58 protein-coding genes (2 of these 58 cut by a window edge) are annotated in these 53,358 nt (G+C 67.4%); 29 read left to right on the forward strand and 29 right to left on the reverse strand.

Annotation, left to right across the window (positions count from 1 at the left end):
* A protein-coding gene (locus AC3RCC_RS11565) for a glycosyltransferase family protein (RefSeq protein ID WP_492258485.1) crosses the window boundary here: on the forward strand, window positions 1-86 show its final stretch. It extends 2,353 nt beyond the left edge of the window; the window shows 86 of its 2,439 coding nt (coding positions 2,354-2,439); its start codon lies beyond the left edge, outside the window; its stop codon occupies window positions 84-86.
* Window positions 87-156: 70 nt separating this feature from the next.
* The gene (locus tag AC3RCC_RS11570) at window positions 157-642 is read left to right on the forward strand and encodes a cysteine hydrolase family protein (RefSeq protein ID WP_492258486.1); all 486 of its coding nucleotides are present in this window, start codon (window positions 157-159) and stop codon (window positions 640-642) included.
* Between the two features lie 33 nt (window positions 643-675).
* On the opposite strand, the gene AC3RCC_RS11575 is transcribed toward AC3RCC_RS11570, so the two are convergent.
* The gene (locus tag AC3RCC_RS11575) at window positions 676-1,758 is read right to left on the reverse strand and encodes an NAD(P)/FAD-dependent oxidoreductase (protein WP_492258487.1); all 1,083 of its coding nucleotides are present in this window, start codon (window positions 1,756-1,758) and stop codon (window positions 676-678) included.
* Window positions 1,759-1,911: 153 nt separating this feature from the next.
* Complete coding sequence (locus AC3RCC_RS11580) at window positions 1,912-2,346, reverse strand: GlcG/HbpS family heme-binding protein (RefSeq protein WP_492258488.1); 435 nt, start codon at window positions 2,344-2,346, stop codon at window positions 1,912-1,914.
* Between the two features lie 191 nt (window positions 2,347-2,537).
* On the opposite strand from AC3RCC_RS11580, the gene lysM reads away from it, so the two are divergent.
* The 9 genes from lysM (at window position 2,538) to AC3RCC_RS11625 (ending at window position 11,592) form a co-directional block, all read left to right on the forward strand.
* On the forward strand, window positions 2,538-2,981 hold the full coding sequence (lysM, locus tag AC3RCC_RS11585; protein WP_066472202.1) for a peptidoglycan-binding protein LysM: 444 nt from the start codon (window positions 2,538-2,540) through the stop codon (window positions 2,979-2,981).
* 171 nt (window positions 2,982-3,152) lie between these two features.
* On the forward strand, window positions 3,153-4,205 hold the full coding sequence (locus AC3RCC_RS11590; RefSeq protein ID WP_492258489.1) for a TRAP transporter substrate-binding protein: 1,053 nt from the start codon (window positions 3,153-3,155) through the stop codon (window positions 4,203-4,205).
* 8 nt (window positions 4,206-4,213) lie between these two features.
* Window positions 4,214-4,717: a TRAP transporter small permease gene (locus AC3RCC_RS11595; protein ID WP_492258490.1), complete on the forward strand. Its 504-nt coding sequence runs from the start codon at window positions 4,214-4,216 to the stop codon at window positions 4,715-4,717.
* Window positions 4,714-6,033 (forward strand): TRAP transporter large permease, encoded by a 1,320-nt coding sequence (locus tag AC3RCC_RS11600; RefSeq protein WP_492258491.1) that lies wholly within the window; start codon window positions 4,714-4,716, stop codon window positions 6,031-6,033. Before AC3RCC_RS11595 ends, AC3RCC_RS11600 begins: the two co-directional genes overlap by 4 nt.
* Before the next feature lie 20 nt (window positions 6,034-6,053).
* The gene (locus tag AC3RCC_RS11605; RefSeq protein WP_291646820.1) at window positions 6,054-6,368 is read left to right on the forward strand and encodes a rhodanese-like domain-containing protein; all 315 of its coding nucleotides are present in this window, start codon (window positions 6,054-6,056) and stop codon (window positions 6,366-6,368) included.
* A 71-nt stretch (window positions 6,369-6,439) separates the two neighbouring features.
* Window positions 6,440-7,405, forward strand: coding sequence for a YiiG family protein (locus AC3RCC_RS11610; RefSeq protein ID WP_492258492.1), 966 nt, complete (start codon window positions 6,440-6,442; stop codon window positions 7,403-7,405).
* A 128-nt stretch (window positions 7,406-7,533) separates the two neighbouring features.
* Window positions 7,534-9,843: a xanthine dehydrogenase family protein molybdopterin-binding subunit gene (locus AC3RCC_RS11615; protein WP_492258493.1), complete on the forward strand. Its 2,310-nt coding sequence runs from the start codon at window positions 7,534-7,536 to the stop codon at window positions 9,841-9,843.
* 132 nt (window positions 9,844-9,975) lie between these two features.
* A complete protein-coding gene (locus AC3RCC_RS11620) occupies window positions 9,976-10,410 on the forward strand; it encodes a c-type cytochrome (RefSeq protein WP_492258494.1) in 435 nt (144 codons plus the stop codon).
* A gap of 243 nt (window positions 10,411-10,653) precedes the next feature.
* Complete coding sequence (locus AC3RCC_RS11625; protein ID WP_492258495.1) at window positions 10,654-11,592, forward strand: cytochrome c; 939 nt, start codon at window positions 10,654-10,656, stop codon at window positions 11,590-11,592.
* Between the two features lie 39 nt (window positions 11,593-11,631).
* Here the strand turns inward: AC3RCC_RS11625 and AC3RCC_RS11630 are convergent, their stop codons facing one another.
* The 4 genes from AC3RCC_RS11630 to AC3RCC_RS11645 all read right to left on the reverse strand — a co-directional run bounded on the left by AC3RCC_RS11630 (window position 11,632) and on the right by AC3RCC_RS11645 (window position 14,836).
* Complete coding sequence (locus tag AC3RCC_RS11630; protein WP_291634293.1) at window positions 11,632-12,252, reverse strand: helix-turn-helix domain-containing protein; 621 nt, start codon at window positions 12,250-12,252, stop codon at window positions 11,632-11,634.
* Window positions 12,253-12,359: 107 nt separating this feature from the next.
* Window positions 12,360-13,289, reverse strand: a complete 930-nt coding sequence (locus AC3RCC_RS11635; protein ID WP_291634295.1) for a DMT family transporter — start codon at window positions 13,287-13,289, stop codon at window positions 12,360-12,362.
* A 149-nt stretch (window positions 13,290-13,438) separates the two neighbouring features.
* On the reverse strand, window positions 13,439-13,891 hold the full coding sequence (locus AC3RCC_RS11640; RefSeq protein WP_492258496.1) for a GNAT family N-acetyltransferase: 453 nt from the start codon (window positions 13,889-13,891) through the stop codon (window positions 13,439-13,441).
* 165 nt (window positions 13,892-14,056) lie between these two features.
* Complete coding sequence (locus AC3RCC_RS11645) at window positions 14,057-14,836, reverse strand: SDR family oxidoreductase (RefSeq protein ID WP_492258497.1); 780 nt, start codon at window positions 14,834-14,836, stop codon at window positions 14,057-14,059.
* A 118-nt stretch (window positions 14,837-14,954) separates the two neighbouring features.
* Between AC3RCC_RS11645 and AC3RCC_RS11650 the strand changes: the two genes are divergently transcribed.
* Both AC3RCC_RS11650 and AC3RCC_RS11655 read left to right on the forward strand, forming a co-directional pair.
* Window positions 14,955-15,788, forward strand: coding sequence for a UDP-2,3-diacylglucosamine diphosphatase (locus tag AC3RCC_RS11650; protein WP_291634301.1), 834 nt, complete (start codon window positions 14,955-14,957; stop codon window positions 15,786-15,788).
* Window positions 15,788-16,876 (forward strand): glycosyltransferase family 4 protein, encoded by a 1,089-nt coding sequence (locus AC3RCC_RS11655; protein WP_492258498.1) that lies wholly within the window; start codon window positions 15,788-15,790, stop codon window positions 16,874-16,876. The genes AC3RCC_RS11650 and AC3RCC_RS11655 overlap by 1 nt, the downstream gene beginning before the upstream one ends.
* On the opposite strand, the gene AC3RCC_RS11660 is transcribed toward AC3RCC_RS11655, so the two are convergent.
* Window positions 16,815-18,602, reverse strand: a complete 1,788-nt coding sequence (locus tag AC3RCC_RS11660) for a cation:proton antiporter domain-containing protein (RefSeq protein WP_492258499.1) — start codon at window positions 18,600-18,602, stop codon at window positions 16,815-16,817. The two genes, AC3RCC_RS11655 and AC3RCC_RS11660, sit on opposite strands and share 62 nt — an antisense overlap.
* Before the next feature lie 198 nt (window positions 18,603-18,800).
* On the opposite strand from AC3RCC_RS11660, the gene AC3RCC_RS11665 reads away from it, so the two are divergent.
* Window positions 18,801-19,646, forward strand: coding sequence for an AAA family ATPase (locus AC3RCC_RS11665; RefSeq protein ID WP_291634307.1), 846 nt, complete (start codon window positions 18,801-18,803; stop codon window positions 19,644-19,646).
* Here the strand turns inward: AC3RCC_RS11665 and AC3RCC_RS11670 are convergent.
* Window positions 19,621-20,253: a hypothetical protein gene (locus AC3RCC_RS11670; RefSeq protein ID WP_492258500.1), complete on the reverse strand. Its 633-nt coding sequence runs from the start codon at window positions 20,251-20,253 to the stop codon at window positions 19,621-19,623. The two genes, AC3RCC_RS11665 and AC3RCC_RS11670, sit on opposite strands and share 26 nt — an antisense overlap.
* A 78-nt stretch (window positions 20,254-20,331) precedes the next feature.
* On the opposite strand from AC3RCC_RS11670, the gene AC3RCC_RS11675 reads away from it, so the two are divergent.
* The gene (locus tag AC3RCC_RS11675; protein ID WP_492258501.1) at window positions 20,332-20,898 is read left to right on the forward strand and encodes a DUF2975 domain-containing protein; all 567 of its coding nucleotides are present in this window, start codon (window positions 20,332-20,334) and stop codon (window positions 20,896-20,898) included.
* A 10-nt stretch (window positions 20,899-20,908) separates the two neighbouring features.
* Complete coding sequence (locus AC3RCC_RS11680; protein ID WP_291634313.1) at window positions 20,909-21,154, forward strand: helix-turn-helix domain-containing protein; 246 nt, start codon at window positions 20,909-20,911, stop codon at window positions 21,152-21,154.
* A gap of 9 nt (window positions 21,155-21,163) precedes the next feature.
* On the opposite strand, the gene AC3RCC_RS11685 is transcribed toward AC3RCC_RS11680, so the two are convergent.
* A complete protein-coding gene (locus tag AC3RCC_RS11685) occupies window positions 21,164-22,423 on the reverse strand; it encodes an ABA4-like family protein (protein ID WP_492258502.1) in 1,260 nt (419 codons plus the stop codon).
* 103 nt (window positions 22,424-22,526) lie between these two features.
* On the opposite strand from AC3RCC_RS11685, the gene AC3RCC_RS11690 reads away from it, so the two are divergent.
* The 7 genes from AC3RCC_RS11690 to AC3RCC_RS11720 all read left to right on the forward strand — a co-directional run bounded on the left by AC3RCC_RS11690 (window position 22,527) and on the right by AC3RCC_RS11720 (window position 31,479).
* A complete protein-coding gene (locus AC3RCC_RS11690) occupies window positions 22,527-23,213 on the forward strand; it encodes a TetR/AcrR family transcriptional regulator (protein WP_291634317.1) in 687 nt (228 codons plus the stop codon).
* 38 nt (window positions 23,214-23,251) lie between these two features.
* On the forward strand, window positions 23,252-23,779 hold the full coding sequence (locus tag AC3RCC_RS11695; protein WP_492258503.1) for a SixA phosphatase family protein: 528 nt from the start codon (window positions 23,252-23,254) through the stop codon (window positions 23,777-23,779).
* A gap of 13 nt (window positions 23,780-23,792) precedes the next feature.
* Window positions 23,793-25,241, forward strand: a complete 1,449-nt coding sequence (locus AC3RCC_RS11700; RefSeq protein WP_492258504.1) for a YcjX family GTP-binding protein — start codon at window positions 23,793-23,795, stop codon at window positions 25,239-25,241.
* Window positions 25,242-25,254: 13 nt separating this feature from the next.
* Window positions 25,255-26,262 carry a YcjF family protein gene (locus AC3RCC_RS11705; protein WP_492258505.1) on the forward strand — a complete coding sequence of 336 codons (1,008 nt, stop codon included), beginning with the start codon at window positions 25,255-25,257 and terminating at the stop codon, window positions 26,260-26,262.
* A gap of 347 nt (window positions 26,263-26,609) precedes the next feature.
* A complete protein-coding gene (locus AC3RCC_RS11710) occupies window positions 26,610-28,022 on the forward strand; it encodes a flagellar hook protein FlgE (RefSeq protein WP_291634325.1) in 1,413 nt (470 codons plus the stop codon).
* A gap of 64 nt (window positions 28,023-28,086) precedes the next feature.
* Complete coding sequence (flgK, locus tag AC3RCC_RS11715) at window positions 28,087-29,949, forward strand: flagellar hook-associated protein FlgK (protein ID WP_492258506.1); 1,863 nt, start codon at window positions 28,087-28,089, stop codon at window positions 29,947-29,949.
* Window positions 29,950-29,961: 12 nt separating this feature from the next.
* A complete protein-coding gene (locus AC3RCC_RS11720; RefSeq protein ID WP_492258507.1) occupies window positions 29,962-31,479 on the forward strand; it encodes a flagellar biosynthesis protein FlgL in 1,518 nt (505 codons plus the stop codon).
* Window positions 31,480-31,639: 160 nt separating this feature from the next.
* Here AC3RCC_RS11720 and flaF read toward each other — a convergent pair whose 3' ends face one another.
* From flaF to AC3RCC_RS11760, 8 genes are all read right to left on the reverse strand, one after another.
* A complete protein-coding gene (gene flaF / locus AC3RCC_RS11725) occupies window positions 31,640-32,011 on the reverse strand; it encodes a flagellar biosynthesis regulator FlaF (RefSeq protein WP_291634331.1) in 372 nt (123 codons plus the stop codon).
* Window positions 31,995-32,387: a flagellar biosynthesis repressor FlbT gene (flbT, locus tag AC3RCC_RS11730; RefSeq protein ID WP_291634334.1), complete on the reverse strand. Its 393-nt coding sequence runs from the start codon at window positions 32,385-32,387 to the stop codon at window positions 31,995-31,997. Before flbT ends, flaF begins: the two co-directional genes overlap by 17 nt.
* Before the next feature lie 47 nt (window positions 32,388-32,434).
* Window positions 32,435-33,769, reverse strand: coding sequence for a flagellin N-terminal helical domain-containing protein (locus AC3RCC_RS11735; protein ID WP_291634336.1), 1,335 nt, complete (start codon window positions 33,767-33,769; stop codon window positions 32,435-32,437).
* A 206-nt stretch (window positions 33,770-33,975) separates the two neighbouring features.
* The gene (locus tag AC3RCC_RS11740; protein WP_492258508.1) at window positions 33,976-35,301 is read right to left on the reverse strand and encodes a flagellin N-terminal helical domain-containing protein; all 1,326 of its coding nucleotides are present in this window, start codon (window positions 35,299-35,301) and stop codon (window positions 33,976-33,978) included.
* A gap of 275 nt (window positions 35,302-35,576) precedes the next feature.
* Window positions 35,577-36,050 (reverse strand): FlaG family protein, encoded by a 474-nt coding sequence (locus AC3RCC_RS11745; RefSeq protein WP_291634340.1) that lies wholly within the window; start codon window positions 36,048-36,050, stop codon window positions 35,577-35,579.
* Between the two features lie 189 nt (window positions 36,051-36,239).
* Entirely contained in the window at window positions 36,240-36,728 is a 489-nt protein-coding gene (locus AC3RCC_RS11750) for a hypothetical protein (protein ID WP_291634341.1), read from the reverse strand.
* Window positions 36,718-37,104 (reverse strand): rod-binding protein, encoded by a 387-nt coding sequence (locus tag AC3RCC_RS11755; protein WP_291634342.1) that lies wholly within the window; start codon window positions 37,102-37,104, stop codon window positions 36,718-36,720. The genes AC3RCC_RS11750 and AC3RCC_RS11755 overlap by 11 nt, the downstream gene beginning before the upstream one ends.
* Window positions 37,104-38,336: a flagellar basal body P-ring protein FlgI gene (locus tag AC3RCC_RS11760; protein WP_492258509.1), complete on the reverse strand. Its 1,233-nt coding sequence runs from the start codon at window positions 38,334-38,336 to the stop codon at window positions 37,104-37,106. The genes AC3RCC_RS11755 and AC3RCC_RS11760 overlap by 1 nt, the downstream gene beginning before the upstream one ends.
* Before the next feature lie 262 nt (window positions 38,337-38,598).
* On the opposite strand from AC3RCC_RS11760, the gene AC3RCC_RS11765 reads away from it, so the two are divergent.
* Window positions 38,599-39,006, forward strand: coding sequence for a flagellar assembly protein FliX (locus AC3RCC_RS11765; protein WP_452117898.1), 408 nt, complete (start codon window positions 38,599-38,601; stop codon window positions 39,004-39,006).
* Window positions 39,007-39,190: 184 nt separating this feature from the next.
* Here AC3RCC_RS11765 and AC3RCC_RS11770 read toward each other — a convergent pair whose 3' ends face one another.
* The 3 genes from AC3RCC_RS11770 to AC3RCC_RS11780 all read right to left on the reverse strand — a co-directional run bounded on the left by AC3RCC_RS11770 (window position 39,191) and on the right by AC3RCC_RS11780 (window position 41,515).
* Window positions 39,191-39,736: a 2,4'-dihydroxyacetophenone dioxygenase family protein gene (locus AC3RCC_RS11770; protein ID WP_291634348.1), complete on the reverse strand. Its 546-nt coding sequence runs from the start codon at window positions 39,734-39,736 to the stop codon at window positions 39,191-39,193.
* Between the two features lie 120 nt (window positions 39,737-39,856).
* Window positions 39,857-40,573, reverse strand: a complete 717-nt coding sequence (locus AC3RCC_RS11775; protein WP_492258510.1) for an SDR family NAD(P)-dependent oxidoreductase — start codon at window positions 40,571-40,573, stop codon at window positions 39,857-39,859.
* Window positions 40,574-40,768: 195 nt separating this feature from the next.
* A complete protein-coding gene (locus AC3RCC_RS11780) occupies window positions 40,769-41,515 on the reverse strand; it encodes a hypothetical protein (RefSeq protein WP_492258511.1) in 747 nt (248 codons plus the stop codon).
* Window positions 41,516-41,849: 334 nt separating this feature from the next.
* Here AC3RCC_RS11780 and AC3RCC_RS11785 point away from each other — a divergent pair, with 334 nt between their 5' ends.
* Window positions 41,850-43,064 (forward strand): NADP-dependent isocitrate dehydrogenase, encoded by a 1,215-nt coding sequence (locus AC3RCC_RS11785; protein ID WP_291634354.1) that lies wholly within the window; start codon window positions 41,850-41,852, stop codon window positions 43,062-43,064.
* A gap of 147 nt (window positions 43,065-43,211) precedes the next feature.
* Window positions 43,212-43,673 (forward strand): GFA family protein, encoded by a 462-nt coding sequence (locus tag AC3RCC_RS11790; RefSeq protein WP_492258512.1) that lies wholly within the window; start codon window positions 43,212-43,214, stop codon window positions 43,671-43,673.
* 10 nt (window positions 43,674-43,683) lie between these two features.
* Here AC3RCC_RS11790 and AC3RCC_RS11795 read toward each other — a convergent pair whose 3' ends face one another.
* From AC3RCC_RS11795 to AC3RCC_RS11825, 7 genes are all read right to left on the reverse strand, one after another.
* Window positions 43,684-43,887, reverse strand: coding sequence for a DUF4167 domain-containing protein (locus AC3RCC_RS11795; protein ID WP_492258513.1), 204 nt, complete (start codon window positions 43,885-43,887; stop codon window positions 43,684-43,686).
* A gap of 39 nt (window positions 43,888-43,926) precedes the next feature.
* Window positions 43,927-44,085, reverse strand: coding sequence for a hypothetical protein (locus AC3RCC_RS11800; RefSeq protein WP_492258514.1), 159 nt, complete (start codon window positions 44,083-44,085; stop codon window positions 43,927-43,929).
* A 244-nt stretch (window positions 44,086-44,329) separates the two neighbouring features.
* A complete protein-coding gene (locus AC3RCC_RS11805) occupies window positions 44,330-44,959 on the reverse strand; it encodes a hypothetical protein (RefSeq protein WP_492258515.1) in 630 nt (209 codons plus the stop codon).
* Entirely contained in the window at window positions 44,956-46,107 is a 1,152-nt protein-coding gene (locus AC3RCC_RS11810; protein ID WP_291634368.1) for a cyclic nucleotide-gated ion channel, read from the reverse strand. Before AC3RCC_RS11810 ends, AC3RCC_RS11805 begins: the two co-directional genes overlap by 4 nt.
* Window positions 46,108-46,114: 7 nt before the next feature.
* Window positions 46,115-48,757 carry an alanine--tRNA ligase gene (alaS, locus tag AC3RCC_RS11815; protein WP_492258516.1) on the reverse strand — a complete coding sequence of 881 codons (2,643 nt, stop codon included), beginning with the start codon at window positions 48,755-48,757 and terminating at the stop codon, window positions 46,115-46,117.
* A 199-nt stretch (window positions 48,758-48,956) separates the two neighbouring features.
* Window positions 48,957-50,042, reverse strand: a complete 1,086-nt coding sequence (gene recA / locus AC3RCC_RS11820) for a recombinase RecA (RefSeq protein ID WP_291634372.1) — start codon at window positions 50,040-50,042, stop codon at window positions 48,957-48,959.
* A 225-nt stretch (window positions 50,043-50,267) separates the two neighbouring features.
* Entirely contained in the window at window positions 50,268-50,489 is a 222-nt protein-coding gene (locus tag AC3RCC_RS11825) for a hypothetical protein (RefSeq protein ID WP_291634374.1), read from the reverse strand.
* Between the two features lie 222 nt (window positions 50,490-50,711).
* Between AC3RCC_RS11825 and AC3RCC_RS11830 the strand changes: the two genes are divergently transcribed.
* The gene (locus tag AC3RCC_RS11830; RefSeq protein ID WP_492258517.1) at window positions 50,712-51,245 is read left to right on the forward strand and encodes a hypothetical protein; all 534 of its coding nucleotides are present in this window, start codon (window positions 50,712-50,714) and stop codon (window positions 51,243-51,245) included.
* Window positions 51,246-51,259: 14 nt separating this feature from the next.
* Here AC3RCC_RS11830 and AC3RCC_RS11835 read toward each other — a convergent pair whose 3' ends face one another.
* Window positions 51,260-51,757 carry a hypothetical protein gene (locus AC3RCC_RS11835; RefSeq protein ID WP_492258518.1) on the reverse strand — a complete coding sequence of 166 codons (498 nt, stop codon included), beginning with the start codon at window positions 51,755-51,757 and terminating at the stop codon, window positions 51,260-51,262.
* Window positions 51,758-51,788: 31 nt separating this feature from the next.
* Window positions 51,789-52,376: a TetR/AcrR family transcriptional regulator gene (locus tag AC3RCC_RS11840; RefSeq protein WP_492258519.1), complete on the reverse strand. Its 588-nt coding sequence runs from the start codon at window positions 52,374-52,376 to the stop codon at window positions 51,789-51,791.
* Window positions 52,377-52,459: 83 nt separating this feature from the next.
* On the opposite strand from AC3RCC_RS11840, the gene AC3RCC_RS11845 reads away from it, so the two are divergent.
* Both AC3RCC_RS11845 and AC3RCC_RS11850 read left to right on the forward strand, forming a co-directional pair.
* Window positions 52,460-53,281 carry a crotonase/enoyl-CoA hydratase family protein gene (locus tag AC3RCC_RS11845; protein ID WP_492258520.1) on the forward strand — a complete coding sequence of 274 codons (822 nt, stop codon included), beginning with the start codon at window positions 52,460-52,462 and terminating at the stop codon, window positions 53,279-53,281.
* Window positions 53,282-53,292: 11 nt separating this feature from the next.
* Window positions 53,293-53,358, forward strand: the start of a protein-coding gene (locus AC3RCC_RS11850) for a DUF1330 domain-containing protein (protein WP_492258521.1). It continues 354 nt past the right edge of the window; 66 of the gene's 420 nt are visible here — the first part of the coding sequence; the start codon lies at window positions 53,293-53,295; its stop codon lies beyond the right edge, outside the window.

The raw sequence follows: 53,358 nt of genomic DNA on the forward strand, positions 1-53,358 counted from the left end.
CCGTGACGCCGGCAGCCCTGCCTGTCGCGCCACGCAAGCCGGCTCGCCCGTCGCCCGACCTCACCGCCTCGTCATCGGCGCATTAGCCCGGCGCGTCCGGCTGCGCCGCTGCGGCCGGAAGCTCGCCTTCCTCCTGGCCGGAAGTTATGAAGCGCCATGCAACAGGCGCTCCTGATCATCGACGTGCAACCCGGCTTCGATCCGCCGGAATGGTTGGTCGAGGGGATCGGCAGACTGATCGGGAGCATGCCTTCGGTCGCCACGGTCGAACGCCATGACGAAGCCGTCACGCCGTTCCGGCGCCAGCTTGGCTGGGCCCCGGCGCCGGGCGATGACAGCCTGATAGCGGCGGACCTCGTCCATGTGAAGCACGGCTATGGGCCGCCTCCCGAGACGGTCGCCCATCTGAAGAACCTGAATCCGGAGCGCGTGCTGGTCTGCGGCATCCAGACCGATACTTGCGTCCTCGCCGCCGGCTTTGCGCTGTTCGATGCGGGGCTGATGCCGACGCTGATCAGCGACCTGACCGTCGGCTCCTCGCTGGATCGCTCGGGCGAACTCGGCGTCCGGCTCTGGCGTCACCATTTCAGGCACGTGATCACCAGCCGCGAGCTCGGACTGGCCGATCCACGGACGGCGTGAATCCGGCGGCGTTGGTCCGCCGGTATCCGCGCCTCAGGCGACGCCGAGCTTCTTCTGGAGCGAGCTCGACGAGGTCGTGTACTGGAAGGTCAGCCGCTTCTCCGGATAGACGTAGCGGTGGACCTTCTGGGCGGCGAGTGCGGCCTCGTGGAAGCCGGAGAGGATCAGCTTCAGCTTGCCCGGATAGGTGTTGATGTCGCCGACGGCGAAGATGCCGGGGACGTTGGTCTCGAACTTCTCGGTGTCGACCGGAATCAGGTTCTCGTGGAGGTTCAGGCCCCAATCGGCGATCGGCCCGAGCTTCATGGTCAGGCCGAAGAAGGGCAGCAGCGTCCCGCAGGGGATTTCGAAGGCGGCATTGGCGTTGTCGCGACAGATCGCGGCCTCGAGCGTCGTGCCGTCGCCGCGCAGGCCGGTGATCTGGCCGATCTTCAGGTCCATGGCGCCGGAAGCGACGAGGGCGCGCATCTGCTCGACCGAATGCGGCGCGGCGCGGAAATCGTCGCGGCGGTGCATCAGCGTGACGCGCTTGGCGAGCGGCTGCAGGCTCAGCGTCCAGTCGAGGGCCGAATCGCCGCCGCCGACGATCAGGATCTCGCGGTCGCGGAACATCTCCATCTTGCGCACGGCGTAATAGACGCCGCTGCCATCGCCGCGGTTCTCATAGGCCTCGATGCCGGGGATCGGCGGCTTCTTCGGCAGGAAGGAGCCGCCGCCGGCGGCGATCAGCACGGTCTTGGCGTCGAAGACCGTGCCGGCATCGGTGCGCAGCCGGAAGCGCGGGGCCTCGGGCGTGCCGAGGACCTCGACCGCCTCGATCATCTGGTTGAGGTGGAAGCTCGGCCCGAACGGCCGGATTTGCTCCATCAGATTGTCGACCAGCTGCTGGCCGGTGACGAGCGGGAAGCCGGGAATGTCGTAGATCGGCTTCTCGGGATAGAGTTCCGCGCACTGCCCGCCGACCTTCGGCAGGATGTCGACGAGATGGGCCTTGATGTCGAGCAGGCCGAGCTCGAACACGGTGAACAGGCCGCAAGGGCCCGCGCCGATGATCAGCGCATCGGTCTCGATGATCTCGCTGGCGGGCAGGTTCTCGTTGGCGGTCGCGGCGGTCATGATGCAATCCCTGTGGAGGCTGGCGGAGGCGCGCCCTCGCCTCGGGCGCCCTCCGTTGCCGCAAATTCAGCCGCAAGGCAATGCGACACGCCGTAGCCCGGCCGTCGCATCGCTGCATGGCTTCCCGCTGCGGCGCGGCGGGGGCGGCCCGGCTCAGGCGCCGGTGTCGGCGACGAGCCCGGCGGCGGCGATGCCGGCCAGCGCCGCGGCTTCGTCATTGTCGGAGGTGTCGCCGGAGATGCCGATGACGCCGAGCAGGGCGCCGTCCGCATCGCGGATCAGTGCGCCGCCGGGCACCGGAACGAGCGAGCCGCCGATGGCGAGCGAGGCGCCGTTGATGAAATGCGGGCGTTCCAGAGCCATCTTGTTGAGGGCGCGCGGCCCGACGCCGAGCGCAACCGCGCCATTGGCCTTGCCGAGCGCGATCTCGCCGCGCTTCAGACTGGTGCCGTCCTGCGCGATGAAGAGCTTCTGGGCGCCGCGGGCATCGAGCACGGCGATGGCGAGCGGCTTGAAGCCCTGCTCGCGCGCATGCTTCAGCGTGCCGTCGACGATGGCGCGGGCCTGATCGAGAGTGAGCATGGTCATGGCGTATCCCTTGTGGACGGAGGGCTCGCGAGGGCGCGCGCTCCGGCGCCGGTCCGGCAGCTCCGACGCTTCTGCCAGTCTTCCGCGCCGTGCGGAAGCGCTTCTCCCGGTCGGGGCGCGGTCTGGAGTTCTGTCTTGAACTTGTGACGCCGAGCAGGCTTCATGGGCCCCCAGCTACAGGAGGACGTCCCATGGGCTTGTTCAGTTTCATCAAGGAAGCCGGATCGAAAATCTTCGGATCGAGCCCTGCCAAGGCGGCGACCTCCGAGGAGTTGCAGAAGGAACTCGCCAGCCATGGCCTGCCGGCCGGCGTCGAGGTCAAGGTCGAGGGCGACAAGGTCAAGGTCAGCGGCAACGCGGTCTCGACCGAGGAGGCCGAGAAGATCATCCTGGCGCTCGGCAACACGACCGGGGTCGCCTCGGTGGAATCGGAGCTGATCGTCAACAAGGAGGCGCCCGCCGCCGTGTTCTACACGGTGAAGAAGGGTGACACGCTCTGGAAGATCGCCGAGGTGCATTACGGCAAGGGCCAGGGTGCCAAATACACCGAGATCGTCAAGGCCAATACGCCGCCGGTCAAGGATCCCGACCTGATCATGCCGGGCTGGGTGCTGCGCATCCCGCCGCAGGCCTGAGACACGGCATAGCCAATTCGTCGAGCAGGCCCGGTTCCCGGTGGAGCCGGGCTTGCTTCGCGTCGGATTTGGCCGTCATGTGACTGGACGAGACGGGGCACGCGGCCGGTATGGGCGCGAAAAGCCCTGCGAGGGGCAGACGAAGCGAGCGCGATCCCGGGGAGGGGACCGATGAATTTTGACCGTCGCAAATTCTTGATGCTGACCGGTTCGGCGGTGGCCGCGCCGGCGGTGCTGAGTGCCACGCGGGCGAACGCCCAGGAAGTGACGTTGCGCATGCACCACTTCCTGCCGCCGGTCTCGAACGGGCACGCCAAGTTCCTGAAGCCCTGGGCCGACAAGGTCGGGGCCGATTCGAACGGCCGCATCAAGATCGACATCTTCCCGTCCATGCAGCTCGGCGGCACACCGCCGCAGCTCTTCGACCAGGCGCGCGACGGCGTCGTCGACATCGTCTGGACCCTGCCCGGCAACACGCCCGGCCGCTTCACCGGCATCGAGGCGTTCGAGCTGCCCTTCGTGCCGAACAAGCGCGCTTTGGTGAACTCGCTGGCGCTCACCGACTATGCCGAGCAGCACCTCAAGGACGAGTTCAAGGAGATCAAGCCGATCTGCTTCTGGGCGCATGATCATGGGCTGATCCACGCCAACAAGCCGGTGAAGACGATGGAGGACCTGAAAGGTCTGAAGCTGCGCTTCCCAACCCGCCTCGCCGGCGAGGCGCTGCGCGCGCTCGGTGCCAACGCCATCGGCATGCCGATCCCGCAGGTGCCGGAATCGCTGGCCCAGCGCGTCATCGACGGCTGCGTCGTGCCCTGGGAGGTCGTGCCGTCGATCAAGGTGCAGGAGCTGGTCAAGAACCACACCGAGATCCCAGGCTCGCCGACCTTCTATGTCGCGACCTTCGTGCTGGCGATGAACCGCGCGAAATATGACGGGCTCGCGCCGGACCTGAAGGCGATCATCGACAAGAACGCCGGTGGCGCGGCGGCCGCGATGGCCGGCAAGGTCTGGGACGAGCAGGCGGTCGTCGTCGCCGAGATGGTGAAGAAGCGCGGCAACAACATCATCACGATCGACGAGGCCGAGGCGGCGCGCTGGCGCAAGACCACCGAGCCGGTGATCGAGGGCTGGCTGAAGACCGCCAAGGACAAGGGCCTCGACGGCGAAAAACTGCTCGCCGCAGCCCGCGCCGCGCTCGCCAAGCACCAGAACGCGGCCTGAACCGACGGATGGCGGACGAGCTGGGCGATAGGCCGCCATCGCGGATCGACGCGGTGGCGGAGGCGGTGGCGCTCATCGGTGGGGCGCTGCTGGTCGGGCTGGCGACCATGGTCGTGGTCAGCGTCACCCTGCGCAGCGACCTGGTCGGCAGAGCCGGCGTGCCCGGCGATTTCGAGCTGGTGCAGATGGCGACGGCGGTCGCGGCCTTCTGCTTCCTGCCCCTCTGCCAGCTCCGGCGCGGCAATATCTTCGTCGACACCTTCACGCTCAAACTGCCGTGGCGCTGGCGCGATGGGCTCGATGCGCTCTGGGACGTGGTCTACGGGCTCGCCATGGCGCTGATCGCCTGGCGGCTCGGCGTCGGTGCGCGCTCGGCCTTCGTCAGCGGCGAGAACACCATGGTTCTGCAACTGCCGAGCTATCTGCCGATTGCGGTCTGCGCCGTGCTTGCGGGTTTCGTCGCGCTTGCCGCCTTCGTCAGCGCGAGCCGCCTCATGAGACAGTCGCGATGAGCGGCTTCTCCCTGGCTCTCACCGGTTTCGGCGTGATGCTGGCGCTGATGGCGCTGCGCCTGCCGATCGGGCTCGCCATGCTCGTCGTCGGCAGTGCCGGCTATGTTCAGCTCAACGGGCTCGAGCCCTTCCTGAACTATATCCGCACCACCCCCTACCAGATCTTCGCCAACTACACGCTCTCGGTGATCCCGCTCTTCGTACTGATGGGGGCTTTCGCCGAGCGCTCGGGGCTGGCGGGGGACCTGTTCAAGGCCGCTTCCGGCTTCATCGGCCATCGCCGCGGGGGACTGGGCATGGCGATGATCGGCGCCTGCACCGGCTTCGGCGCGATCTGCGGCTCCTCGGTCGCGACCACCGCGACCTTCGCCCGCGCGGCGCTGCCGCAATTGCGCGGCTATCGCTACGATCCGGGCTTCGCCTGCGGCGTCACGGCGGTCGGCGGCACGCTCGGAATCCTGATCCCGCCCTCGGTCATTCTCGTCGTCTATGCGATCTCGACCGAGCAGAACATCGCCAAGCTGTTCCAGGCGGCGTTGATCCCCGGGCTGATGGCGACGGCGTTCTACTGCCTGACCATTGGGATCATGTCGCGGCGCGACGCCAGGCTCGGCCCGGCGCATGAGCGCATTCCCTGGCGCGAACGCTGGCCGCTGCTGATCGGTGTCATCCCGGCGCTGGCGGTCGCGGTGATCGTGGTCGGCGGCATCTATGGCGGCATCTTCACGCCGACCGAGGGCGCCTCTGTCGGGGCCTTCATCATGCTGGCGATCGGCCTGTTCCGCCGCACGCTCGGCTTCGAGGGCATCAAGCAGGCGATCCTCCAGACCGCCGAGACCTCGGCGATGATCTTCGCGATCCTGCTTGGGGCCGAGGTCTTCAACGCCTTCCTCGCCCTGACGCAGGTGCCGACCGCGGCGGCCGAGATGATCGCGGCCTCGGGCTGGCAGCCCTATACGGTGCTGATCGGACTGCTGCTGTTCTACATCGTGCTCGGCGGCGTGATGGACGAGCTCGCCATGATCCTTCTGACGCTGCCGGTGTTCTTCCCGATCGTCACCGCGCTCGACTTCGGCATGCCGGTCGACGACATCGCGATCTGGTTCGGCATCCTCGTCTTGATCGTCGTCGGAATCGGCATGACCTGCCCGCCGATCGGTCTCAACGTCTTCGTCGTCGCCTCGCTGGCGCGCGACGTGCCGATCACGCGGATCTATCGCGGGGTGCTGCCCTTCGTCGCCTCCGACATCATTCGCCTCGGCATCTGCGTGGCATTTCCGGCCCTGAGCCTCTATCTGGTCAAGCTCCTGAACTGAAGCGCCGCCGGAGCAAGGGCATGATCGTGAACGACCTCGACATCGACGCCGTCAAGGCAGGGCTCGCTGCCGGCTCCATCCTGATCGTCGACGTGCGCGAGCCGCATGAATTCGCCGCCGGGCGCATCCCCGGCTCGCTGTCGCGGCCGCTCTCGCAGTTCGATCCGGCCGATCTGCCGAATGAGCCGGGCAAACGACTGGTGCTCTCCTGCGCCGCGGGCGTGCGCTCGCTGCGCGCCATGGAATTCGCCCAATCGGCTGGCCTCGATGTCGATAGCCATTATAGTGGCGGCTTCAAGGATTGGGTCATGCATGGCGAGCCGGTCGAGCGCTGAGCGGCCTTCGGGGCCGAATGGGTTCAAGCGCCGCCGGCTGCGATGCTGGCCGGCAGGATCGGGAATGCGGCATGCCGTCTAGAATCCATCTTCGCTCCGCAACCCTGGCGCTGGCGCTGATGACCTGCGGACTGACGAGCCTTGTTCCGGCGCCCGTTCTGGCCCAGGGGGCAGCCGCTCCGGCCGCGACCCCGGCGGGCGATGCCGGTCTCCAGGCGGCGATCTCGAAGTCCAACGCCTATACGGCCCTGATGAACCGGACGCTGCGCGCCAACCAGTCCTGGGAGCGCTATGCGAGCTGGGTCGACATGAAGAAGGGGCCGACCGGCAAGGAACGCTACATCTCCTACGGGCTCTACAGCCTCTACGACGTCAACAGCGAGATCGCGGCGGCCGAGCAGGCGACGGTGCGCGAGCCGGCGCTGCCCGAGATCGACCCGACCATCCGGCGCTATATCGCAGCCTATCAGGCGTTGGCGCCGTTGATCACGCGGGCCGAGCGCTATTACGAGCGCAAGGACTATCGCGACGACGGCGCCGCGGAAGGGCGCAAGCTGCACGAGCAGATGGTGCCGGCCGCCAAGGCCTTCCTGCAGGAGCGCGCGACGCTCGATCGCCAGATGCGCGTCTTCAAGCGCGATCTCGACGCCAAAGAGCTGGCGGCGATCGAGGCGCGCGAAGGCAAGTCGGCGCGCTGGCAGGTCCGCAACATCATGATCAACGCTCGTGCCGTCGTCGACCTGATGCCGAGCAATGAAAGCCCGATCGTCGATCTCAAGGCGTTCGACGTGGCGGTCGCCGGCTATGCCGCCGCGGTGCGCGAGATGGACGATTTCAAGGAGCGCGAGCCCAAGGGCGTGCCCTTCATCGAATCGCAGGCGAGTTCCTGGCTCGGCAAGGCCAGGGATTTCCGCGAGAAGCTCGGCAAGTCGAAGGGCGATGTCCGAAGGGGCGCGGCCAATGACGCGAACTGGCTGATCACCAATTACAATACCATGGTTTCGCTCGCCGATACCGCGGTGCGGATGGCGCGCTGACGGACCCCTCGTCCCGAAAAAGGCGCCGCCGGCCTGCGTTGCGTGCAATGGGGCAGGCATCCAGCCGGGGCTGACTGCAAGCCGAGCCTGTTTCAGACTCTCTTTCGAACAATTCCGAGGACACCGCCATGCGCCCCATGAAGTTCGGAGTAGGCCAGCCGGTTCGCCGGGTCGAGGATCAGCGCCTGACCACCGGCACGGGCCGCTATACCGACGACACCGCGATCGAAGGCGCGCTGCACGCCTATGTGCTGCGCTCCCAGCACGTGCATGCGCGCTTCAGGATCGTCGACAAGCAGGCGGCGCTGAAGCTCAAGGGCGTCAAGTTGATCCTGACAGGCGAGGATGTCGCCGATCTCGGTGACATCCCCTGCAAGGGGCTGATCAAGGAAATCTCGGGCGAGAACGTCAAGCCGACGGATGTCCCGGTCCTGCCCGTCGATACGGTACGCCATGTCGGCGAGGCGATCGCCTTCATCGTCGCCGAGACGCTCGACCAGGCGCGCGATGCCGCCGAGGCGATCGAGATCGAATTCGAGACGCTGCCCTCGATCACCGGCATCGCAGCGGCGCTGGAGAAATCGGCGCCGCAGGTCTGGCCCGGCCGTGCCGGCAATGTCGCCTTCGAGGCCGAGCAGGGCGACCGCGAGAAGGCCGAGAAGGCCTTCGCCAGGGCCGAGCGCACCGTCTCGGTGACCATCGTCAACAACCGGCTCGCCTCCAACTACATGGAGACGCGCGCCTGCATCGCCGAATACGACAAGGCGACCAAGCGCTGGACGCTGACGCTCGGCAGCCAGGGCAGCCATGGTACGCGCGATATCCTCGCCAAGAACATTCTGAAGGTCGATCCTGCCCGGATTCGGGTGATCACGCCCGATGTCGGCGGCGGTTTCGGCACCAAGATCTTCATGTATCGCGAATACCCGCTGACCATGGTCGCGGCCGAGAAGCTGAAGCGCCCGGTGCGCTGGGTCGCCGACCGGACCGAGCATTTCCTCGCCGACACCCATGGCCGCGCCAATCTGACGACGGCGACGATGGCGCTCGACAAGCGCGGCAAGTTCATCGGCCTCAAGGTCGATCTTGCCGCCGATATGGGCGCCTATCTCTCGCAATATGGGCCCTTCATCCCCTGGGTCGGCACGACGATGACGCCGGGCTGCTACAATATCCCGGCCGTGCATGTCCGCTTCCGCGGCGTCTTCACCAATACGACGCCGGTCGACGCCTATCGCGGCGCCGGGCGGCCGGAGGCCGCCTATCTGATCGAGAGGCTCGTCGACGCGATCGCGCATGAGACCGGCAAGACGCCCGACGCCGTGCGGGCGCTCAATTTCGTCAAGCCGAGCGAGATGCCGCACAAGACGCAGACCGGCCCGGTCTATGATTCCGGCGAGTTCGAGGGCCATATGCGGCGCGCCATGGAGGTGGCGGACTGGAAGGGCTTCAAGTCCCGGCTGAAGGCCTCGACCAGGGCCGGCAAGATCCGCGGCATCGGCCTCGCCTGCTATATCGAGGCCTGCGGCGGCGGCGGGCCGGAAAGCTCGACCGTCATCCTGGAGAAGGACGGCACCGTCACCGTGCTGATCGGCACCCAGTCGAACGGGCAGGGCCACGAGACCGCCTATTCGCAACTCGTCGCCCAGCATCTCGACATCCCGATGGATCGGATCCGCGTCGTCCAGGGCGATACCGACAAGGTCGCCACCGGTTCGGGAACGGGCGGTTCGCGCTCGATCCCGGTCGGCGGCGCGGCGCTGAACGCGGCGACGGGCATCCTCGCCGACAATCTCAAGAACCTCGCTTCGGAGGCACTCGAGACCAGCGCCGGCGACCTCGAGATCGTCGACGGGGCCGTGCGCATCGTCGGCACCGACAAGAAGCTCGACCTCAAGGCGATCGCCAATCTGCCGGGCGCCAAGGCCGAGCAGCTCAGCGTCCACCAGAGCTGGACGCCGCCGGAGGCGACCTATCCTAACGGCACCCATGTGGTCGAGATCGAGGTCGATCCCGCGACCGGGGAGGCGCAGATCCAGAACTATGTCGTGGTCGACGATTTCGGCGTGACGCTGAACCCGATCATGCTGCAGGGCCAGGTCCATGGCGGCGCGGCGCAGGGTATCGGCCAGGCGCTGATGGAGGAGATCCGCTTCGACTCGTCCGGCCAGATGCTGACCGCGACCTTCATGGACTATGCCCTGCCGCGCGCCATCGACATCCCGAACTTCCATTTCGAGACGCGCAACGTTCCCTGCGTCACCAACGCCATCGGTGTGAAGGGTGCGGGCGAGGCCGGAGCGATCGGGGCCTGCCCGGCGGTGATGAACGCCATGGTCGATGCGCTGAACCGGGCAGCGGGCATCAAGGCGATCGATATGCCGGCGACGCCCGCCAAGGTGTTCGCGGCGCTGCGGGCGGCCGGATACGGAGGTTGATGCAAGATCGGGTTTGCATTCGCGCAAACAATTTCACACGAATGCGACTTGGCGCCGTCATCGTCATCGGTTGATCTGGAAGCGTTCCAAACGGCGCCGGTCCCGGCGCCAGCCTTCCAGAGGATATAGCGTATGATCCGCACTGCTCTCGTCGCCCTTGGCCTCGCCATCGGCGTCTCTGCCGTCGTCGCTCAGTCGAACCCGATCGCAGAGCGCAAGGACGCGATGAAGAGCGTCGGCGCGGCGACCCGTGAAGGCGCGGCCATCGCCAAGGGCGAGGCGCCGTTCGACGCTGCCAAGGTGAAGGGCATCTTCAAGGTCTACAGCGACGCGGCCAAGAAGGTCCCGGCCCTGTTCCCGGACAATTCCAAGACCGGCGGCGAGACCACGGCCGCCCCGAAGGTCTGGGAGGACCAGGCCGGCTTCAAGACGGCCTTCGCCAAGTTCGAGGCCGATGCGGCCAAGGGCGCTGTCAGCGCGACGGATCTGGCTACGTTCCGCGCGGCCTTCGGCGACGCCACCAAGAATTGCGGCAGCTGCCACGAGGCCTACCGCATCAAGAAGTGAGGGGCCTCGCCAGCGAGGTCCTTTGCAGCCGTCATCCCGGACAAGCAGCGCAGATGCGAAGCTCCGGAATCCATCGTAGCGCATTGAGCTCTATGATGGATTCCGGCGCGCCGCTGCGCCGCGGCCGGAATGACGGCGCTTGTTTTCTGCGAGGTGTCGGGCCGTTCTTGACCGACGGGCTTTTCGGCCGGGCCTTCTTGGCCGAAACTGCCTCGGACATGACGGGCCACAGATGAGGAACCGATGCGCCGCCTGCTGATAACCCTCCTCGTCTTAGCTCTGGCGGGCATCGCCGGCTTCTTCGTCCTCACCGATCCGCGCGTGGTCTCGCCGGGGCCGGAGATCGGGACCCTGCCGCAGCCGGATATCGAGAACGGCAAGCTGCTCTTCGCCGCGGGCGGCTGCGCCTCCTGCCATGCGACGCCGGGCCAGGACGACAAGACGCGGCTCGGCGGCGGGCTCGAACTCGGCTCGCCCTTCGGCAAGTTCCACGCCCCGAACATCTCGCCGCATACGCGCGACGGCATCGGCAACTGGGGCACGGCCGATTTCATCCAGGCGATGGCGGCCGGCGTCTCGCCCGCGGGCCAGCACCTCTATCCGTCCTTCCCCTATACCTCCTACCGGCTGATGACGCCGAAGGCGCTGGCCGATCTCCTGGCCTATATCCGCACCTTGCCGGCGGTCGAGGGCAGGGCGCCGCCGCATGAGCTGCCTTTCCCCTTCAACATCCGCCGCATGGTCGGCGGCTGGAAGCTGCTCTTCTTCGACGGGGCGCCGTTCAAGCCCGATCCGACGAAGAGCGATGAGTGGAATCGTGGCGCCTATCTGGTGCAGGGGCCCGGCCATTGCGCCGAGTGCCATTCCGCCCGCAACAGTCTCGGTGCGATCGTCCAGGCGACGCGTTATGCCGGAGGCCCGGACCCTGAAGGCAAGGGCTGGGTGCCGAACATCACGCAGTCGGAGGACGGCTTAGGCAAATGGTCCAAGTCCGAGATCGCCGAATTGTTGAAATCGGGCTTCACGCCGGAGTTCGACAGCGTCGGCGGCTCGATGGCGGCGGTGGTGCGCAACACGGCGCAGCTTCCCGAGACCGACCGGCTGGCGATGGCGGAGTACCTGAAATCGCTGCCGGCGGTGCAGGGACCGCCGCGGCCGCCCAAGCCCGCAGCGGGCGGCTGATAGGCTCCGCGGCAGGCGGCTCAGGCCGCCGCCGGGTGCTCAGTCCATCACCGCCGCTTTGAGGATGCAGACCATCAGGGCGGTGCCCGGCTTGTCGCCGACGCAGCGCACGACATGCTGACGGTCGCAGCGATAGCGCAGGGTCTCGCCGGCCTTGGCGCGCTGGGTGATGCCGCCGACCTCGACCTCGAACTCGCCGGCGCTGACCGAGAGCGACTCGATCGAACCGCGCTGGTGACCTTCGGAATCGAGCTCGCCGCCCGGCTCGGCGCTCACCTCGTACCATTGCAGCCATTCGACGGTCTTGATCCAGCCGATGATGGCGAGCCGGAGCTTGCCGTCCTCGGAGACCAGGATCGGCGTGTCCGGGCGGACGATCTTCTCGATGAAGGCCTCTTCCTCATTCGAGGAGAGCACCCGCTCGATCGAGACGTCGAGCGCCTGCGACAGCCGCCAGATCGTCGCGAGCGTCGGATTGGTTTCGTTCCGCTCGATCTGGCTGATGATCGACTTGGCGACGCCGGACTGCTCGGCGAGTTCCGAGAGCGAGAGATTATAGGCCTTGCGCAGCCGCTGGATCGTCTTGCCGAGCTGACCGGAGATCACCTGCGCGCCGGACTCCATCTCGCGGCCGCCACGTTCTCTGGTTTCGATGCCCATAGGATCCTTGCCTCATCGCTTCACCGCTCGTTTGGGAAAGCGAACGATCGTTTGTATTGGCGGACAATGCCTCGGATTGCTCCAAGCAGCAAGCAAAGGCTTCCGCGTCAGGTCGAGCGCGAGGGGCCGACCTCGCGGGTTTCGCGTTTCAGCAGGCCGAGCTGCTTCTCGCGCAGGATCACATAGATCCCGGAGGCGATGACGATCAGCGAGCCGGTGATGACCGCCGCCGCCGGCCACTCGCCGAAGAAGAACCAGCCGAGCGCGGTCGCCCAGATCATCGTCGAATACTCGAAGGGCGCGACCAGCGAGGCATCGCCATAGCGATAGGCCTGCACCAGCAGGATCTGGCCGAGGCCGCCGAGTACGCCGATCGTCACCAGCAGCAGGAATTCCTGCCAGTTGGGCATGGTCCAGCCGAGGAAAATCGTCAGCAGACCGAGCAGCGAGGTCAGCGACATGAAGTAGAAGACGATGGCGCCGGTCTTCTCCGTGCGGGTGAGCATGCGCACCTCGACCGAGGCGAAGGCGGAGCAGAAGGCGCCGCCGAGCGCCAGCAGCGCGCCGATGGCGGGAGCGCCCGACAGCCCCTGCGCGAACGCATCCGGCTTCATATGGGGGGAAAGCATCAAGAGCACGCCGAGGAAGCCGACGCCGACGGCGGTCCAGCGATAGACCCGGACCTTCTCCTTGAGGATCAGGGCGGCCAGCGCCACCAGGATCAGCGGGGCGGCGTAGCCGATCGCCACCGCATCCGAGAGCGGCAGCAGATGCAGGGCAGAAAAGCCGAGGAACATGCCGGTCGAGCCGATGATCCCGCGCTTCATATGGCCGCGCAGATTGCTGGTCTTGAGGGCACTCGGGAACTCGCTGCGCCAGGACAGCCAGATCACCAGCGGGATCAGGGCGAAGAAGGAGCGGAAGAACACCAGCTCGCCCGTCGGATAGCGCGCGGCGAGCAGTTTGATCGCCGCCGACATCAGCGTGAAGGACAAAGCCGAGAGCAGCTTGAAGCTGATGCCGAGAAGAGGGGACAAAGCGAAGTTCGGGGCGTGGGGGAGGGGTCTTGTACAGGACTGCTTAGACCACGAGGCTGGAGTGGTTCAAAGCGTCGATCTTGCAGAGCCGACCGGCAGGGCGTGGGACGCGCCGGCCATCGGCAGGGCGCATGTTCTCGCCGGCGGGGTCAGCGCAGCGTGTAGTCCAGAACCTCGTCGCCGGCTTCGTCGAAGCCGCCGGTCGAGCGCCAGCCGAGATGCCGGTAGAAGCCGTGGGAGCGCACCTTGGGATCGGCCGAGCAACCGAGGAAAAGCCGTGTGAGGCCGCGCTGCCGAAGGTCCTCGACCATCAGCGCGAGCAGTTTCCTGCCGATGCCTTTGCCCTCATGGCTCGGGAGCAAAGCGAGGACCGCGATCTCGCCGCTGTCGGCATGCCCGAAGCAGTAGCCGACGATCTTGCCGTCCTCGGTTGCGACATGGCCCGGCAGGCTGCCATCGGCGATCGCGTCGCGCCAGCTCTCCAGCGTGATGCCGCGCTCCGCCAGTTCCGCGACCGAGATGGCGTTCTCGCGGGTTATGCCGCGCAGGGTGATGCAGTCGGGCGTGTCGTCCGGGACGGCGTTGCGATAGGCGATGGTCATGGGGGTTGGGTTGGCCTGCCGCGGTGTCCGGAGTTTCTCGACCTCATCCTGAGGAGGCCTGATAGGGCCGTCTCGAAGGATGCTCCAGATGGTTCCGGAGCCTCCTGGAGCTTCCTTCGAGACGCCGCTGCGCGGCTCCTCAGGATGAGGGCTGTATTGCTGGTGTCAGAAGTTGGCGCGGAACGAGCCGCCATCCATCAGGAAGTTCTGGCCGGTGATGTAGCCGGCATGGACGCTGGCGAGGAAGGCGCAGAGCTTGCCGAACTCCTCGGCCTCGCCGAAGCGGCCGGCCGGGATCTCGGCGCGGCGCAGCTTCATGACTTCGTCTTCCGAAATGCCCTTCATCGCCGCGACGCGCTTGGTCGAGGTCGTCAGGCGGTCGGTGGCGAAGACGCCGGGCAGGATGTTGTTGATGGTGACGTTGGCATGGGCGACCTCGCGCGCCACGCCGGCGAGGAAGGCGGTGAGGCCGGCACGGGCGGCCGAGGAGACGTCGAGCCCGGTCAGCGGCGTCAGCACGCTCGCCGAGGTGATGTTGACGATGCGGCCGAAGCCGCGCGCGATCATGCCGTCGATCACGGCTTGCGTCAGCTCGAGCGGAGTCGCCATGTTCTGCGCGACACCTTCGAGCAGCGCCTCGCGCGTCACCTCGCGGAAGGGCTTGGGCGGCGGGCCGCCATTGTTGTTGACGAGGATGTCGACTTGCGGCGATGCGGCGAGCAGCGCGTCCTGGCCGGCCTTGGTCGAGACGTCGGCGACCACCGCGATCACAGTCGCGCCGGTGCTGGCGCGGATCGCGCTCGCGGTCTCTTCCAGGGTCTTGGCGTCGCGCCCGTTGATGACGACGGTGCAGCCGGCCTCGGCCAGCGCCTGGGCACAGCCGCGTCCCAGCCCCTTGCTCGAGGCGCAGACGATGGCGGTGCGGCCGGCGATTCCCAGATCCATGGTGTTCCTCCGAATTTCCAGTGTGCGAGCCAAAGCACGGTTTTCCGGCCGCGTCATCAAAGCGTAGTGCAAATCAGACACACGCCGCAGGCATCGCAACAGGGCGGGCCGGTGGCACATGAGCGACGACAGCGACGCCAAGCAGGTTCGCAGCATCTTCATCTCCGACCTGCATCTGGGCACGCGCGGGGCGCAGGCGGATCTCGTTCTCGAGTTTCTGCGGGCCTATGACGCGCCGCGGATCTATCTGGTCGGCGACATTATCGACGGCTGGCGTCTGAAGAACGGCTGGTATTTCCCGCAGGCCCATAACGACGTCGTGCAGAAGCTGCTGCGCAAGGTCCGCAAGGGCTCGAAGCTGGTCTACGTCACCGGCAATCATGACGATTTCCTGCGTGACTACACCGGGCTGCAATTCGGCGGCATCACGCTGGTCGACGAGATCATTCACGAGACCGCCGATGGCCGGCGGATGCTGGTGATCCATGGCGATCTGTTCGATCTCGTCGTGCGCAACGCCAAATGGCTCGCGCTGCTCGGCGACTGGGCCTACACCGTCGCCCTCGTCCTGAACCACGGGATCAACAAGGTACGCCGGACCCTGCGCCTGCCGCACTGGTCGCTCTCGGCCTGGGCCAAGCACAAGGTCAAGAACGCGGTCAATTATATCGGCGAGTTCGAGCAGTGCCTGGCCGACGAGGCGAGGCGGCACAAGGCCGACGGCGTGATCTGCGGCCATATCCACCACGCGACGCAGCGCCGGATCGACGGGCTGGACTACATCAACACCGGCGACTGGGTCGAGAGCTGCACGGCGGTCGTCGAGCATGATGACGGCCGCTTCGAAATCATCCGCTGGCCGCAGCATCGCTTCAGGGGCGAGAATCCGGGCCTGTCGGCCGCGTCCGCCCCGCAGCGGCCGGCGCCGGTGCTGGTTGGCGAGGCCGCCTGATGCGCGTCCTGATCGCCACCGACGCCTGGCGGCCGCAGATCAACGGCGTCGTGCGCTCGCTGGAGCGGATGTTCGAGGCGGCGCCCGATTTCGGCGTCACGGCGCAGATGCTGACGCCTGAAGGCTTCCGGCAGGTCGGCCTGCCGTCCTATCCGGATATCCGGATCGCGCTGGCCAGCCAGCAGCAGGTGGCGAAACGCATCGCCGAGTTCGGCCCCGACCATATCCACATCGCGACCGAAGGGCCGATCGGCTGGCTGGCGCGGGCGGCCTGCCTCGCGCAGAAGCGCAGCTTCACCACGAGCTACCACACCCGCTTCCCGCAATATGTCGCGGCGCGCTGGCCGATTCCCGAAAGCTGGAGCTATCGCTTCCTGCGCCGCTTCCATGCACCGGCGGCCGGGGTGATGGTCTCGACGGCGACGGTCGAGGCCGAGCTGCGCGAGCATGGCTTCGAGCGCATCCTGCGCTGGGGCCGCGGCGTCGATCTCTCGCTGTTCCATCCGCGCGCCGCGAGCGTGCTCGACCTGCCGCGACCGATCTTTCTCAGCGTCGGCCGGGTTGCGGTCGAGAAGAATCTCGCGGCGTTCCTGTCGCTGCGCCTGCCGGGCAGCAAGGTCGTGGTTGGTGACGGGCCGGCCCTGGCCGACCTGAAGCGCACCTTTCCCGAGGCGCATTTCCTCGGCGCGCGCGAGGGCGAGGAGCTCGCGGCGATCTACGCCTCCTCCGACGTCTTCGTCTTTCCGAGCCTGACCGACACGTTCGGGATCGTCCTGCTCGAGGCCGCCGCCAGCGGCCTGCCGGTCGCGGCCTTTCCGGTGCAGGGGCCGAGCGACGTCTTCGCCGGCAGCAATGCCGCCGTGCTGCACGAGGACCTGCGCCAGGCGGCGCTTTCGGCTCTCAGATTACCGCGCGAGGCGGGGCCGCAGCTCGCCGCCCGCCATAGCTGGCAGAGCAGCGCCGAGCAGTTCTACGGGCATATCCGCCGGGCCGCGCAGGCGGCGCGGCAAGCGCCGGTGCAGAGCGTCACAGCCTTCGCGAGCGGGCGTGGCGCGGAAGGGAACGGCCGGGCGCGCTCGCCGGCTTGAGCTCGGCGCGGAAGTCGTCGCGGCGTTGATGCACCGAGGCGATGACCAGGCCCATCGGCACGCCGAGCCCGACCAGCGCGGCTTCCGACAATTGCAGGCTGGCCTCGATGGTCTCAGGCACGGCGTCGTTGACGCCGATCTCGTAGAGATGGCGGGCGTGCCTGGCATCGCGGGCGCGGGCGACGATCACGAGGTCGGGCCGCATCTCGCGCGCCGCCCTGACGATCTCGTCGACCGCACGCTGGTTGTCGATCGTCACGATCAGCGCGGTCGCTTCCTGCAATCCGCAGAGGCGCAGGAATTCCGGCTTGGTCGCATCGCCGAAGAAGGCGGGGCGGCCAGCCCGGCGCTGGCTCGAAACCAGGGCGGGGTCGGCGTCGATCACCAGGAAGGGCGCCTTGTGCTGCTCCAGCATCTCGCCGACGAGCCGGCCGACGCGGCCGCAGCCGACGACGAGGGCGCGGGCGGCGTGATCGTCGGGCGGCAGGATCTGCGCTTCCTCCGGTAGCTGTACCGTGGGCGCGAAATGCGCCGCCAGCATGCGTGCCAGCCGGGCGGCCAGTGGCAGGGCGATCATGGTCAGCGACACCGCGGCCAGGACGAGGCCCGAAGCCGAGCGATCGACCAGCTCGGCCGCCACGGAGGCGCTGAGCAGGACGAAGGCGAACTCGCCGCCAGGGCCGATCAGGATCGCGCTTTCCAGCGCGGTCGCGCGCCCGAGCCGGAAGAAGCGCGCCAGCAGGAAGGTGATCACCGCCTTGGCGAGAAAAAGTCCGAGCGCGATCGAAAGGATCGCCAGCGGCTGGGCGGCGAGCTGGGCCGGGTCCACGCTCATGCCGACCGTGAGGAAGAAGACGCCGATCAGCAGCGATTTGAAGGGCTCGATCGTGACCTCGATGGCGCGGCGATACTCGGTCTCGGCGAGCAGCAGTCCGGCGATGAAGGCGCCGAGCCCCATGGAGAGGCCGGCGGCGGCGGCGATCAGGCCGGTGCCGAGCGCGACCAGAAGCGTCGCGGCGAGGAAGCTCTCGGAGGAGTCGGTCGAGGCGACCAGCCGGAACAGCGGGCGCATGGCGAAGCGTCCGATCACGATGATGGCGGCGATCGCCGCAGCCGCCTGGAGCAGCGCCTGGGCGAGGCCGGCCAGCAGCGAGCCGTTCTCCTGCGCGCCGAGCACGCTGATCAGGAAGAGCAGGGGAATAACGGCGAGGTCCTGGCAGAGCAGGATCGCGAAGCTGGCGCGGCCGGCGGAGGAGGTGATGCGGCGGTGGGCCGAGAGCAGTTCCACCACCATCGCGGTCGAGGACAGCGCCAGCGCCGTGCCGATGATCAGCGCCGCCGTAGCCGGCTGGCCGAAGCCATAGGCGACCGCACCGATAACGCAGGCGGAGAGGCTGATCTGACCGAGGCCGAGGCCGAAGACCAATCGGCGCATCGTCATCAGCCGGTCATAGGAGAGTTCGAGCCCGATCACGAAGAGCAGGAAGGCGATGCCGAGCTCGGCCGGCCCGGCGAGGGCCTTGGCGTCCGAGACAGTGATCGTGCTGAGGAAGGGCACCTTGGCGACGAGGCCGCCGAGGCCGTAGGGACCCAGCACGGCGCCGCAGGCGACGAAGGCGACGACCGAATTGACGCGGAAGCGCTTGGCGAACGGCACGATGACGCCAGCCGTCGCCAGCACGACCACGGCGTCGCGAAAGGTAGAGGGGTCGATCGTTGCGGCCACATGCCCCCCGAAGTGAATTGCCGATTCTGCTGATGATGGAATTTTGCTTGCTGCGTCGCGGCAACACAACAAAATCAAGAGGCTACTTCGCGAAAACTTGCTCGCCCGGGGGCGGCCGACTAGACCTCGGTCAGGCTCGCGGCGATGCGGGCCCGAAGGAAGCGGCTTTCTGGCCGCCGATCACGCGAAGGGTCACGCATGCGCTTCACCGGTACCGCTTCTTACGTCGCCACCGAGGATCTCACCGTCGCCGTCAACGCGGCGATCCGGCTGGAGCGGCCGCTGCTGGTCAAGGGCGAGCCCGGCACCGGCAAGACGGTGCTGGCGGAGGAGATCGCCGCGGCGCTCGGCGCGCCGCTGATCACCTGGCACGTCAAGTCGACGACCAAGGCACAGCAGGGCCTCTACGAATACGATGCGGTCAGCCGGCTGCGCGACAGCCAGCTCGGCGATGCCCGCGTCTCCGACATCGCCAACTACATCAAGCGCGGCAAGCTCTGGGAGGCCTTCGTCTCGCCGGTCAGGCCCGTGCTGCTGATCGACGAGATCGATAAGGCCGATATCGAGTTCCCGAACGACCTCCTGCTCGAGCTCGACCGCATGGAGTTCCATGTCTACGAGACCGGCGAGACGATCCGTGCCGCGCAGCGCCCGGTGATGATCATCACCTCGAACAATGAGAAGGAGCTGCCGGACGCCTTCCTGCGCCGCTGCTTCTTCCACTACATCCGCTTCCCGGATGCAGAGACGATGCAGGCGATCATCGAGGTGCATTTCCCGGGCATCAAGAAGCGGCTGATGGAGGAAGCGCTCAGGCTGTTCTTCGAGGTGCGCGAGGTGCCGGGGATCAAGAAGAAGCCCTCGACCTCGGAGCTGCTCGACTGGCTGAAGCTGCTCGTCGCCGAGGATATCGGCCCCGAGGTGCTGCGCGAGCGCGACCCGCGCAAGCTGATCCCGCCGCTGCATGGTGCCCTGCTCAAGAACGAGCAGGACGTCTCGCTGTTCGAGAAGCTCGCCTTCATGGTGCGGCGCGAGAACCGCTGAGCTTCGCCAGCGGCGGCTCGTCGCAAGGTGGGATGGCCGTTGCGAGATCGATCTTGGGATCGATCTGGCGGACGGCCTCCCTGAGATCGAAATCGCGCATCAGCAGGACATAGTCCTGTGTTTCCGTCGTCCTGAGATAGCCGCTCATCGCGATGGGCTTGCCCGTGAGCTCGCCGAGCCGGCAGGCCTTGTCGGCGGCCAACGCCAGGCTGCCGCGGTTGCCGCTGTTTTGCGGTCCGGCGAACATCTCCTCGCGAAAGGCGCCGAGGCGGGCGGCATCGGCAGCGCTCAGCTTGAACAGGGTGAAGCGACGCCCAGGTGCTGCCATGGTCGGCAGCTTCGCCAGTTCGACCGCGTCGCGGACCTCCTCCAGCACGACCTTGCGCTCATGGCGACCGCCATCCTTCGGCATGGCGACGAGCGTCAGGCTGACCCCGCCGGGGAGGGTGCGGATATCGGATGGCAGGCTGATGCCGGCCCGCAATTCGGCGAGGTCCGTTGTCTTGATGTCGATCTTCGACAATTTCGGCAGCGAGGCCAGAGGAACATGGCCGCAGCCGGCGAGCAGGCCAAAAAGCAGAAGTTTGGTGGGTAGGGCGATGCGCATGGGGGCTCTCGGTTAATGGCTTTGACATTCAAAAATTCATCTCTTAGTTTAATTTTGTCAATCAAGGAGTGAAATTTCATGTCGCTCTTCACCAGTTCGCCTGAGGGGCCGCTCGCCATGGCGAGGCTGCGCCGCGTGAGTGCGGTCGCGCGCATCTTCTGCTTGGCGGCGGCGGCGTTGATGGCCTTCGGCACCTTCTGGCTCTGGCGTGATCCGGAGCAACTCGCGGCCTATGCCCGTGGCACGATCGGCGTCAGTGCGCTGCCAGGCTCGCTATCGGAGCGCGGTTACTGGCTCGCGCTTGCGATCGGCTTCGTGCCGGCCGGTCTCTTCGCTGCGGCCATGTTGCGTCTTGCCAGTCTGTTCGGCCGTTTCGGCCGTGGCCTGGTGCTGGAGGAGGAGAATGCCCAGCGGCTGGTGCGGGTCGGCTGGCTCCTGACGGCGATGGGCGTGGCCACGCCGCTGGCGCGCGCGCTGCAGAGTGTGGCGCTGACCTTCGACAATCCGTCAGGGCAGAAGCAGCTGGCGCTTACGCTCGATCCCGGGATGTTCGGTGCGCTGGCGGCGGGCGCCGCACTCGTGGCTTTCGGGCTGGTGCTCAAGGAGGCGGTGCGGCTCGCGGACGAGAATCAGAGTTTCGTGTAGGAGCTTGGCGATGCCGATCATCGTCGAACTCGATGTCATGCTGGCGCGTCGCAAGATGCGCTCGAAGGAGCTCGCCCAGCGCATCGGCTTGACCGAGCAGCAGGTCTCGCAGCTGAAATCCGGCAAGGTTCGGGGCATGCGCTTCGACACCCTCAGCCGGATCTGCGTGGTGCTCGACTGCCAGCCGGGCGATCTGCTGCGCTACGAACCAGGGTCGGAGGAGCCGGCCATGGAAGGCGAGGGCGGCGAGGCCTGAGTTGCGCGCTCAGCCGAAACCCAGCAGGGGGCGTGCATCGAGCGCCGCCAGCAAGGCGGCCACGGTCAGGCCGGCATAGGCCGTTGAGGCGGCGCCGAGCGTGACGAGACCCGGGCCCGTGCGGCGCGTCGCCAGCCAGATCAGGAGCCCGAGAGCCGGAACGATCTGCAGGGCGTGCAGCGCGAGGAAATGCGCGAGGCGCAGATCGCCGACGCTGAGCGACCAGCCCAGGAGCGGGAGCGTCGGATGCAGCGCAGGGAGTACGCCGACGAAGTGGCCGCCAGGGTTCCGACCGAGCACGATACCGCTCAGCAAACCGAGAACGCAGGTCAAGGCAAGGCCGACCACCAGCGACCAGCGCAGCACCGGGGGCATCGGACGGGCATCGCGCCGCGCGAGCCCATAGGCGAGGAAGCCCGGCGCGAGCGTGAACATCACGGCGCCGATGCCCATCAACACGTAGAGCGCCGCCCCGAGCGAGGTTGCATTGTAGTGCGAGGCCTCCACGCGGGAGGCACGCCAGGCGATGTAGAGCACTTCCAGCACGATCGGCACGATCACCGGCCAGACCATGTAGCGCCCGGCGAGCGAGGCGCGGAAGCGTTCGCTGCTCAGGGGCAGTAAGATCGCGAGCGTCAGCAGGTAGAAGGCGACCGAGATCTCGAATTTCAGCGGCTTTACCCAGGTGCCGACGCCCCCGAACAGGCGCTCGTCCAGGTTCAGGGCAAGCATGGTCGGCAGCACCAAGGCGGCCATGGCGAAGGCCGCTGCCGTGAGGCGCGGCTCGATCTCGATATCGCGCAGCCAGCCCGGCATCCGGGCCTGGAACCGGGCGATCCGGTCCTCGCGGGCAAGGCGGAACGATGCGGCGGTGAGCAGCCAGGCGAGATAGCCGGCAGGGCCGAACAGAAAGGTCAGGATCAGCACCGGCACCATCAGCCCGTGCGGGATCGCCTCCTCCTGCGAGCGCCTGAGGATCCAGTTCCCGAGGAACAGGTCGAAGGCGAGGTAGTGCACCCAGCCTGCGAGCAGCAGCGGCTTCGAAGCGAACAGACTGGCGACCGCGTCGAGCGAGCGGAAGCCGCCCTGTGCATCGTGCCAGTAGACCAGGATCAGAACGAGATAGCCGAGAGAGAGCGCGGCCGGAATGATCCAGCCGGCGAGCGCCGCCGAGACTCCACGCCAGCGCGGCAGCAGGATCAGCGAAAGCCAGCCGATGATGGCGAGGCGGCCGGCGAGAGCGAACGCGTCATCGAAAAAGCTCGGCATCGCAAACTCCGATCTTGACGCTGTTAAGTTGCTGCCTCTGCCTATTGCGCTATCTTGACGGCGTCAAGTTAGATTTTGACGCTGTAAAGATGTGAGGCCGGCAATGGCGATGGGGGTAGCGGGGCGCGGTGGTTATCATCATGGCGATCTGCGCCAGGCGATGATCGACGCGGCCGAGGCGGTGCTGGCCGAGAAGGGCGTCGACGGCTTCACCCTGCGCGAATGCGCCCGGCGTGCCGGGGTTTCGCCGGCGGCGCCGGCGCATCATTTCGGCAATCTGGTGGGCTTGCTGACCGCCGTGGCGACGCTCGGCTTCGACGAGCTTTCCGACGCGATGGAGACGGCGGTGGCGGAGGCCGTCTCCAGCGGCGGCGATCGGCTCGCGGCGATCGCGGACGCCTATCTCGCGACCGCCCTGGCACGGCCCGGCCGCTTCCGGGTCGTCTTCGGGCGCCTCGGCCTGAAGCGCGGCGACGACGCGCTGATGCGTGCCGGCCTGCGGGCCTTCGGCATCCTGGTGCGCGAAACCAAGCTGGCCCTCGGGCGGCAAATGACGGACGATCCGCTGACGCGGTTGCCGTCGAGCTATTCCGAGGATGCCGATCTCGGCGCGATCCTCTTCGTCTGGTCGCTGACGCACGGATTTTCGACGATGCTGATCGATGGCCAGCTCGGCTCATTCGAGACCCTGCCCGGCGGCCGCGAGCGCCTGCTGAAGCTCTATTCCCAGCAACTCGTGCAGTTGCTGGTCAGCGCGGTGCGCCAGCGGCGGAGCGATGTCGGAGCATAGCCCTCGCAAATCCCGGCGGGCATGGTTAGATGGCGGTCATGCGCCGCCTGATGCTCCTGCGCCATGCCAAATCGGCCTGGCGCGCCAACACCGTCGATCGTGACCGGCCGCTCGCCACGCGCGGGCGGGAAGCCGCGCCGCTGATGGGCCGCTATCTCGCCGAGGAATTGCTGCTGCCCGACCTCGTCCTGATCTCGCCGGCCAAGCGCACGGTCGAGACCTGGGAGCTGGTGCGGCCGATGCTGTCGGAAAAGCCGGCGACGCAGTTCGAGCCGCGGATCTATGAATCGCCGTCCGAGCGCCTGCTCGCGGTGGTGCAGGAGGTCGAGCCTTCGGTGCGGACTCTGCTGATGATCGGCCACAACCCCGGCTTCGAGGAGCTCGCCTCCAAGCTCGCCAGCCATGGCGACCGCTATGCGGCGGCACGCATGGCCCAGAAATATCCGACCGCCGGGCTCGCCGTGCTCGATTTCGACATCGAGGACTGGCGCGATCTTGCGCCCCGCTCCGGCCGGCTCGACCGTTTCGTCACGCCCGCCTCGCTGGGCGAGGGGCCGGACGAGTGAGGCGCCCGGCCTGATGGCGTCGGCCTCCTATCTCGACGAGGCCCGCGATGCGGCGCTGGCTTTCGGCGACAGCCTGCTCGGCCTGGCGCGGCCGCGGCTGCGCATCGGCGTGACCGGCCTGTCGCGCTCGGGCAAGACCGTCTTCACCACGGCGCTGATCCAAAATCTGGTCGAAGGCTCCAAATTGCCGGTGCTGAAGGCTTCGGCGGAAGGGCGGATCGCCCGCGTGCGGCTGGTGCCGCAGCCTGATCCCGATATTCCGCGCTTTCCCTACGAGGCGCACCGCGCCGCCCTGTCGGGACCGGATCGGCGCTGGCCGGAATCGACGCGCCGCATCTCGGAGCTGCGGCTGGAGATCGACTATGAGCGGGCGCAGGGCTGGTTCAAGGGGCCGGCGACGCTGACCCTCGACATCGTCGATTATCCCGGCGAATGGCTGCTCGACCTCGCTTTGATCGGCCAGGACTATGCCGGCTGGTCGGCCCAGGCGGTCGTCGACGCGCGCAAGCCGCATCGCCTGCCGGTGGCGACGCCCTGGCTCGAGGATCTGAAAGCCCGCGATCCCGGCGGCCCTGCCGACGAGATGGCGGCGGAGGCGGCGAGCGAGCGCTTCAAGGCCTATCTCGCGGCCTTGCGAGCCGACCCCGAGGCCGTCGCGGTGACGCCGCCCGGGCGCTTCCTGATGCCGGGCGATCTTGACGGCTCGCCGGCGCTGACCTTCGCGCCGCTCGATCTTCCGCCCGGCGTCCCGCCCGCGCCGGGCACGCTCGCCGGGCTGATGGCGGAGCGCTTCGAGGCCTATAAGCGGGTCGTGGTGGTGCCGTTCTTCCGCGAGCATTTCGCCAGGCTCGACCGGCAGATCGTACTGGTCGACGCGCTGGCGGCGCTCGATGCCGGCCCGGCTGCGCTCGCCGATCTCGAGACGGCACTCGGCCAGGCGCTCTCGGCCTTCTCGGTCGGCCGCAATTCCTGGCTCTCCAGCCTGTTCGCGCCGCGCATCGAGAAGGTGCTCTTCGCCGCGACCAAGGCCGACCATATCCACCACACCAGCCATGACCGGCTCGCCAATGTGATGTCGCATCTGGTGGCGCGCGCCGCGAGCAAGGCGCAAGGGGCGGGCGCCAAGGTCGAGGCGATGGCCTTCGCCGCGATCCGCGCGACGCGCGAGGTCCGCATCCGCGACGGACGCGAGGAGCTGCCGGCGATCGCCGGGGTGCCAGAGGCCGGCGAGGTCGTCGATGGCGAGGTCTTCGACGGCCAGACCGAGGCCGCGATCTTTCCCGGCGAATTGCCGCAGCGGCCCGAGGCGATCTTCGATCCGGCGACGCCGCGCTGGCAGGTACGCGCGCCGCGCTTCCGCCCGCCATTGGTCAAGCCCGATGCCGGCGGCAGGCTTTCGCCGCCGCCGCAGATCCGCCTCGACCGTGCGCTCGAATTCCTGATCGGCGACCGGCTGGCATGAGGGGAGGGCAAGGGTGAGCAAGGCACCAAGAGCCGTCCGTCTCGACCCGGAGAGGCCGGAAGACGAGCTGTCCGAGCGGCTGGCTGCCGGCGGAGACGTGGCGGTCGTGCCGGAGCACGAACCGATCGAACCGGAGGCGGCACCCGCCGCGCCGGTACCGCGCCGCCGCGGCTTCAGCTGGGGCAGCCTGTTCGTCGCGGCGCTGTCGGGCCTGCTCGTGCTCTCCGCCACGATCTGGACGGAGCAGACGATCAGGTGGCTGCTCGCCCTTAACCCGGCCGTCGGCATTGCGGCACTGATCTGCGCCGGTCTCGCGGCGCTGGCGCTCCTCGTCATGCTCGCCCGCGTGCTGCGCGACATCCTGCGCGAACGCCGGGTCGAGGCCTTGCGCGAGCGCGCCGTCGCGGCGCTCGCCGAAAGCGACCTCGCCAAGGCTCGGGCCGTCACGGCCGATCTCGAACGGCTCTATTCGGGCCGGGCGGAGACCGCGAAGGGCCGGGCCGAGCTTGCCGCCCACACCCCGCAATTGCTGGCGGCGCGGGATCTCCTCACCGTCGCCGAGCGCAGCCTGATGGCCCCGCTCGATGCGCTCGCCCAGGCGCAGGTGGCGCAGGCGGCGCGGCGGGTCTCGCTGGTCACCGCCGTCAGCCCGCGCGCACTGGTCGACGTGGTCTTCGTGCTCGTCGCCTGCGCCCGGCTGCTGCGGGCGGTCGCCGGTGTCTATGCCGGCCGGCCGGGGACGCTCGGCCTGCTCAGGCTGGCGCGGCAGGTGCTCGGCCATCTCGTCGTCACTGGCGGCATCGCGGCCGGCGACGCGGTGGTCCAGCAGGTGCTCGGCCAGGGGCTGGCGGCGAGGCTCTCGGCCAAGCTCGGCGAGGGCGTGCTGAACGGGCTGCTGACCGCCCGCATCGGCCTCGCCGCGATTGCCGTCTGCCGGCCGCTGCCCTTCGTCGAGGCGCAGCCGCCCGGCCTGTCGGACGTGGCCGGGGACCTGTCGGGCTGGGGCGGCAAGGAGAGCTGAGCCTCGCCTGTCATTCCCGGGCGACGCGCAGCGTCGAGCCCGGAAGCCATATCCGCCGGCATTGCCGGAATGGGCGCTGTCGTCCGAGCGCCCTTCGAAGCGCGTCGTGGCCATGGGCTCCGGACTCAGCCCTGCGGGCTGCCCCGGAAAGACGGTCGCGCTCGGCAGAATTTGCCGGTGCCGGACGAATCTGCCCGGTCGGACGCGCCGGGAAACGCTCTGAAAACCATCCAAGTTCTTGAAATATCTCAGCCCTGGCCGTGGCACGGGGCGTGCAAACTCACCAGCGGTTCGACATGCCGCCCATGGGGGGCGCTGTCCGGGTCTGATGGCCAGGTGAGGTTGCGATGGGTGTTTTCAGTGCGCTGACGACGGCGGTGACGGGCATGCAGGCCCAGTCCTATGCCCTCGAGAATATCTCCGGCAACATTGCGAACTCGCGGACCGCCGGTTTCAAGCGGGTCGACACCAGCTTCTCCGACCTGATCCCGGATACGGCGCTGAACCGCCAGATCGCCGGCTCGGTCGCGTCCTATAGCCGCGCCACCAACACAATCCAGGGCGATTTGAACTCGACGCGCATCGACACCAATGCGGCGATCAACGGCGACGGCTTCTTCGTGGTCGACCAGCGCCAGAGCGGCGTCGGCGCCTCGACCCAGTTCGCAAACAGCAATCTCTACACCCGCCGCGGCGATTTCGACTTCGACGCCGACGGCTATCTCGTCAACGGCGCCGGCTACTATCTCAAGGGCCAGAAGATCGATCCGGTGACCGGTCAGGTGATCGGCAGCCAGCCCGACGTGCTGCGCATCACCAAGGACCAGTTCCCGGCCAAGGCGACCACCGAGATCGAATACAGCGCCAATATCCCGGCCTATCCGAAGACCAACAGCGCCGTTTCGACGACGGCAGGCTCCGAGCTGCTGAACGCCGGCACTGGCTTCGGCACCAATCCCGGGACGACGGCCTCGGGCGGCACCGGCACCGTGGTCGGCAGCGATATGACCACTTTCCTCAACCGCTCGATCCCGGGCGGCTCGGTCACGGTTTATGACACGCTCGGCAAGGCGACCAGCGTCGAGCTGCGCTGGGCCAAGGTTTCCAACGCCACGGCCGGCCCGCCGGCGGTCGCCGACACCTGGAACCTCTTCATCGCCGAGAATACGGGAGCCACCGGCTCCACCGTCGCCTACCGCAACGTCAATGTCGACATCACCTTCGATTCGACCGGCAAGATGACGGCGCCCGCCAGCGGCAACATCACGATACCGCCCATGACGATCGGCGGCACGGCGATCTCCCCGGCTACCGCTCCCATCACGATCGTGACCAACGGCACCAGCCTGACGCAGAACGGCGACACCAGTGGCCAGATCGATGCCCGCAGCATCCGCCAGAACGGCTACACCGCCGGCACGCTCGACCGCGTCTCGATCTCGAACGAGGGACAGGTCATCGGCACTTTCAGCAACGGCCAGGTTGTCGCGCTGGCGCAGATCTCGGTGGCCCGGTTCAATGCGGGCAATGCGCTGAAGCGCCTCGATGGCGGCGCCTTCGAGGAGACGATCGAGTCGGGCGCGCCGATCGTCGGTCTCGGCACCTCCCAGCTGATCGGCGGCAATGTCGAGCAGTCCAACACCGACATCGCCGACGAATTCTCGAAGATGATCATCACCCAGCAGGCCTATTCGGCCAACACCAAGGTGATCTCGACGGCGCAGGAGATGCTGCGCGACGTCTTCAACATCATTCGCTGAAGACGTTCGCGCGCCGGCGGCCTGACGGTCCAGGAGGGCCGGGGCGAGACGACAGGAGTTGACGATGGGGCTCGGAACCGCTCTCGACACCGCCATCTCCGGCCTGCGCGGCACGCAGACCGGGATCGGCGTCGTTTCGCAGAACGTCGCCAATGTCGGCACGGCCGGGTATGTCCGGCGCACGGTCTCGAATCTCGACTCGAGCACCGGGCGGACGGTCGGCGTCAACAATCCCAATGTCCAGCGCCTGCTCGACCGGATCGTCCAGCACCAGCTCTGGCAGGAAAGCTCCGGCGCCGCCTATACCGCGACGCGCGCCGAGGCCTTCGCCGGGCTCGACCGCCTCTATGGTGCTCCCGGCAGCGCGACCGCGCTGGATACGATGTTCAGCACCTTCACCAATTCGCTGCAGGCGCTGCGCAACGACCCGTCCTCCTATACCAGCCGTACCGCCGTGCTCGATGCCGCTAGCCAGCTCGCCAGCCGGCTGCGCTCGATGTCGGAGGGCGTGCAGACCCTGCGGAACCAGGCCGAGGCCGGCATCGGCAATGCGGTGGGCAGGGTCAACGAGCTGCTGGAATCGCTGACCAAGGTCAACGCCCGCATCGTCAATGGCGAAGCGAGCTCGGGCACGGCCGATCTGCGCGACCAGCGCGACCGGATCGTCTCGGAGCTCTCGCAATATGTCGAGATCCGCACGAGCGAGCAGCCGAATGGCGGGATCTCCATCACCGCCGCCTCCGGCACGCAGCTCTTCGACGGTCGGCCGACGGTCACCTTCGCGTTCGACCAGCGCAGCGCGCTCGGCCCGGCCGCGCAATGGAGCTCGGATCCGGCGCAGCGCGGCGTCGGCACGATCGTCGCCAAGGATATCTCCGGCAACGGCTTCGACGCCATCGCCAACAACACCTTCCGCTCCGGCGAGATCGGTGCCCTGATCGAGCTGCGCGACAAGACGCTGGTCCAGGCACAGGCGCAACTCGACGAGATCGCGGCCCAGCTCGCCAGCGCGCTCTCCGATCGCGAGATCGCGGGCACGGCGGCGACCGCCGGCGCTGCCACGGGCTTCGATGTCGACCTCGCCGGCCTGAAGGCCGGCAACACGGTGACGCTCGACTACAAGGTCACGCCCGGCGGGCAGACGCAGCGCTACACCTTCGTGCGTGTCGATTCCGCCGCTTCGCTGCCGCTGCCCGCCTCGGCGGAGGGCGATGCCAATAACCGCGTCATCGGCATCGATTTCTCCGGCGGCCCGGCTTCGGTCGCGGCGCAGATGCAGGCGGCGGTCGGCCCCGGCTTCACGATCTCGAACACCGGCTCGGTGCTGCGGATCGTCGATGACGGCGCCGGCGGTACCCGAGACGTGCTCGGCCTGACCGCCCGCCCGACCCAGGATCTGCTGAGCGGCGGCACGGCGGAACTGCCCTTCTTCGTCGATTCCGGCCGCGCCAACGGCGCCTATACCGGCTCTTATGAGGGCGGGGCGCAGTCGGTGGGCTTCGCCTCCCGGATCGTCGTCAACCCCAATCTTGCGACCAACCCCAAGGCCCTCGTCCTGGTCAGCCCGAGCACTCCGGAGGGCGATACGACCCGGCCGCAATTCCTGCTCGACCGGCTGACCTCGAGCCAGCGCAGCTTCACCAACGCCACCGGCTTCGACGGGTCGCGCAACACCTCCTCGATGACGATGGCGAGTTTCGTCCAGCGCATCGTCGCCGGGCAGGGGCAGGCGAGCGCCGCCGCACAGCGGCTGGACGAGGGCCAGCAGGTCGCGCTGGCCTCGGTTCAAAGCCGCTTCCTCGAGGACTCGCAGGTCAATGTCGACCAGGAAATGTCGACCCTGATCGAGCTCCAGTCGGCCTACGCCGCCAATGCGCGCGTGATCTCGACGGTCAAGGAACTGCTCGACGTGCTGTTGAGACTGTAAGGAAACCGCGCCATGACCATCACCGCCACCGGCACCGGCGCCTATCGCTCGGCCAAGCCGAACCAGTTCGTCTCCAGCCGCGCGCAGTTCGACGATCTGCAGCGCCAGCTCGCCACCAAGAAGAAGAGCGAGACCTTCGCCGGCCTCGGCATGGATCGGGGCAGGAGCCTCGACCTCAACAACCGGCTCTCGACGCTCGAAGGCTATCTGACCGGGATCCAGCGTGCCGACGTCAATCTGAAGCTGGCGACGCAGGCGGTCGAGAATTTCGCCAAGATGACGCGCGAGACGGTGAGCGACACCCGCGCCGGCAGCTATCAGCCGAGCTCGACCGGCCGTACCGCGCCGCAGGTCCTGGCCGAGGAGAAGTTCAAGCAGGCGCTCGACCTGCTCAACACCAATGTCAACGGCCGCTACCTGTTCTCCGGCCGTACCGCCAACGAGCTGCCGGTCGTCGACTATTCGCTGATCATGAACGGCGACGGCGCCGGCAAGGCCGGGCTGAAGCAGCTGATCTCGGAGCGTCGCGAGGCCGATCTCGGCGTCGACGGCTTCGGCCGGCTGACCACGGGTGGGTCCGGTACCGCGGCGACGATCGCCAAGGAGCCGGGCAATCCGCCCTATGGCTTCGACCTCATCGGCGCCTCGACCAGTTCCGCGGCGCTGACGGTGAACTACACCGCCGGCCCTCCGGCTGATGTCGCGGTCAATGTGGTGGGAACACCGCTGCCCGGCGAGACGCTGACGATCAGGCTCAAACTGCCCGACGACACGGTCGAAGAGATCACGCTGACCGCCCGCGCCGAGGGCACGGACGGCACCGCCCATGGCAGCTTCGCGATCGGTCCGGACAATGCCACGACGGCGATGAGACTGCGCGAGACGATCGACGCGGCGCTGTCACGCGAGGCGAACACCACCCTCTCGGCAGCGTCGGCACAGGTCGCTGCCGAGAATTTCTTCGCGGGCAGCCCGAGCAACCCGCCGCTGCGCGTTCCAGGCCCGCCCTTCGACGCTGCCTCCACCGCGCCAGCGCCCGGCACCGACGCCAACACGGTGATCTGGTACAGGGGCGACGATGCGACGGGCTCGGCGCGGGCGACTTCCAGCGTCCAGGTCGACCAGAGCCAGCTCGTCGCAACCGGCGCGCGCGCCAATGAGCAGGCCTTCCGCATCGGCCTTGCGCAATTTGCCGTGCTGGCGGCCGAGACCTTCCAGGCGAGCGATCCCAATTCCGAGGCGCGCTACGAGGCGCTGACCGAGCGCAGCCGCAATGCGCTCGGCTACCCGCCCGGCACCCAGAATCCGTCCGAGATCATCGTCGAGCTTGGGACGGCGCAGACGGCGCTGGCGCAGGCCAAGGAGCGCCACACCGCAACCAAGAACTACCTGACGACGACGCTGGACGGCATCGAGAACGTCACCACCGAGGAGGTGGCCGTGCAGATCCTGGCGCTGCAGAACCAGTTGCAGGCGAGCTACCAGACGACCTCGATCCTCTCGAAGCTCAGCCTCACCAATTATCTCTAGATCGCCGCGCGTCCGTCCGGACGCGGTTCCGGTGATCTATCTTTTCGGTCCAATGCTATAGAAGGCGGCGCCGCGCTCTGTGCCGCCTGCCGCCCGAACGAAAACGCCGCCCGGGATCCGGGCGGCGTTTTCGTTCGGTGATGGCTGTCGAAGCGGACGCTCAGCGCCCGCGCAGTCCGGCGGCGATGTCGCGGTTGATGTCGACCAGTACCGTCAGGGCGGAGGGCCCGGGATTGGCGGCGACGCGGAAGGTATGGTTGAAGATGAAATTGGCTAGCGACAGGATGTTGCGCTTGATGTCGACCGGCAGGGGATTGTCTTCCGCGATCACGGCCGAGACCAGCAAAGTCCAGAGCTTGCGGTTGTAGTTCAGCGCTTCGTCGAGCTCGCGCGAGCGGCCAGCCCAGTCGTCGATGATCGACTGAAGCCGAACGCTGGCTTTCAGGAGCAGAGAAGCCTCCAGTTCGCGGGGAGAAGCCGTATTCTGCGCAGACCTGGCCGCTGCGGCGTAGGCATTAAACCCGCTTTGCATTCTCGATGAGCTCCGCCTCGTACGCGATCAGCTTCTTCGCTGATTTCAGACCTTTGTAGAGTTCGGAGCTTAAGATGCAGTTATTGATCTCGGAAACATGTGGCAGAGCGCTCGGGGCGGCCTGGAGGAAGTCGCGCACCAGCTGGAAATAGACCTCGTGCTGATGCGTCGGGCTGCCGGCCAGATACATCAGCTGGATGGCCAGGTAGATTTTCTTGGCCGGGCTGTCGGCGGTCGCCGGGGTGAGGATGTCCTTCTCGCGCAGGATCGGTGCGTCACCCTCGATGAAGAAGCGCGTGCGCTGCTCATCGTTGCGGATGACGACCGAGCCGATGATGATGCGCTCGTTCGGCTTGAGCTCGACCTTGAGGGCCATTGTCGTTCCTGCCTTCTGGCTGGCGGGGAGGGCGGAGCCTTTCGGGGTCAGCCGAAGAGACGCAGCACGCCCTGGTCGGCCTGAGAAGCCAGCGACAGCGCCGTCTGCGACAGCTGCTGGCGGGTGTTCAGGGCGAGCAGCTTGGCGCCTTCCTCGTTGGAGTCGGCAAGCACCAGATTATCGGCGCCGGTGGTCAGGGTGTTGACCAGGTTCTTGGTGAAGTCCTGACGGGTCTGCACCACCGAGAGGTTCGAGCCGAGCGTCGAGGAGATCGAGCGCAGCGAGGACAGCGCGCTGGTCAGCGTGTCGGCGACGGTGTTCAGCGAGGTGTCGTCCTGAATGTTGAACTGGCCGGTCAGGGCGGTGCCGCTGACAGCGGTCAGAACGCCGAGATTGGCGGCCGACAGGGTTTCGCCCTGGATGTCGAGCTTCGACTGGTTGGTGCCGGTCTTCTCGTTGAAGATGATCGAGAGCTTGTCGCCGTTGAGCAGGTTCTTGCCGTTGTAGCCGGCATCCTTGGCGAGCTTGTCGATCTGGTCGCGCAGATCGTTGAACTGCTTGATCAGGTTGGAACGGACGGTGGAGTTGCCGCCGGTCGAGGTGATGCCGGCGCCGGCCGAGTTGCCGTCGGCGACGAGCAGGCCGAAGGCGGCGTTCTGGTTGGTTGCGCTCGAGGCGTTGGTGCGGGCCGCGGTCGCGTCGGCACCGGCGCCGATGCCGACGCGCAACGTGTCCGAGCCGGAGCCGGTGACGTTGAGGCGCCCGGAATCGTCGACGGTGGCGGTGGCGATTCCCGATTTGTTGATCTCATTGACGAGGTCGCGGACGGTCGCGTTGGCGCCGAGATCGACGGTGTAGGTGGTCGCGCCGGCCGAGACCGTCAGGGCCGTCGCCGGTGTCGCGGTCGCGTTGATCAGGTGACCGACGCTCGAGGCGGTGGCGTCGGCCGGCGGGCCGGCATTGCTGATCCGCTTGTCGAGCGCGATGTCCTTGCGGCTCTTGCCGCTGGTCGCGGTCACTTCGCCGGCATCGGCGAGGACGTCGGACGTGCCGATCCGGTTCGGACGATTGGCGGCGGCGTCGGCCTGGGCCTGCTTGATCGTCGACTGCAGCGACTGCACCAGCTTGGTGATCGAGTCGATGCCCTGCGAGGCGGCGGTGATGGTCTGGATGCCGTTCGAGATGCCGTCCAGCAGGCCTTTCAGCTCGTTGGCGCGGTCGTTCAGGCCGAGCGAGGTGAAGTAGTTGACGGGGTTGTCGATGGCGGAGTTGACGCGCTTGCCGGTGGCGAGACGGTTCTGGATGATGCCCTGCTCGGCAGTGGTCTGCTGGAGGGTCAAAAGATTGGCCCTGACGCCGCTGGTGAGAATCGTGTTGGCCATCTTCGGTCCCCTGAAGGCGCGATTCGGGCGCCATGCGGTTTGCTCTGCGGGGATAATCCTTCGTTAAGACTAACAGCCGGTTAACGGCCTCCAGGCGACATCTGACGGAGCCCGGACGGCGAAAAGGCGGCGGAGCTTTCGCTCCGCCGCCTTTCTTTGCTTCGTCCCACTTCTGTGGGCAGGCCCGCTCCTGCGGGGCCGAAGGATCAGAACAGACGCAGGACCGCCTGGTCGGCCTGCGAGGCCAGCGACAGGGCCGTCTGCGACAGCTGCTGGCGGGTCTGCAGGGCGAGGAGCTTGGCGCCTTCCTCGCTGGAGTCGGCGAGGACCAGATTGTCGGCGCCCTGGGTCAGGGTGTTCACCAGGTTCTTGGTGAAATCCTGGCGGGTCTGGACGACGGACATGCTGGAGCCGAGCGACGACGCCATCGAGCGCAGCGAGGTCAGCGCGTTGGTCAGCGTGTCGGAGGCAGTCTCGAGCGACGAGTCGTTCTGGATGTTGAACGACACGCCGGCCGCGTCGGCGGTGCCGGCCTGGAGGACGCCGAGATTGCCGGCCGTCAGCACCGAGCCCTGGACGTCGAGCTTCGCTTGCTGCGTTCCGGTCTTCTCGTTGAACACGATCGAGAGCTTGTCGCCGGCGAGCAGGTTCTTGCCGTTGAAGCTCGCATCCTTGGCAAGCTGGTCGATCTGCTTGGTCAGATCGTTGAACTGCTTGATCAGGTTCGACCGGACAGTCGAGTTGCCTCCGGAGGCGGCGATGCCGGCACCGGCGGTATCGCCGTCAGCGATGGCAAGACCGATGGCACCGTTCTGGTTGGAGGCGCTGGAGGCGTTGGTCCGGGCGAGCGGAGCGGTCGTGCTGGCGCCGAGGCCGACGCGCAGCGTGTCGGAGCCCATGCCAGTGACGTTCAGGCGGCCGGAATCATCGACCGAAGCGGTGGCGAGACCCGAGCTGTTGATCGTGTTGACGAGGTCGCGGACCGTTGCGGTGGCGGCCAGATCGACGGTGAAGGTGGTCGAGCCGGCCGAGACCGTCAGGGCCAGGTTGGTGTTGGTGGTGGTGTCGATCAGGTGGCCGGCATCGGAAGCGGTGGCGCCAACGACCGCGCCGGCCTTGCCGATACGCTTGTCGAGAGCGATGTCCTTCAGGCTCTTGCCGCCGGTGGCGGTGACTTCGGTCGACGTTGCCAGGGCCGTACCGGTCTTGGTCGGGCGGTTGGCGGCGGCGTCGGCCTGGGCCTGCTTGACGGTCGACTGCAGCGACTCGACGAGCTTGACGGCCGAGTCGAGGCCCTGCGAGGCGGCCTGGATCGTCTGGATGCCGTTGGAGATGCCGTCGAGCAGGTTGGTCATCTGGCCGGCGCGGTCGTTGAGGCCCGCGGCGGTGAAGTAGTTCACCGGGTTGTCGACAGCGGAGTTGACCTTCTTGCCGGTGGCGAGACGGTACTGGCCCTGCTGGGAGGCGGCGGTGGTCTGGGAGAGCGAGGTCAGCGCGCTGCGAACGCCGGCCGAAAGAGAGACGGTAGCCATCTTAGTATACCCTTCTGGTATGATGCCTTCTGGCGTCCCGGCCGTTCTGGTCAGGACCGGGCGACCATCGATCGCCCTCTCGTAACAAGCGGTAAATTCGATCTGGAAAATAGCCGCGAAATCGGTCGGCCTCTGCTTGTGGTTAACGGTCCGTCAAGCGGCGGCAGCCGATTTCCGGCGAGGGCTGGGGCGACAGGAAAACGCCAGCGCCCGCCGGCTCGGCCTTGCGGCGAGCGACGGCGGGCATTGGGAAGTCGGGCGGTGGGTGGCTTGCTTCAGGCCGTGCGTTCGACGACGTGCGAGGTGGAGGGGGCCGCCGTCTCGCGTGCGCGCTCGATCAGGTCCCGGGAGAGGGCGCGCAGCTTCAGCATGGTCTCGTCGGGCAATTGCTCGACGGTCTCGCCGGTGTCTGGGTCCCGCTTCTGGAGCACGATGCTGTGGGTCTTGGCGTCGATGACCAGGCGCCGGTCGACGGCCTCGCGCCGCTCCTGCTTCTGATAGGCCGTCTCGGAGCGCTCGCGGTTGACGGCGTCGTCCTGATTCTGGCGATGCTGCGCCTGCTCCTGGCGCTTCTCGTCGGCCCGGGCCCGGATGTCGAGCCGGACGGCCTCGCCGGCCGCGGCCGACTGCACGGTCTTCTCGGCCGGGAGCTCCACCGGCGCACTGCCCGGCTGGATCGCGATGTCGGTCCGAACCGTTGCCTGCACGGCGCCGGTGGCGATCGTTCTGGGTGCCCCGCCGAAATCCATTCTGGACTCCTCTCGCCTGAGACGGACTCAGTTCATGGTAGCGAGACTGGCGGCGAAAGTTGAATCTGCCGTTAGGGAAATTGGTAAATTGTGAAGGATTGGCTGCTAAGGGCCGCTTTTGGTTAAGGAATTTGCGGTCGGCGCCGCGGATGCAGCCGGCCGTTCCGGCCCGGATGGGCCGGAGCTGCGCTACAGGCTCTTCGAGATCACCATCGGCCCGGCATTCGGCCGGGCGAAGACGCCGGCTCCGACGCTCGCGGCCGGCCCATAGCCCGCCGCCTTCATCGGCCGGTTGGCATCCGTGGCGAGATCCCGGACGATCGATTCCGACACGGCCCGCGCCGTCGCCAGCACCGCCTGGTTGGTCTCGATCAGCTCCTGGAAGGCGAGATGCGCCGCCTTCAGCCGCTTGACCTTCTCGGGTACGAAACGGGCCAGCGCGACGGCGTTCAGCTTGATCTGCTCGACGCCCTTCATATAGACGCCGGCGAGCTCGGATTTGCGCGGCTCGCGCTCCATCGCGTCCTTGAGCTTGCCGGCCTTGACCAGGGCGGTTTCCTCGCCGACGACATGCGACAGCGAGCCTAGCACCTCGATAACGGCTTCGATCAGGCTCTCCGCCTCGATGGCGCTGCCGACGCGCGGGCGCTCGTCGATGACGCGCGGCCTAGCCAGCATTGCCGCCTCCGCCGGTCGTTGCCGTGGCCGTAGTCTTGGCCGTGGCGGTCGCCTTGGCCTGGACCTGGATCAGGTCGCGCAGGATCTGGTCCGACAGGCCGAGGCCGCCGGCCTTCTGCAGGCTGCGGGCATATTCCTGGGTCAGCATCGAGCGATAGACGCCGCCGCCGGTGCCGTTCTCGCCGAGCGGCCCTTCGGTCTCGCTGGAGTTCATGATGCTGTTGGTGAAGTTCTCGAGGAAGACGGTCTCGAACTCGTCGGCCGTCTTCTTGGCCTTGGCCGCCTTGGCGTCGAAGGCGCCGGCGATGCCGCTGGCGAGGTTGACGGCGGCGCCGAGCGCGAGCTTGGCGGCGGGAATGGCGAGGGCAGCACTCATTACATCACCTCGATTTCGGCTTGCAGCGCGCCGGCTGCCTTGATGGCCTGAAGGATGGAGATCAGGTCGCGCGGGCCGATGCCCAGCGCGTTGAGTCCGTCGACGAGCTCGCGCAAGGTCACGCTTTCCTTGACGAGGGCGAGCTTGTTGGTGCCCTCGGTGTCGACCCTGACATTGCTGCGCGGGACGACGACCGTGCGGCCATTGCCGAATTCGTTCGGCTGGCTGACCTGCGGCTCCTCGGAGATCGTCACGGTCAGGTTGCCCTGAGCGACGGCGACGGTGGAGACGCGCACGTCGCGACCCATCACGATGATGCCCGAGCGCTCGTCGATGATGACCCTTGCGCCCTGGTCCGGCTCGACGCGCAGCTGCTCGATATCGGTCAGCAGGCGGATCATGTTGCCGTGGAAGCGCGGCGGGATCTGCAGCACGACGGTCGAGGGGTCGGTCGGTTCGGCGGAGTCGCCGCCGATGAAATCGTTGATCGCCGCGGCGACGCGCCGGGCGGTCGTCAGATCGGGGTTGCGCAGCGACAGGCGCAGCGTCTTGAGCTTGTTCAGGGCGAACTCGATCTCGCGCTCGACCAGGCCGCCATTGGCGATACGGCCGACGGTGGGCACGCCGCGGGTGATCTTGGCGGCCTCGGCCTCGGCCGAGAAGCCGGAGATCGCGACCGGCCCTTGCGAGACCGCATAGACCTCGCCGTCGGCGCCGAGCAGCGGCGTCGCAAGCAGGGTGCCGCCCTGCAGTGACTTGGCGTCGCCGAGCGCCGAGACGGTGACGTCGAGCCGGGTGCCCTGCGTGGCGAAGGGCGGCAGGTTCGCCGTCACCATCACCGCTGCGACGTTGGCGGTGCGCATATTGGCGCCGCGGGTGTTGACGCCGAGCCGCTCCAGCATCGCCTGCAGCGACTGCTTGGTGAAGGGGGCGTTGTTCAGCGTGTCGCCGGTGCCGTTGAGGCCGACGACGATGCCGTAGCCGAGAATCTGGTTGGAGCGGACGCCCTCGACCGAGGCGAGGTCCTTGATGCGCGAGAGCGCGCCGCCGATGCCGGGGGAGGTGCCATGGGTGCCGCCGAAGGAGGCCAGGGCGAGCTTCGCCGGCACGCCGCCGCGCGCCTGGCCCGGGATCGGGGTCGGCGCCAGGTCGGCCGCCCACGCCGTAGCGACGAGCAGCAGCGATGCGGCGGCCTGCGTCAGCAAATGGCGGGTCGGGAAGAGGGCGAACATGCGGCCACCGGGTTCAATCATCGTCGGACTGCGATGGCCCTGCGAACTCCGTGCCAGTTCTAGAAAAAGCAAAAACCGTTCTTAATCAGAAGTTTAATGATCTCCGGCCTGATCGTCGGCAGGGCAGGGGCCTGTTCAAACCTGCCGGGCGCGGCAATTCCTGCCGAGTCGTTTACCGCTCGTTAACCATGCCGCCGGCAAGAAGGAGGCAGGGGCGAGCGAGGCCGAAGAGCCGCCATTTCGAACCGTCGCCGAGAGCGCCATGATCCGTATCGACCAGCGCGCAGCCATCACCTCGACCGGCGCGACCAGCCGCGGCAGAGCCGCGGGCGGCACGAGCTTCAGCCTGCCGGGGCGCGAGGCGGCTGCGAGCACGCAGTCCACGACGATAAGCCATGCCGGCCCGCTCGACGGTCTGCTGCTGGTGCAGGAGGAGGAGGGCGGTCAGGAGCGCCGCCGCCGCCAGGCACGCCGCGGCCATGACCTGCTCGACGGGCTCGACCGTCTCAAGGCGGCGCTGCTTTCCGGCCGGGTTCAGCTCGTCGAGCTGGAGCGTCTCAAGGCGATGCTGTCGACGCGTCGGGAAAACACCGACGATCCGCGCCTCGACGAGGTTCTGGCCCATATCGAGCTGCGCGCCGCGGTGGAGCTGGCGAAGCTCGGGCGTTGATGCCTTAGCCCGGTTCCGTCACGGTCGGGCTTGTCCCGACCACCCACGTCTCCTGCTGGCGAAGGCTGTGTTCTCAAGACGGAGATGCTCGCCACGGGGGCGAGCATGACGATCCGGAGCAGCCTCTGCTCCTCATGTCGGCGCAGCGCTGGCTGTGGGCCGTGCGTGACGGCCCTTCAGTTCTTCAGCGGATGAACTGGTCGACGAAATCGGCGCCGAGGCCGTTCGCCGCATAATGCGCCCGGCATTTGTCGATGCGGGTGAAGACGTCGTCATAGCCGAGGCACTTGCCGTCGGGGTCGACATAGATCATCGCGCCATTGACCTGGAACATGGTGATCATCTCCTCGACATCGGGATCGACCACCAGCGTGTGGGTCTCGCCGGGCGCCTCGTAGACATAGCCGCCTTCGGTCGCGACCCAGTCATGCTCGAGATAGCGCCACTTGCCCTTGAGGACGTAGCCATGCACCGGCTGGGGATGGCGGTGGCGCGAGAGCACGCCGGCGCGCCGGACCTTGAGCAGGTTCATCCAATAGCCGCGCGTCGCCGAGAGGCAGAGCGGACGGAACCAGACATTGTCATCGACCGGGACCCAGACGCGGTCATCCTCGGGGATGACGTTGGGGATCACCAGCTCCGGCGGCGATTCCTTGGGCTGCGGATGGCGGTAGGGGGTCCAGCGCTCGGCGTTCGTGGCGGCGACCGGAAGCGGGCTGACCTTGTCCATGGCTCGTCTCTACCTTTGAGTTTTCGATTCAGGCCCTTCCTAGACTGAATCCGGAAAGCGGGCCATGTCATTGATCGGGCGGGGTTTCGTCGCCCTGTTCAGCGTTCGGCGGGTTCGCGCTCAGACCGCGAGATAGCCGCCATCCACCGGCAGGACGGTGCCGGTGACGAAGCGCGCGGCGTCCGAGAGCAGGAAGACGATGGCGCCGCCGACATCGGAGGGCTCGCCCCAGCGGTTCATCGGCGTGCGCGCCAGGATCGGAGCGGAGCGCGCGGCATCCTCGACCAGCGGTCGCGTCAGCTCCGTGGCGATCCAGCCAGGCGCGACCGCATTGACCCGGATGCCGTCCGTCGCCCAGGCGGCGGCGAGCGATTTGGTGAGCTGGCCGACGCCGCCCTTCGAGGCGGCATAGCCCGGGGCGAAGGGCGAGCCATGGAAGGTCAGCATCGAGGCGGTGTTGACGATGGCGCCCTTGGCCGCCGCGAGCTTTTCCCTGGCCGCGACGCTCATCCGCATGGTGCCGGTGAGGTTGACCTCGACGGTCAGGCGGAAGGCCTCGATCTCGAACTCCTTGCCGCCGCGCTGGATCATGCCGGCACAATTGACCAGCGCGTCGATCCGCTCGCAGCCGGCGACGATGGCGGCGACCTGATCGTCGCTGGTGACGTCGAGCCTGGCATGGCGGATCGCGGCATGGGCCGGCGTGGCGGCGACCTCCTCATCGGTGAGGCCGGTGGCGAGGACCCGGTAGCCGGCCTCGGCGAGGGCGAGCGCGGCGCCGGCACCGATGCCGCGGGTGCCGCCGGTGACAAGGGCGAATTTCTGGGTTTCGGTCATAGGCTCGCTGCTCTCGCACGTTTGCTTCTTGGACGACCGCTTCTCGGGCGTTCGCTGCTTGGACGCGTCGCTCGGGGGGCTCTTCGGTGTTACGTGGCAATCTAGACGGGAGTGGCGGGCCGGGGGAAGCGGCCGGCTCCCCTGGCTTTGCGCGCTTGACCTGCGCCTTCGGTCTGCCGCGCTGCGCCGGGCGGGCTAGCGCGGGCCTAGCTCGAAGCGCAGCATTGCCGAGGCGCCGCCTTTGACCTCGCCGCCCGAGAGCGGCAATTCGCGGTTCATCTTCACATCCAGCGTCGTCTTCCACGGCGTATCGGGAGCGAGGCCGAGATCGGTGACGATCTGGAGCTGCGGGGTCAGCCGCGCCTCGGGCATGGCCTGGCTGGCGAAGGCGTAGCTGCTGGCGAGCGCGACCTCGGAGATCAGCGTGACCTTGTCGAACAGGGAGTGGCGATATCCCAGCATCGCATTGGCGTTGTGGCTGCCGCTGCCGGCCATGCCGAAATCGCCGCCGGTGGACAGGCGCCAGCGCAGCCCGTCGCCGGAGGTGGTGGAGCGCCGCGCCAGCGACCAGTCGAGGCGCGTATCCGTGCTCTGCCAGGATCCGCTCCCGCTGACGATCGTGGTCTCCAGCGAGAGAAGCTGCGGGCCGATCCTGAAGCCGACGGCTCGCTCGGTCGCGGCAGGAAGGCCGGGCGAAACCGTGCTGAGGCCCCTCCGGATCGTCGCGGTTTCGAGCTCGGGTCGGGCGAGCCCGGACCGTCGCGCCCGCTCGCGATAGGCGCCACTCTTGTCGAGCGTGGGCGCGATCAGGGTTGGGATCGCCAGGATGGAACCGGACTCATCCTCCTGTCCTTGCCAGAAGGGCGTGCTCGGCAGGTCGGCGAGCTCATAGGTGATCGCGACCCTGGCGCCGTCATCGACCGGCTTGGCAGCCGCAATCATGGGCGCGAGCAGGCAAAGGGGCGCGCAGAGCAGGCCGGTCCGGACAAAGGCGATGGAGAATCCGCTGGTCAAAGCATCGGGTCGTGGCGCGGTTGACGAAGCGAGCCCTTGTGCCGGCCGATCGTGCTCACAATGCGGCAGTGCAACATAAGATGGCTCGGCCCGGCCTGAGGGCGACCTGACCCGCACTCCGCGGACCGGCCCGCAGCTCTGCCCCAAAAGGCCGGCTTCCCCCTGCGGCCTTAACCCGCTAGGAAGCGCGCGAGCCTGCTGCGGCCCTCGAGCCGCAGTTCGGGACCGTTCCAGACTGGCCAGAAGCAGGGGTCGTAATCACATGAGCAAGATCAAGGTCGCCAACCCGGTCGTCGACATGGACGGCGACGAGATGACCCGCATCATCTGGCAGAAGATCAAGGACACGCTGATCTTCCCCTATCTCGATCTCGAACTCGACTATTACGACCTCTCGGTCGAGAACCGCGACAAGACCGACGATCAGGTCACCATCGACGCCGCCAACGCCACCAAGAAGCATGGCGTCGCGGTGAAGTGCGCGACGATCACGCCGGACGAGGCGCGCGTGAAGGAGTTCAACCTCAAGCAGATGTGGAAGTCGCCGAACGGCACGATCCGCAACATCCTCGGCGGCGTGATCTTCCGCGAGCCGATCATCTGCAAGAACGTGCCGCGCCTGGTGCCGGGCTGGACCCAGCCGATCGTCATCGGCCGCCATGCCTATGGCGACCAGTACCGCGCCACCGATTTCAAGTTCCCCGGCAAGGGCACGCTCTCGATCAAGTTCGTCGGCGAGGACGGCAATGTCATCGAGAAGGAGGTCTTCAAGGCCCCGGACGCCGGCGTTGCCATGGCGATGTACAATCTCGACGAGTCGATCCGCGACTTCGCCCGCGCCTCGCTGAACTACGGCCTGATGCGCAAGTACCCGGTCTATCTCTCGACCAAGAACACCATCCTCAAGACCTATGACGGGCGCTTCAAGGACATCTTCCAGGAGATCTACGAGGCCGAATTCAAGGCGGAGTTCGACAAGCTCGGCATCACCTATGAGCACCGCCTGATCGACGACATGGTCGCTTCGGCGATGAAGTGGTCGGGCGGCTATGTCTGGGCCTGCAAGAACTACGATGGCGACGTGCAGTCGGACACGGTGGCGCAGGGCTTCGGCTCGCTCGGCCTGATGACCTCGGTGCTGATGACGCCGGACGGCAAGACCGTCGAGGCCGAGGCCGCCCACGGCACGGTGACCCGCCATTATCGCGAGCACCAGAAGGGCAAGGAGACCTCGACCAACTCGATCGCCTCGATCTTCGCCTGGTCGCGTGGTCTCGCCCACCGCGCCAAGCTCGACAACAATGCCGAGCTGGCGAAGTTCGCGACCCTGCTCGAGAAGGTCACGGTCGACACGGTGGAAGCCGGCGACATGACCAAGGACCTCGCTCTGCTGGTCGGCCCCGACCAGAAGTTCCTCTCGACCACCGGCTTCCTCGACAAGGTCAGCGAGAACCTGCGCAAGGCGATGGCCGCCTAAGCGGTTCAGCCTCGACCGAAACACCGAAGCCCGGCCGCCTCGGCCGGGCTTCTTTCGTTTGTGCGATGGGGATTGGCGGCCGATGCCCTGCTGACGCGGACTGTCCCTGCGGCATGCATTCTTGCCTTCCGCAATGGAGGACAAGCCATGTCAGCGACGTCGACGATCCTGACCGGCGGCTGCCAGTGCGGTGCGGTGCGCTACCGTCTGAAAACGCCGCCGCATGAGGTTTCGGTCTGCTTCTGCCGGATGTGCCAGAAGGCGGCCGGCAGCTATTTCGGCGCCTTCGCCAGCTCGCGGATCGGCGAGGTCGAGTGGACGCGCGGCCGGCCGGCGATTTTCAACTCGTCGGAGGTCGCCGAACGCGGCTTCTGCCGCGATTGCGGCACGCCGCTCACTTTCAGCTATCCGAGCCTCGGCTCGCTCTCGGTCTCGGCCGGAAGCCTCGACGAGGCCGCCGCGTTCCAGCCGAGCCAGGCCTATGGTGTCGAGGGCAGGCCCCCCTGGTTCGACGAATTCTGCCGGCTGGAAGGCTCGCGCACCGAGGACGATATCGCGCCGGGTCTGCCGAAATTTCGTTCGCGGCAGCATCCCGACCACGACACATGAGCGGTGCCGCTCAGGCGGCGCGGTCCTCGGCGAGCGAGCGCAGATAGTGCTCGGCCTGCTGGTAATGGCGTTCCGCTTCGATGCGGTCGCCCGCCAGCGCCGCAGCCTGCGCCAGCGCGAGATAGCGCTCATAGGCCTGGCGCAGGGCGGCCGGGCCGAGATTGCCGCGCTGCGTCCGTAGGGCAGGGCGGGTCATGAGGGCAGGGCGTGTCATGGGGATTCTCGGGCGACGATCGGTCACCGTTGCCTCCTGTTAGCCGAGGATTTCCTCGACGATCTTGCGGAGCTCTTCCCGGCTCAGGCCACAGGGGTGCGGCTTCCAGTCGGGGGCAGCCCTCCGCGGCGTCATGGCGATCGTGGCGTTGTGCTGGGTCTGGCGGTTCTTGGTGTTGAGTTCAGTGTGCTTTTTCATTGGAATCCATAGCGTCGCTCGGCTGGGCCGGGCGTTGGTCAAGGTGGAAGGTCGAGCGCAGAAAGAGCGGCTCGCTGCATGAGGCAGCGATCAAACTTCGGGGCTTGCCGCGGCGAAAGGGCTCGTCTCTCGATTTCGAGGACTGGAGCCAGCCGAACTCTTCTGGTCGACGCATCATATCTAGCAACGCAATGTGGCAAATCAAGGTTCCCGGCATCATGCGGGAAAAACACCAGCTGCGGCGTCACTCGACAGTGATCTCCTGCCGGGCGAGCACGCGCGGCCCGCTGAGCGGGGCGTTCATGACATAGCGCAGCTCGTAGACCCCCGGCTCCGCCGGCGCCTCGAGCGTGTCCTCGACATTCTCGGCCGGGTAGAAGCTCGGTCCCTCGGCTTCGGCCGGCTCGCCGGGCTTCACCAGCACGACCCGGTCGCGATCGCCATTGGGGCCGATGCCGCGAATGGGAAGGGCTTGCGAGCGCCCGACGCGGCGGGGCGCGGCGAGCGTCGCCTCGGGAGTCGTCGTGGTCAGCGTCTGGCGCAGCAGGATCACCGGCTTGCCCTCCGTCTCGGCGAGCAGGCGCAATTCGAAGCTGCCGACTTCGCCGGGCGCGGGCAGGGCCAGCACCGAGGCGGAGCCGAGCGGGGCGGCGACGATGGCCGATTCCGGCGGGTCGCCCGGCCGCGCAATGGCGAGGCGGGCACCGGCCGGGGCGCGGCTGACGAAGGTGCTCGCCATCGCGCCCGCCATCAGCGAGCGCGGAGCCGACAAGGCCGGCCCCTGAACCGGGCGGCCCGGCTTCGGAGGCTGGGCGAAAGCGGGCCCGGCGAGCCCGGCCAGGGCCAGCAGCACGTGTCGGCGGTGCAGAATCATGGCGCGAGGCGGTGCAGATGCGCGGCGAGGTCCGGATAGCGGCTGGTCAGCGCCCGGAAATCGATGGGGTCGAGCACCAGGAGCTTGCTCGGCACCTTGGCGCGCGCGGCGAGCCCGCCGCGCCCGGCTTTGGAATCCAGCGGCAATTCGCCGAAATGGCAGCCTTCCTCCAAGGTCTCGCTCGCCTCCTCGCGCATGATCTCGACTTCGCCGCTGGCGACGAAATAGAGTGCCTGCGCCGGTTCCTCGGGCCGCAGGATGACGGCGCCGCCGCGCACGCTCTGCGCCCGCAGGACCCGCATGATCTCGGCGATCTCGGCGGCATTGAGGCCGCTGAACAGTGGCACCCTCGCGATCATGCTCCAGGTCACCACGAATTCGCGGCGATGGATCTCCTGGGCGAAGGCGGTGGCGATGATACCGACCGGCAAGGCGAGCATGACGAGCCCCATGATCGCCGTGATGGAGGCGACGACCTTGCCGAGCGGGCTCGTCGGAAAGACGTCGCCATAGCCGACGGTAGTCAGGGTGATGATCGCCCACCACATCGCGTCGGGGATGGTGGCGAATTTCTCCGGCTGGACGTCGTGCTCGGCGAAATGCATCGCGGTCGCCGCCAGCAGCATGACGCCGATCAGGATGACGAGGCAGGCGAACAGCGCCTTGCGCTCGGCGGTCAGGGCGGCGGCGAGGGAGGTCATGCCCGGCGAGTAGCGGCCGAGCTTGAAGAAGCGCAGCAGCCTGAACAGCAGCAGGATCTTGAGGTCGTTATAGCCGAGAAGCGCGGTGTAGAGCGGCACGGTCGCCAGGAAATCGACGATGGCCGGGGCCGAGAGCGCATAGGCGCGCCGGGCCGCATTGTCGCTGAGGCCGCGATAGCGGGCGTGCTCGGGCGCGGTCCACAGCCGCAGACCGTATTCGAGGGTGAAGATCACGACCGAGACGAGCTCGATCGCAAAGAACAGCCTGCCATGGGCCGCCGCAAGGCTCGGCACCGATTCGAGCACCAGCGCCGCGACATTGACGATGATCAGCAGGACGAGCCCGCCATGCACCAGCCGGACCGACAGATCGTCGCCGGCCCCGCGGTCGATGATCAGATGCGCCCACCGCCGCCAGCTCATGCCGGGCTGCGGGGTGGGCGCCATGACGGCCTCAGCCCATCGCGGCGGCGACGGCTTCGAGCGCCGCCTGCGCCTGGGCCCCGTCCGGGCCGCCGGCCTGGGCCATGTCGCGGCGGCCGCCGCCGCCCTTGCCGCCCAGCGCTTCCGAAGCGGAGCGGACGAGCGCGACCGCGTCGAAGCGTTCGGTCAGGTCGGGCGTGACGCCGACCACGACGCCGGCCTTGCCGTCCTCGGCGACGCCGACGATCGCGACGACGCCGGAGCCGAGCCGGGTCTTGGCTTCGTCGACCAGGCTCTTCAGGTCCTTCATCTCGACGCCGGTGACGGCGCGGGCGAGCAGCTTGGTACCAGCGACCTCGCGGGCCGGATCCTGGGCCTCGCCGCCGCCACCCATGGCGAGCTTCTTGCGGGCCTCGGTGAGTTCGCGCTCGAGCTTGCGGCGCTCCTCGATCAGGGCGGCGAGCCGCGCTTCCGCCTCGCCCGCCGGCACTTTCAGCAGGCCGGCGAGATCGCGCAGGCGGCGGGAATCGGCGTTGAGCTGGCGGCGGGCGCCGGTGCCGGTCATCGCCTCGAGCCGGCGGACGCCGGCCGCGACCGCGCCTTCGCCGGTGACGCTGACCAGGCCGATATCGCCGGTGCGGGCGGCATGGGTGCCGCCGCAGAGCTCGACCGAATAGGCCTTGCCATCCTCATTGGTACCCATCGAGACGACGCGGACCTCGTCGCCATATTTCTCGCCGAAAAGCGCGCGGGCGCCCGAGGCGATCGCCTCGTCGACACTCATCAGGCGCGTCGTCACCGGCTCGTTGCGCAGCACGATCGCGTTGGCGAGCTCCTCGACCCGGGCGAGCTCCTCCTCGGAGATCGGCTTGGGGTGCGAGAAGTCGAAGCGCAGCCGGTCGGCCGAGACCAGCGAGCCCTTCTGGGCGACATGGTCGCCGAGCACGAGACGCAAGGCCTCGTGCAGCAGATGCGTCGCCGAATGGTTGGCGCGGATCGCGGTGCGGCGGGCATGGTCGACGGTCAGCTCGGCGGGGGCGCCGAGCCTGATCTCGCCTGAGGTGACCTTGACCGCATGGGCGAAGACCTCGCCCAGCTTCTTCTGGACGTCGGAGACCTCGGCGCTGAAGCCGGGGCCGGAGATCGTGCCGGTATCGCCGACCTGGCCGCCGGACTCGCCGTAGAACGGGGTCTGGTTCAGGACGGCGAGGCCGCTCTCGCCGGCCTTCAACACTTCGACCTCGGCATTGTCGCGGACCAGGGCCGTGACCACGCCTTCGGCGCTCTCGGTGTCGTAGCCGAGGAATTCGGTGGCGCCGATGCGCTCGCGCAGCGGGAACCAGAGCTTTTCGGTCGCGGCCTCGCCGGTGCCGGCCCAGGCGGCGCGGGCCTTGGCCTTCTGCTGCTGCATGGCGGCGTCGAAGCCCTCGACATCGACGCCGACGCCGCGGGCGCGCAGGGCGTCCTGCGTCAGGTCGAGCGGGAAGCCATAGGTGTCGTAGAGGGTGAAGGCGACGTCGCCACGCAGCTTGTCGCCGGAGCCGAGCCCTTGCGATTCCTGGTCGAGGATCGAGAGGCCGCGCGCCAGAGTGGTGCGGAAACGGCTCTCCTCGAGCTTCAGCGTCTCGGTGATCAGCGCCTCGGCGCGGACCAGCTCGGGATAGGCGCGACCCATTTCGCGGGTCAGCACCGGCACCAGCTTGTGCAGCAGCGGCTCCTTGGCACCGAGCAGCTGCGCATGGCGCATGCCGCGGCGCATGATCCGGCGCAGCACATAGCCGCGACCTTCGTTCGAAGGCAGCACGCCATCGGCGATCAGGAAGGCCGAGCAGCGCAGATGGTCGGCGATGACGCGGTGGCTGGCCGCCATCGGCCCGTCGGAGGGGACGTTGGTCAGATCGGCGACGGCCCGGATCAGGGCGGCGAAGAGATCGATCGCGTAATTGTCATGCGTGCCCTGGAGCACGGCGGCGATGCGCTCCAGTCCCATGCCGGTGTCGATCGAGGGCCGGGGCAGGTTGGTCCTGATGCCGCCGGCAGCCTCCTCGTACTGCATGAAAACGAGGTTCCAGATCTCGATGAAGCGGTCGCCATCCTCGTCGGGCGAGCCCGGAGGGCCGCCGGGAATATGATCGCCATGGTCGTAGAAAATCTCGGAACAAGGTCCGCAGGGGCCGGTGTCGCCCATGCGCCAGAAATTGTCGGAGGTCGAAATCCGGATGATCCGGGAGTCCGGCAGGCCGGCGATCTTCTTCCAGAGCCCGTGCGCCTCGTCGTCTTCGGAGTAGACGGTGACCGTCAGCTTCTCCTTGGGCAGGCCGAATTCGCGCGTGACCAGGGTCCAGGCGTGGTTGATCGCCTGTTCCTTGAAATAGTCGCCGAAGGAGAAGTTCCCCAGCATCTCGAAGAAGGTGTGATGGCGGGCGGTGTAGCCGACATTGTCGAGATCGTTGTGCTTGCCACCGGCGCGCACGCATTTCTGCGCCGTGGTGGCGCGGACATAGGGACGCTTCTCCTGGCCGGTGAAGACGTTCTTGAACTGCACCATGCCGGAATTGGCGAACATCAGCGTCGGGTCGTTGCGCGGCACGAGCGGGCTCGACGGCACGACCTCATGGCCCTGGCCCTTGAAGTAGTCGAGGAAGGTCGACCGGATCTCGTTGACGCCGCTCATCGCAATCTTGGCTCTGGTTCTCTGGCAAGGGGCCGGCGCAGCCGGAAAGGGTGAGAGGTTCTAGTCAGCACCGCCGCTACTGTCCAGAAACGCCAGCTCCGGCAATGCCCCCGACAAGGGGGTGGAGTCAAAAAGAAACGGACGGCTCGCGCCGCCCGTCTCGTATCGTTCCGATCAACGCGTCGGAGCAGGGGCCTGCTCAGGCCTCGCCCTCGTCGAGATCCTCGGCCGTCGGATCGGCCTGATCGAGGATACGGTCGGCGACGAGGCCGGAATTCTGCCGGATGGTGGCTTCGATCCTGCCGGCCACGTCCGGATTGGCCTTGAGGAAGGACTTGGCGTTCTCGCGGCCCTGACCGAGGCGCTGGCTGTCGAAGGAGAACCAGGAGCCCGATTTCTCGACCATGCCGGCCTTGACGCCGAGATCGATCAGCTCGCCGACCTTCGAGATGCCCTCGCCGAACATGATGTCGAACTCGACCTGCTTGAAGGGCGGTGCGACCTTGTTCTTGACGACCTTGACGCGGACCTGGTTTCCGGTCGCCTCGTCGCGCTCCTTCAGGGTCGAGACGCGGCGGATGTCGAGGCGGACCGAGGCATAGAATTTCAGGGCATTGCCGCCGGTGGTGGTCTCCGGCGAGCCGTACATCACGCCGATCTTCATGCGGATCTGGTTGATGAAGATGACCATGCAGTTCGAGCGCGAGATCGACGCCGTCAGCTTGCGCAGCGCCTGGCTCATCAGGCGGGCCTGGAGGCCGGGCTGGACGTCGCCCATCTCGCCCTCGATCTCGGCGCGCGGCGTCAGCGCGGCGACCGAGTCGACCACGAGCACGTCGATGGCGCCGGAGCGGACGAGCGTGTCGGTGATCTCGAGCGCCTGCTCGCCGGTGTCCGGCTGCGAGATCAGGAGATCGTCGAGATTGACGCCGAGCTTGCGGGCATAGACCGGGTCGAGCGCGTGCTCGGCATCGACGAAGGCACAGACGCCGCCCTTCTTCTGGGCTTCGGCGATGGTGTGCAAAGCGAGCGTGGTCTTGCCGGAGGATTCCGGCCCGTAGATTTCGATGACGCGGCCCTTGGGCAGGCCGCCGACGCCGAGCGCGATGTCGAGACCCAGCGAGCCGGTCGAAATGGTCTCGATCTCGATTGCCTGCTGGTTCTTGCCCAGGCGCATGATCGAGCCCTTGCCGAACGCCCGTTCGATCTGCGAGAGCGCCGCGTCGAGCGCCTTGGCCTTGTCCATCGAAGAGCCTTCCACGAGCTTGAGATTCGCCTGATTCACGACGTGCGCTCCTTATGGCAGGGGCGCGGGGACATCTCAATCGCGCCGATCAGCGACTATGGTCACTGTTTGTTCTTATGCGCAAGTTCTTTTTTTGTTCCTGTCGAATTGTGCCGGCAGGCCTGTTCGGGAGCGCGTTGCGACGTGAAAAGCCGGCGCGGGCCGGCGCGCCGGGCAGGCTCGCCGGTGCAGGATGCATCGTGCCGTTCGTTCCGGGGTGCCGCGCTAGTCGCCCGTGGGGGCGCCGAGAAGATAATCCTTCTGCAGGGCTTGATCCGATGACGGGTAGAGCGTCTGGCACTCGGAGTAATAGAAGGACTTTGGCGCGCGATTGACCGGATCGGCGCAGATCGAGGCCAGTTGCGCCTGCCGCGACTGCGAAGTCTGGCAGCCTGCCAGGACGGAAGCTGTGAGCAGGGCCAGGCCCAGGAGCGAAAGCGTCTTCATCTCGTTGTCCCCTTTGGAACGGAGCGAGCCGCAGGCTCGGAACAGGGCGCAGCGACCGGGAGTGATCGTGCAACCGAGCCGTGCCGATCTTGCTATCACAACCCGCGGGACAAGACCTGGGCAATTCCGGCCATTTGCGTCGGCCAATTGGGGAAATCCGGTTCCCAGCGTCGCGGGCCTCCTCTAGGACGACAGCATCCGGCCAGTAGAGCTCGCCCGCCGATGCGCACCCGTCTCTTTCGTCTCCTGCTCGTCCCGGTCGATCTCGTCGTCGCCCTCGTCATCGTGCTCGACGAGCTGGCGCGGCCGCTCTACCGGCCGCTTCTGGCCTGGTTCGGCGCGTTCCGGATCGTCGCCCGGATCGAGGCGGCGATCGGTCGCCTGCCGCCCTATGGCGTGCTCGCCCTGCTGGCTGTGCCTTTTGCCGTGGCAGAGCCGCTGAAGCTGCTCTCGCTCGTCTTGCTGGCGCGCGGCGCCTGGTTCGGCGGCATCGTGCTGATGGCGATCGGCCATCTGACGAGCTTCCTGCTGGTCGAGCGCATCTACCATGCCGGGCGCGCGCAATTGCTGACAATCGGCTGGTTCGCGCGCTGCATGGCCTGGCTGGATCGGATCCGGGAGGTCGTCGTCGAGCGGGTCAAGGCGTCGGCCGCCTGGCGCCGGGCGGCAGCGCTGGTGCGCGCCGTTCGGGAGCGGGGGCGCGCCTGGCTGGCATGGCTGTCGGGCCGGCGACAGCGGGACCGCAATTCGGGCTGAGGCGAGGGTGGGCGCTAGCCTGCGGGCCTCTCGGGATGCTCTGGCCCGGTCTGCGCCGGCGGCTTCTGCCAGGCCGCGCCGAGGCGCTCCAGTTCCAGTGCGTAGCAGTAGATCGCGAAGAGCATGGTGAAGACCAGGATGCAGCGCCAGAGCAGGCCGGCGTCGAGGCTGAGCTGCTGGATGGCGGGCAGCTGGCGCAGGAAATAGATCGAGAACAGGGCGCCGCCGAAAATCGAGGTGAGGCGGCCGGCAAAGGCGAGGAGATGGCCGAGCACCGGGCTGTAGATGCCGTCCGGCAGCGGCACATGCCGCAGGCGCGTCCAGTAGCAGCCCTGGCCGATCAGGATGGCGATGACGACCTGCAGCAGGATCGGGGCGGGCAGGCCGTGCAGCTCGCCGGGCTTCTCGGTGACGATCCGGAAGGCCATGTGGATGTAGAACAGCAGCAGCGCGGCGCAGATGGTCTGCAGCAGGAGCAGGATGCCATAGGCGGAGCGTGGCCGTGCGGTCATGGCGGCAGGTTAGTTGCTGGCCGGGAGGCGATCAAACGGCGAGGTCGCGCAAGGCCGAGCCTGCCAAGGCTGCGGCAGCGCGCCCGGCGGCCTCGACATAAGCCGGATCGCGATGGATCAGCATGATTGCGAAGGCGCCGTCCATCAGCAGCACGATCTGGCGCGCCAGTTCCCCGGGGGCAGTAATGCCATGGGCCGCGCAGGCGCCGGCAAGCCAGTTTTCGAAGCCGGCCTTGTGGCGGGCGCCGATCTTGATGGCGGGATGGCCGGGCAGGGCGGCGAGTTCGGCGGCGGTGCGCAGGAAGCCGCAGCCCTTCCAGCGCGGATTGCCCGCGGCGCGCGCGAGATTCTGGAAGATCGCCTCGACCTTCTCCGACAGCCCACCGTCAGTGGCTTCGAACCAGCCGGCCATCAGCTTGAGATTGGGCTGGTCTCGCGCTTCGAGATAGGCGGCGACGAGCTCGTCCTTGCTCTCGAAATGGTAGTAGAGCGTGCGCTTGGTCAGCCCCGCCTTCTCGGCGACCGCATCGACGCTGACCGCGCGGATACCCTCGGCATAGAAGAGCTTGCTCGCGGCGTCGACGATGCGCTTGCGCGTCGGGCTTTCAGGTTCGGTCATGTCGCCATGTATACCGTATAGGTAGTATACGTAAATGGCGTAGCGAGGCAGCGTGGCGTCACCCAAAACCGCTGGAGCCCGCCATGTCCGAGATCGACCCTGTCCTCATGCAATGCCGGGAGGGCATCGCGACGCTGACGCTCAACCGCCCCGCCAAACTGAATGCGCTGAACTATGCGCTGATCGACCGCCTGCTCCTGCTGCTGGACCGGATCGAGACCGATCCTGCCATCCGCGCGGTGATCCTGACCGGGTCGGGCGAGCGCGCCTTCTCGGCCGGCGGCGACATCGCCGAATTCTCGCGCAGCGTCGCGGCTGGGCCCGATTATGCGGTGCGGGATTTCGTGCGCCGCGGCCAGGCCCTGACGGCGCGGATTGAGGCCTTCCCGAAGCCGGTGATCGCCGCGGTCAACGGGCTCGCCTATGGCGGTGGCTGCGAGGTCACGGAGGCGGCTCATCTCGCGATCGCGAGCGAGCGTGCGATCTTCGCCAAGCCGGAGATCAATCTCGGAATGTCGCCGACCTTCGGTGGCACGCAGCGCCTGCCGCGCCTTGCCGGGCGCAAGCGGGCGCTGGAGTTGTTGCTGACCGGCGACCCGTTCACACCGGAGCGGGCGCTGGAGATGGGGCTGATCAATCAGATCGTCCCGCATGATGAGCTGCTGCCGGCGGCAAGGGCATTGGCCCAGCGGATCATGCGGCATTCGCCGCTTGCGGCTGCCAGCATTCTGACGGCGGTGACGCGGGGCCTGAACGCCAGCATCGGCGAGGGCTTGCTGATCGAGAGCGAGCAGTTCGCCCGGATGGCGCCGACCTTCGACCTGCGCGAGGGGCTCGATGCTTGGCTGGCGCGGCGCGCACCGAGCTATGCCGGCGCCTGGTCGCGTGCTGCGGCGGCGGAGTGAGGGAGGTGCCGATGCAAACCTTCACCAGCTTCACCCGCGACGCCTTCGCGGCGTTCCGCGCTGCCGCTCGTCCTGGT

This window comes from Allobosea sp. GW823-FHT01F03 (assembly GCF_058798075.1).

Excerpts from the sequence above, each read along its gene's own strand:
- AC3RCC_RS11570 (WP_492258486.1), top strand. The coding sequence starts at position 157 with ATGCAACAGGCGCTCCTGATCATCGACGTGCAACCCGGCTTCGATCCG.
- AC3RCC_RS11575 (WP_492258487.1), bottom strand. The coding sequence starts at position 1,758 with ATGACCGCCGCGACCGCCAACGAGAACCTGCCCGCCAGCGAGATCATC.
- AC3RCC_RS11580 (WP_492258488.1), bottom strand. The coding sequence starts at position 2,346 with ATGACCATGCTCACTCTCGATCAGGCCCGCGCCATCGTCGACGGCACG.
- lysM (WP_066472202.1), top strand. The coding sequence starts at position 2,538 with ATGGGCTTGTTCAGTTTCATCAAGGAAGCCGGATCGAAAATCTTCGGA.
- AC3RCC_RS11590 (WP_492258489.1), top strand. The coding sequence starts at position 3,153 with ATGAATTTTGACCGTCGCAAATTCTTGATGCTGACCGGTTCGGCGGTG.
- AC3RCC_RS11595 (WP_492258490.1), top strand. The coding sequence starts at position 4,214 with ATGGCGGACGAGCTGGGCGATAGGCCGCCATCGCGGATCGACGCGGTG.
- AC3RCC_RS11600 (WP_492258491.1), top strand. The coding sequence starts at position 4,714 with ATGAGCGGCTTCTCCCTGGCTCTCACCGGTTTCGGCGTGATGCTGGCG.
- AC3RCC_RS11605 (WP_291646820.1), top strand. The coding sequence starts at position 6,054 with ATGATCGTGAACGACCTCGACATCGACGCCGTCAAGGCAGGGCTCGCT.
- AC3RCC_RS11610 (WP_492258492.1), top strand. The coding sequence starts at position 6,440 with ATGCCGTCTAGAATCCATCTTCGCTCCGCAACCCTGGCGCTGGCGCTG.
- AC3RCC_RS11615 (WP_492258493.1), top strand. The coding sequence starts at position 7,534 with ATGCGCCCCATGAAGTTCGGAGTAGGCCAGCCGGTTCGCCGGGTCGAG.
- AC3RCC_RS11620 (WP_492258494.1), top strand. The coding sequence starts at position 9,976 with ATGATCCGCACTGCTCTCGTCGCCCTTGGCCTCGCCATCGGCGTCTCT.
- AC3RCC_RS11625 (WP_492258495.1), top strand. The coding sequence starts at position 10,654 with ATGCGCCGCCTGCTGATAACCCTCCTCGTCTTAGCTCTGGCGGGCATC.
- AC3RCC_RS11630 (WP_291634293.1), bottom strand. The coding sequence starts at position 12,252 with ATGGGCATCGAAACCAGAGAACGTGGCGGCCGCGAGATGGAGTCCGGC.
- AC3RCC_RS11640 (WP_492258496.1), bottom strand. The coding sequence starts at position 13,891 with ATGACCATCGCCTATCGCAACGCCGTCCCGGACGACACGCCCGACTGC.
- AC3RCC_RS11645 (WP_492258497.1), bottom strand. The coding sequence starts at position 14,836 with ATGGATCTGGGAATCGCCGGCCGCACCGCCATCGTCTGCGCCTCGAGC.
- AC3RCC_RS11650 (WP_291634301.1), top strand. The coding sequence starts at position 14,955 with ATGAGCGACGACAGCGACGCCAAGCAGGTTCGCAGCATCTTCATCTCC.
- AC3RCC_RS11655 (WP_492258498.1), top strand. The coding sequence starts at position 15,788 with ATGCGCGTCCTGATCGCCACCGACGCCTGGCGGCCGCAGATCAACGGC.
- AC3RCC_RS11665 (WP_291634307.1), top strand. The coding sequence starts at position 18,801 with ATGCGCTTCACCGGTACCGCTTCTTACGTCGCCACCGAGGATCTCACC.
- AC3RCC_RS11670 (WP_492258500.1), bottom strand. The coding sequence starts at position 20,253 with ATGCGCATCGCCCTACCCACCAAACTTCTGCTTTTTGGCCTGCTCGCC.
- AC3RCC_RS11675 (WP_492258501.1), top strand. The coding sequence starts at position 20,332 with ATGTCGCTCTTCACCAGTTCGCCTGAGGGGCCGCTCGCCATGGCGAGG.
- AC3RCC_RS11680 (WP_291634313.1), top strand. The coding sequence starts at position 20,909 with ATGCCGATCATCGTCGAACTCGATGTCATGCTGGCGCGTCGCAAGATG.
- AC3RCC_RS11685 (WP_492258502.1), bottom strand. The coding sequence starts at position 22,423 with ATGCCGAGCTTTTTCGATGACGCGTTCGCTCTCGCCGGCCGCCTCGCC.
- AC3RCC_RS11690 (WP_291634317.1), top strand. The coding sequence starts at position 22,527 with ATGGCGATGGGGGTAGCGGGGCGCGGTGGTTATCATCATGGCGATCTG.
- AC3RCC_RS11695 (WP_492258503.1), top strand. The coding sequence starts at position 23,252 with ATGCGCCGCCTGATGCTCCTGCGCCATGCCAAATCGGCCTGGCGCGCC.
- AC3RCC_RS11700 (WP_492258504.1), top strand. The coding sequence starts at position 23,793 with ATGGCGTCGGCCTCCTATCTCGACGAGGCCCGCGATGCGGCGCTGGCT.
- AC3RCC_RS11710 (WP_291634325.1), top strand. The coding sequence starts at position 26,610 with ATGGGTGTTTTCAGTGCGCTGACGACGGCGGTGACGGGCATGCAGGCC.
- flgK (WP_492258506.1), top strand. The coding sequence starts at position 28,087 with ATGGGGCTCGGAACCGCTCTCGACACCGCCATCTCCGGCCTGCGCGGC.
- AC3RCC_RS11720 (WP_492258507.1), top strand. The coding sequence starts at position 29,962 with ATGACCATCACCGCCACCGGCACCGGCGCCTATCGCTCGGCCAAGCCG.
- flaF (WP_291634331.1), bottom strand. The coding sequence starts at position 32,011 with ATGCAAAGCGGGTTTAATGCCTACGCCGCAGCGGCCAGGTCTGCGCAG.
- flbT (WP_291634334.1), bottom strand. The coding sequence starts at position 32,387 with ATGGCCCTCAAGGTCGAGCTCAAGCCGAACGAGCGCATCATCATCGGC.
- AC3RCC_RS11735 (WP_291634336.1), bottom strand. The coding sequence starts at position 33,769 with ATGGCCAACACGATTCTCACCAGCGGCGTCAGGGCCAATCTTTTGACC.
- AC3RCC_RS11740 (WP_492258508.1), bottom strand. The coding sequence starts at position 35,301 with ATGGCTACCGTCTCTCTTTCGGCCGGCGTTCGCAGCGCGCTGACCTCG.
- AC3RCC_RS11745 (WP_291634340.1), bottom strand. The coding sequence starts at position 36,050 with ATGGATTTCGGCGGGGCACCCAGAACGATCGCCACCGGCGCCGTGCAG.
- AC3RCC_RS11750 (WP_291634341.1), bottom strand. The coding sequence starts at position 36,728 with ATGCTGGCTAGGCCGCGCGTCATCGACGAGCGCCCGCGCGTCGGCAGC.
- AC3RCC_RS11755 (WP_291634342.1), bottom strand. The coding sequence starts at position 37,104 with ATGAGTGCTGCCCTCGCCATTCCCGCCGCCAAGCTCGCGCTCGGCGCC.
- AC3RCC_RS11760 (WP_492258509.1), bottom strand. The coding sequence starts at position 38,336 with ATGTTCGCCCTCTTCCCGACCCGCCATTTGCTGACGCAGGCCGCCGCA.
- AC3RCC_RS11765 (WP_452117898.1), top strand. The coding sequence starts at position 38,599 with ATGATCCGTATCGACCAGCGCGCAGCCATCACCTCGACCGGCGCGACC.
- AC3RCC_RS11770 (WP_291634348.1), bottom strand. The coding sequence starts at position 39,736 with ATGGACAAGGTCAGCCCGCTTCCGGTCGCCGCCACGAACGCCGAGCGC.
- AC3RCC_RS11775 (WP_492258510.1), bottom strand. The coding sequence starts at position 40,573 with ATGACCGAAACCCAGAAATTCGCCCTTGTCACCGGCGGCACCCGCGGC.
- AC3RCC_RS11780 (WP_492258511.1), bottom strand. The coding sequence starts at position 41,515 with ATGATTGCGGCTGCCAAGCCGGTCGATGACGGCGCCAGGGTCGCGATC.
- AC3RCC_RS11785 (WP_291634354.1), top strand. The coding sequence starts at position 41,850 with ATGAGCAAGATCAAGGTCGCCAACCCGGTCGTCGACATGGACGGCGAC.
- AC3RCC_RS11790 (WP_492258512.1), top strand. The coding sequence starts at position 43,212 with ATGTCAGCGACGTCGACGATCCTGACCGGCGGCTGCCAGTGCGGTGCG.
- AC3RCC_RS11795 (WP_492258513.1), bottom strand. The coding sequence starts at position 43,887 with ATGACACGCCCTGCCCTCATGACCCGCCCTGCCCTACGGACGCAGCGC.
- AC3RCC_RS11800 (WP_492258514.1), bottom strand. The coding sequence starts at position 44,085 with ATGAAAAAGCACACTGAACTCAACACCAAGAACCGCCAGACCCAGCAC.
- AC3RCC_RS11805 (WP_492258515.1), bottom strand. The coding sequence starts at position 44,959 with ATGATTCTGCACCGCCGACACGTGCTGCTGGCCCTGGCCGGGCTCGCC.
- AC3RCC_RS11810 (WP_291634368.1), bottom strand. The coding sequence starts at position 46,107 with ATGGCGCCCACCCCGCAGCCCGGCATGAGCTGGCGGCGGTGGGCGCAT.
- alaS (WP_492258516.1), bottom strand. The coding sequence starts at position 48,757 with ATGAGCGGCGTCAACGAGATCCGGTCGACCTTCCTCGACTACTTCAAG.
- AC3RCC_RS11825 (WP_291634374.1), bottom strand. The coding sequence starts at position 50,489 with ATGAAGACGCTTTCGCTCCTGGGCCTGGCCCTGCTCACAGCTTCCGTC.
- AC3RCC_RS11830 (WP_492258517.1), top strand. The coding sequence starts at position 50,712 with ATGCGCACCCGTCTCTTTCGTCTCCTGCTCGTCCCGGTCGATCTCGTC.
- AC3RCC_RS11835 (WP_492258518.1), bottom strand. The coding sequence starts at position 51,757 with ATGACCGCACGGCCACGCTCCGCCTATGGCATCCTGCTCCTGCTGCAG.
- AC3RCC_RS11840 (WP_492258519.1), bottom strand. The coding sequence starts at position 52,376 with ATGACCGAACCTGAAAGCCCGACGCGCAAGCGCATCGTCGACGCCGCG.
- AC3RCC_RS11845 (WP_492258520.1), top strand. The coding sequence starts at position 52,460 with ATGTCCGAGATCGACCCTGTCCTCATGCAATGCCGGGAGGGCATCGCG.